Raw genomic sequence first — 57,671 nt, forward strand, 5'->3', positions numbered from 1 at the left:
TACATACCTGTTGTCCTCCATGGCGATTTCGATTTCGGCTGCCGAGTGCCAACAACCAGGGCCAAGTACGCGTTTCGGGTAATGAGTAACCGGCCACTTTCTCACAATCGTCCCGCATCCCAGCTTTCTGAAACTCAGCGGAAGATATCCCCGATGCATTGGCTAATGGGCGCATTCTGACGAGGGGAATTTCCCTGTCAATATCTCTCGTCCATATACGCCATGTTGGCCAGATAGCCCCAGTGAGCGACAAGGGATCACACCCCTGTCTCAACGCCGCCCGTACCAGCCATGAAGAAAGCGACTCTTCAGGCAACAGAGGCACACTCAGCGCCCAGGGCATTACAGCATCACTTCCCTAATGCCACGGGTAGGTCGCACCCATGATTTACTCTGAATAATTTTCTCATCGATGCGCTCAGCCCCGGACAAAATAGCGGCATTGGCACACTCAATCAGCAGCCGGTGCAGGTCGCCAAAATTGCCGCCAGAGATCGCGTGGAGCTGGGTCGCCAATTGGGGCTCATGCAGTTGGGAAGGATGTTTGAGAGGTAATATCTTCTCAAAGCCAGCGAGCAGCTTCTGAAACTCCTGATTGAGCTCCCACTTTGGTAACGCGACCACATCAAAGCGACTCGCATGCTGTGGGTCTGAATGCAGCACACGCACAGCGTCTTGCGTCCCCACACCAACGATGGGAATCATTAGCTCATTGCATAAAAGCTTAATGGCATTCATCGTTTCGCGCTGCTTAACAGCACCACCGGTTAACAGAGAGTGAAACTCATCGATGATCAGTAAGCGCGTATGGCAAGCACGCAGTTGATGAATCACCTGGTAGCGCAGCTTGGGAACAGGATCTGTAGGCCGGTAGGGAGCCCAGAAACTCTCTAGCACTGCGATATACAGACTTTTCTCATCGGCACTCGGGGGAGCCTGAGTGACAACAACAGGCTTCACGGGCTCTACGTCTTCATTCACGTAGCCTTCACCGTACTGCTTACGAAACCGTTGAACGATGGTTGTCTTTCCGTTGTTGGAGTCACCCACGAGCAAGAGGTTAGGCATACGAGGACGACTGGGCTTCTCCATCAACCCACGCATGACCTCAATGACACGATTGGCCAATGGATAGCCCAACCAGCGCGGTTGATCCATAAACTCCATTCGCTCTTTAGCGGACAGCCCCAAGACGTGACGAAGATCAGGATGAAGGTGTGTGCTCATGCTATGTCCCAGTTCACATCGATATCACCCGTTAAAAGACCGTCCCCTTGAGCGGGTGTCTCTTTAGGGGCCGCAGTTGAGGGCGCATGTAAAAGGGGATCTGCAGGCGTCACCTTCTTCTCATGCTCTTTACGTCGTTGTGCCTGACGGCGACTTCGCTTAGTACGTGCTTGCGACTCCTCCACATGGGTTCGCAGCTCACTAATAGCGCGTAGAATTTCAGTCTCATTGACCGAGTTTCTTCCTTCCTGCCGAAGGCGCGCTTTAGCTTGGGCATACTCCCAAACACTCATCGAGGGGAGGGCAAGATTGGCAAAGGGCACGCGAAAATAGTGCCCGAGCTCCGGGTCTTTGAACCAAATGACACTAATGTCGCGAGGGTCGCGCCGGAAAACAAAGGTGCGTTTCTTGTCTGGCATGTCTGGATCTTTGGCATTGATCCAAGGTCTTAGCGCTTCATCGTAATAGTTTATGCCATCGATGGTCACACCAAAGGTCTGGATCGTACGCTGAAAGCTGGGCAAAAAATCGAGCAATACAGAGAGCCTGTCAGCAGGCCTCGGCGCTAATCCCACTCCCTGCACATCCGCATTGCCAAACACACCAATTTCCCACTTCTTCATCGGCGACATACCAATCCCAGAATGAAGGCGCTGGTGGTAAACCTTGCAGATCAACGTCACCAGCCACTCTTCAAACTCGCTTTTCGTCATGGCCGCGTGTTTCTCTGGATCGTACCCCTCTTTCTCTTTAATGGAGGAGAAAGTCGTCCCAGGCAGGTTATGAATTTCTTTGAGAAGAGACCCCAGCACCCGCTCAATGTGGCCACCGTAACGAGGCTGCTTAACAGGCCGAAACTCAAGGTTGATCCCATAGGCTAGGCATGAGCGCCTAAACGTCTCAGAGCGAAAATCTGGGCCGTTATCGACATGAATCGTGGCGGGTGTGCCCCATACCGGCCACTCAGCCTCCACATTATGCAGTAGCAACCACTCATCTTTAGGAAGCATGGAGTGCGCCACACACATGCCGACAGATGTTTCAGAGGGCGGGTCAAACGATAAGTAATACCCCGTGACCATGCGAGTACACACGTCCATGGCCAGCGTAATCCATGGACGGCCAATCGGTTTGCGATATACGTCATCGACCAAAATAATATCGGCAGGCGTGTGGTCAATCTGCATGACGGCTAACGGATAGTCCGCATTGGGAAATTTTCCGGCCGCCGGCTGAAACTTATTAATCGCTTTTTCTCTAAAGCCATGCCCACGCAATCGGTCGCGCTCTGGGATGTCGCGCAGACGAGAACGAACGGTACCAGGGCTCGGCGGGTCGATGCGCCGCTCATGGCAGCGCCGCATGACTTCCTGTACCGCTTTTTGTGCGGACGGACGCTGCAGCGTCAAATACACCTCTTTGATGACTTCCTGAATCACCGCCTCGGCATGCGCGGGGATACGCGACTTTCCTTTCTTCCACCCTGGCTTTTGAGGAATTAATGCAAGCACCGAGCCCGTCGCTTTATACCGCTTCAACCAACGGTAGATCGTAGCCGTATCAACCCCCGTTTGTTTAGCACGCTCCTCCGCTGCATCCCGCCCCACCGTATGGCGATCCACCAAGGGCTTAATGATGGAAAAGCGATGCTCGGCCTCCCGCCAATCGGCATCCCCAATCTCGGACATATCCTGCTCAGGGGATACGGACCCGCTATTGAGAGGCGCTAGTTCTTTGATGCGAAGCGGGCAACTACGCCCGGACTCAACGGCAATGCCAATGACCGTCTCAAAATCGAGCACCTGGGAAATTCGGTAAACGGTGCCATCTTTCTGAACCTGCTCACCCACCATAATCTGCAAGTGTTGGCGTGTTTGGGCGACGCCGTTATTGGGTTCAGTTGCGCTGCCACGATGATTATTCATGATCGGGTACCCATACCTCCGATAGAGGACTGAAGGATTGGGCCATATCGCAATCTAACTGCCGAGTCGCCAGTAGATGCCATAAATGCGCAATCCCCTCTGCCCGGTAAATATCGCCCATAAAGTGCCGAGAAAGCAGGTAATCCAAGGTCGCCACCCCCATTTCCCTCACCGTGTTGAGGACTGCCTGGCTTTCGACAGAGGGAAACACCATCCGCTTGTAGCGCGCTAGGAAGGTAATGTTGTCCAAGGTCTTATCACGAATGCGGCTTTCATCATGAATGCGAAACGCCCAGCCCTCATTGTTGGCATGCCGTATCGCCGCCTTCCATTTAGGCGACCATTCACGCCAATGTGCTTGCCACTTTTCCCGTGGTTTGACCTCCACCAGGAGAGGTTTTGGGTAATCCCTGTAATGACGGTTACCGAGACGGTAATAAACCAAATAGTCAGGTGTGTAGGTGTAGCGCCTACCGGTCACGGGATGATGAAACGGGATCTCGCACGGCTGGGAAATCACACCAAGGACGCTCACATCAAAGTCAGCCTTGATGAGGAAATCACGTTCGAGCGTCGACTCGAACGCAATAGACTCCTCCCCGCGAAAGGCATAGTAGCCAGACACACTTCGTCGGGTAGGGCCGATTTTACGAACGGATGTAGGCAGTGGCATGGGTAGTCGCACCAAATGTTGAATAAAACAAGGCCTGTCGCATCAATTGCTATTAATTCTGTCGCACTCAATCCTGTACAGACTACCATAATAGCCCGATATTACGCCCTGAGGGTCGCATCAATTGCTGAAAATGACAGCGGCTCAAAACCCAAACCCGGTGAGATTTCGCTGGCCCACCACGGCGTGCTGTTCTTGGATGAGCTGCCGGAGTTTTCCCGCCATGTGCTAGAGGTACTTCGGCAACCGCTGGAAACCGGCGAGATTCATCTCGCACGCGCCAGTCATGAACGTCGCTACCCTGCTCAATTTCAATTGGTAGCTGCTATGAATCCCTGCCCCTGCGGCCACTTGGGCGACCCACGCCAACGCTGCCAGTGCACCGCCAGCCAAATCCAGCGCTATCAAGCGCGGCTCTCCGGGCCGCTGCTGGACCGTATCGATCTACAGGTAGAAGTGCCCGCACTGCCGCCAGAGCAGCTCACCGCACAAACCCAAGGCGAGTCGTCAGAAGCCGTGCGTGAGCGGGTGATGGCCGCCCGAGAACGCCAAATGGCCCGTGGCGCATTAAATAGCCAGCTAAGCGGCAAAGCCCTGGAGGCCGCCTGCGCACTTAACGATGAAGAGCGCGCTTGGCTGGCGGGCGTACTCGAAAAGCTCAAGCTCTCCGCCCGTGCCTATCACCGCGTACTACGTGTAGCCCTGACCCTTGCCGACCTTCAGGGCGAACCCAAACCCACCCAGCCGCATCTAATTGAGGCGATTGGATACCGACAGCTGGATCGGATGCTAAAAGGGACTTAGCATTGAAATAGTCGATTACCACTCATAAAGGGAGGTGACAAAATGGCAAAACTTCCTAATATCCATCCCGGTGAAATTTTGTACGAAGATTTCATGCAGCCAATGGCGCTGAGTAAAAATGCGCTGGCTAAGCAGATGGGCGTCCCAGCGACCCGCATTGGTGAAATCACCTTGGGCCGCCGAGCGATTACGGCAGATACTGACTTACGTCTAGCCAAGGTCTTCGGCACGAGCGAAGGTTACTAGCTTCGTTTGCAGAACGCCTACGACCTGGAAGAAGCCCGCCGTCACCAAGTGGCATGACCAGCTCTCTCATTTAACGACTCAAACACCCGTACTTACATTGAGGCCATTGGATACCGCCAGCTGGATCGGATGCTAAAGGGGGGCGTAAGCCCCCGAAAGCCGGACGGTTAGTGGGTGGCGGCCAGTGAGTCCACTAGGCGCTGACACAGCGCATCCAGCTTCTGCCCCGTGGTTTCATCATGTAACGCGCCGCTATCGTTGAAGGCGCTGCCAGCTTTCGCCAGCGACAATGGCTGTGGCAGCACGACCAACCCCAGATTGGCTAACAGTTGCTGACCAAGCGGTAGCGCACGGATGCCACCTAGCCCACCAGGGGAAGCCGCCACCAGCGCTGCCCACTTACCGGCAAATAACTTGAGCCCCGGCGTATCCTGATAAGGTCGTGACAGCCAGTCCAGTGTGTTTTTCAGCAGCGGCGTGATAAAGCCGTTGTACTCTGGCGAAGCGATCATCACTGCCTGGTGATCCGCCAGAATCTCACGCAGCTTGAGCACATTCTCCGGCACGCCCCGGGCTTCAATATCTTCATCAAACAGTGGGCAGGGATAATCTTTTAAATCGATAAAGGTTGCTTCCCCGCCAAGCGCCTCAATACGCTTGGCGGCCAGCTTGGCTAGCTGCTTGTTCAGTGACGCTTCTCGGGCACTGCCTGCAAAGACCAGTACCTTTTTGACCGATGATCCCATTGCCATTTCCTCTTTGAATAATGTATTTGAAAGCCACACCATTTATTAATATTTACGCCTGTTGAGCAAGACGTATTTTACGACTCAGGGCCAGACTCGACGTGAAACCCTGCTGCCATTAAAACGTCTGCACTTTGTCATTCAACTATCACTATTACGGATGAAAATTAGCAAAAGCTGCACCTGCCCTAATTTTTCCTCCGAAATGGTGAAATAGTGATGACAAAGCCGTTACTAGCGACTGCTCTACTCGCCTTTGCGTTTACCAGTGCGGCACACGCCCAGCAGAGTTTTCCCGCCACATTGTCCGGCCATGCCCAGCTACCCGGCAGCACCTTTGTGGCAGCTCCTTCCGGTGCCGCTGAGCACTATAACGTCTCAGGCCGTTTTACTGGCCAAGAGGGCCGCGTTGAGCAGTTGTATACGAACATGCAAGCCACCGGCTTAGCGCTACCCTTCCCCAGCCAGCCCCTGCAGGGTTTTTCAGGTATTCGCTCACTTGGCAATGACCGTTTCCTGGTGTTGACCGATAACGGCTTTGGCTCCAAGGCGAACTCCTCCGACGTCATTCTGATGTTTAACATCATAAAGACCGACTGGGACACTGGGCGTGTCATCATCGAGGAAACCGTTCAACTCTCGGATCCAAACCGCAAGGTGCCCTTCCCGATTATGAATGAAGCCACTCCTGGTCGTTTTTTAACCGGGGCTGATTTCGATATTGAATCGATACAGCCGGTGGGCGATAGCTACTGGATTGGCGATGAGTTTGGCCCGTGGATTATCCAGGTGGATAATCAGGGCGAAGTTCTGCAAGTGCTGGCCACCAATCCTGGTGGGACGCTGATGCGCTCCCCCGACAATGCCTTTGCCCTCACCCCGAACCCTGGCGCGCCTCTCGCTGATGATGTGAGGGTGTTTCGCTCCGGTGGTTATGAGGGCATGGCGCTCTCCGAAGACCAAACAACCCTCTACCCCTTACTGGAAAAGCCCATCTGGGATAGCAACGCCAACGCCCCGGAAACGATTGATGGCACCCCCGTATTAAGAATGTTCGAGCTCAACACTAAAACCGGCGAATGGGGCGACACAACCCGCTACTACCCCTTGGAATCAGCGGATCACGCCATCGGCGATTTCAACCTCATTGGCGGAACTCGCGGCTTGATCATCGAGCGTGATAGCCGCCAGGGCGACCCGCGAGAAGAGTGGGCAGACAACCCTGCCGAGTTCAAACGCATCTATCTCGTCGATCTCGAACGTACGGACGAGCAGGGTGTGCTTGAGAAAATCGCCTATATCGACTTGATGGACATCCAGGATCCAGAGGGCCTTGCACCGCGCGGCACGATCAACGGCACCTTTAACTTTCCCTTTGTGACCATTGAGAACGTGGATCGTGTCGATGAGAGCACCATCGTGGTCGCCAATGACAACAACTACCCTTTCTCGATTGGCCGCCAGCAAGGCCGCGCCGATGATAATGAGCTAATACTGCTCGATGTAGAGGACTTCCTGAACGCCCAGTAATGTGAGCAAGCGTGGGGCTGGGGCGCTCAATTATGACCCTAGCCTCACGTTAAAACGTCAGCAATCTCTCGACAAATTCAGCCAATATGCTGGCGGACTTCCTGTAACTGGAGACGCAGGCTTTCTATCGGTTGCGCACCATTAATCAGCCATCTGTCTTCAACAATCAATGTCGGCACCGACTGAACTCCCAACTTGGACGCGAGGTGGTGATCCTTTTCCACCGCCTGCTGAGTTGTTTCCGAGAGCACGTCTAGATCATAACGAACCATGTCGAGCCCGATTTCTTCAGCCAGTGATCGCAGCACCTGGCTATCACCGATATTGCGGCTCTCCGTCAGGTGCGCGTACTGAACACGATCAAACATACGCCAGTGCCCTTGTTGACCTGCCTGCATTTCAGCCGCCTTACACGCCAGCGCGCCAGGCATCCCGTGAGGATACTCGAAGGTTTGGGCACGCATACCATCAATGTTGATACGCGGGGTATCCTCTGCGGCAACGCATTTTTCCCAATGACCGAGAATTGTTTCTTTGGCATCACCCATAGAGCCGAAGGCTTCTAGCATGGCTTCTCTACTTGCTTGAAGCGTAAAGCACTGGTGATGCACATCCAGGTTCAACTGCTTGGCAAGCGAGTGCAGCCGGGGAGAGAGAAGGTAACACCAACCGCAAACAACATCGTGCACAAACACCACCTTTAATGGATGCATGTCTCACCTCCCCCTCTAATCGTTGTGTGAACTGAGCGAACGCGCAATGGATGCCACGTGCTGACCCTGAAATTCAGCAATGCGCAGCTCTACCGCCGACGGCTGCCGCGAGCCATCTGTCGCCGCCAAGGTTGATGCGCCATAGGGTGTGCCTCCGCTGATCTCGTCCATCGTCGTAAGGTCGGGACAAGAATAAGGTACCCCCACGATGACCATGCCGTGGTGTAACAAGGTGGTATGGAAGGACAATAGGGTGCTCTCTTGACCTCCATGCTGACTCGCGGTGGAAGTGAATGCTGCACCAACTTTGCCGATAAGCGCCCCCTTAGCCCAGAGTCCACCGGTTTGATCTAAGAAATTGCGCATCTGGGAGGCCATATTGCCAAAGCGAGTGGGCGTGCCGAAAATAATGGCATCGTAATCAGCCAGTTCACTCGGCTCGGCGATAGGCGCAGACTGATCCAATTTAGCCCCCGCCTTGAGGGCGACCTCTTCTGGCATCAGTTCTGGCACGCGCTTGATGGTCACTTCAGTGCCAGGGATGCTGGCCGCGCCTTTCGCTACAGCGTCAGCCATCGTCTCGATATGGCCATAGGTTGAATAATAAAGGACTAGTACCCGGGTCATCGTGATTCTCCATGCGTTGCTATTCGAATACGTTCTGAGTAGGCGATCTCGTCGACGCCATGAATCCCAGGATAAGCTTTGTTTAAATAGAGATAATCAGTAGTATTCGAAAATGATATTTTCCTTACTGGAAACAATGCATGGATAAGCTGACGGCAATGCGCACCTTTCGGCGAGTCGTAGAGCTGCAGAGCTTTTCTGCGGCCGCGAACGACCAGCGGCTCTCCAACGGCGCTGTGAGTAAACAGGTAGCGGAACTGGAGGCCAGCCTTGGGGTAACGCTGTTGACGCGTACCACCCGGCGGCTGAGCCTTACCGATGCGGGGCGGGCGTACTACGAACGCTGCGCCTGCATCCTCGACGACATTGAAGAAACCGAGCTAGCGTTGGGAGTTCACCAAGCAATCCCGCGGGGATCTCTTAAGATCAACTGCCCCATGTCGCTGGGGCTTTTGCATATCGCGCCTTTGATCCCCGTATTTGCCGAGCGCTACCCGGAAATCAACATCGAACTGGTTATGAATGACCGCCGCGTAGCGTTGGTGGAGGAAGGATTCGACGTCGCCTTACGTGCCGGTGACCCACTGGAAGATTCATCACTGATCGCACGCCGACTACAAAGCATTCATCGCGTATTGTGCGCCTCGCCAGGCTATCTTGAGCGATTCGGCGAACCGACAACACCTCAAGCACTTTCTGAGCATAAATGCCTGCTCTACAGCCTGGGCGCCGCACCGGAAGTGTGGCGCCTTGGCTATGCAGGGCAGACTATCGAACAGCGAGTGAAAGCAACCCTGACCGCCAATAGCAGCATCGCCCTGCGAGAAGCGCTGCTTGCGGGCATGGGCATTTCTCTAACCCCGACCTTCGTAGTCAGTGCGGATCTCAAGGCTGGGCGCTTGATTGAAATAATGCCGACATACCGCCCCCCTGAGCAAGGCCTCTATATTCTCTATCCAGCCAGCCGCTACCTCTCGCCAAAGGTACGCTGCTTTGTAGACTTCATGGTAAATCAGCTCGGCGGCACACCGCCCTGGGGGTAAAGCAGGGCTCATTGAGAGGGTAGAACAGGGCCCTAGATCCAGGGATGCCTCTAGGGTCTGGAATTGCCGACGTTATTTACTAACACTATCGACAAACCCATCTACAAAATTATCCAGCGCTTCAAACAGCACTTCACGAATGGGATCTGCCTCATTTACCAAGTGGTGGCGAGCTTCCGGGTGGCGGTGAATTTCGGCATTGGGAAACTTCTTCGCCAAAATCGCTAAATTCCACTCCCAATCAACGGTCAAATCCTGCTCGCCCTGAAGTATCAGGGTAGGCAGCGGGTTGGGCTCCTGGGCCAGTAGGCGAGGCATCCAGCGGCGCATGGCGCTCACCCAGGCAACGCTCAAACGCTCGGGCTGCAGCGGGTCACCCTCGCGTAGAAACTCGGTGAACTGCTCGTCGGTAGAGTTGGGGCGATATTTACGCGGCAACTCTTTTACAAACGGGCTGGCAATCAAGTGCAGCCAGCTGGTTTGGCTCCATCCCCAAGGCCGCACCAGGGCGCCAGCAGCACCAAACCCGACCAGCCGGAAGCCCCACGACGGGTGAGTGCATCGGTAGCCAGAATCGCCCCACCGGTACTCTGGCCCACGCCTAACCACGGCTCAGGCGCCATGCCTTGGCTCTTTAGAGTCATCTGCAAGTGAGCCAGGCAGTGCTGATAATCATCGAAATCTTCTATTGCCGCCCGCGCACCGCTGGAAAGGCCGTGGCCGGGAAGATCCCACAGCACCACTCGCCAGCCCTTAGCCAGCAGGCGTTCAAGCAAATGGCGATATAACCCCATATGATCGAAATAGCCATGTACCACAAAGGCAGTGCCCACCGGCTGCGGGGGCTCCACACTTGGCACCACAGCGCAAAGCGCCCCGTATCGATAAAGCCTGCATGCACTTCACTGGTATCTAACAGCAGTGCTTCCAAGCCATAGTGGTGGAAATAGTCTTGCATGGCGTTTGCCAATACTTCCCCAGGCAACAGGCGGCTAAGGGCGGTATCGCCCGAGGCGTGGCGAAACAAGCCTTCCAGATGTTGGAAATCACTCATCGATGTTTCTCCATAACGCCATTGTCCTTTGACCTAGGCACGGCTGATGTTTCGCGCTTTCAGAACCAAATGCCTAGTCATTTGGTCGAGCATTTTAGCGCATTAGGGTCTACGCTGTTTACATGCCCGGCCAGGTGTGGAATTATTTTCCATAAATACATTTTACGCTGACCGTAGCAAACACATCACCCACGGGCATCCTCACAGGAGAAACCCCATGAGCGAGCGTATCACGCGCCACCGTTTACAGGTGGCAGCCGATTTAGATCGTTTTATCAATGAGCAGGCGCTACCGGGAACAGGCGTTGATGAAAATGCCTTTTGGGCCGGTGTGGATGCCCTGTTTCATGATTTGACCCCGAAAAACCGTCAATTACTTGAAGAGCGCGACACGCTGCAAGAGAAACTCGACGTATGGCACCGGGAAAACCCCGGCCCGGTGACCGATATGCCGGGATACCGCCGCTTCTTAAAAGAGGTTGGCTACTTGGCAGAAGCGCCGGCTAACGTCAAAGCGACCACCGCCAACGTTGACCGGGAAGTCGCCGTTCAGGCAGGCCCGCAGTTGGTCGTACCGGTTAGCAACGCACGCTATGCGCTGAATGCGGCGAACGCCCGCTGGGGCAGCCTTTACGACGCCCTGTACGGTACCGATGCCATTTCCGAAGACGACGGCGCCGAAAAAGGCACCAGTTTCAACCCGAAGCGCGGCGCCAAAGTGATTGCCTACGCCCGGGGCGTGCTTGACCGCGCGGCACCGCTGGCGACTGGTTCGCACCGTGATGCGGTGAACTACGCCATTCGTGATGAGCACTTGGTAGTGACGCTGGAAGGCGGTCGTGAAACCGGCCTTAAGGATTCCGGCAAGCTAATTGGTTTTAGCGGCGAAGCGGCCAAACCCGACGCGATTCTGCTGGGTAACAACGGTCTGCACCTGGAAATTCAGATTGACCCCAGCGACTCTATCGGCAAAACCGACCCGGCAGGCGTTAAAGATGTCGTGGTAGAAGCCGCTCTAACCGCCATCATGGATTGCGAAGACTCCGTTGCCGCCGTGGACTCAGAAGACAAGGTCGGTGTTTACAGCAACTGGCTGGGTCTAATGAAGGGCGATCTGGAAGAGAAAATCGAAAAAGGCGGCAAGACGTTTACTCGTAAACTTAACGCCGACCGCACCTGGCAAACCACCGATGGCAGCAGCGTCACGCTACCCGGTCGTTCGCTGATGTTCGTGCGTAATGTGGGTCACTTAATGACCACACCAGCGATTTTGGATGAGAAAGGCAACGAGCTACCGGAAGGTATCCTGGATGCGGTGGTCACCTCGCTGCTCGCGCTGCACGACCTCAAGAAAGACGCCGACCAGCCACGCAACTCGCGCACGGGATCTGTGTATATCGTTAAGCCGAAAATGCACGGCCCTAAAGAAGTTGCTTTCGCCAACGAACTGTTTGGACGCGTCGAAGATATTCTCGGCATGAGCCGCGATACCCTGAAAATGGGCATTATGGACGAAGAGCGCCGCACCACGGTTAACCTCAAGGCGTGTATTGCCGAGGCCGCTTCACGGGTGGCGTTTATCAATACCGGCTTCCTCGACCGTACCGGCGACGAAATGCATACCGCCATGGAAGCCGGGCCCATGGTACGCAAGGGCGATATGAAAGGCGCCGCGTGGATTCAGGCCTACGAGAAGAGCAATGTGCAAGTGGGTCTTGCTTGCGGCCTACGTGGACGCGCTCAGATCGGTAAAGGCATGTGGGCCATGCCTGACCTGATGCACAACATGCTGGAGCAGAAAATTGGCCACCCGAAAGCGGGTGCCAACACTGCTTGGGTGCCCTCTCCTACCGGCGGCGCTGCACGCATTGCACTACCATCAGGTCAACGTCACCGACGTTCAGCGCGAGCTGGAAGGTTTAGGTGAACCTGACTACCTGGATGACCTACTCACCGTGCCGGTGGCGGAAAACGCCAACTGGTCGGATGAAGAGAAGCAGCAGGAGCTGGATAACAACTGCCAGGGCATTCTCGGCTACGTAGTACGCTGGGTAGAGCACGGCGTGGGCTGTTCGAAAGTGCCGGATATCCACAATGTGGGCTTGATGGAAGACCGCGCCACGCTGCGTATCTCCAGCCAGCACATTGCTAACTGGCTGCTCCACGGCATTGTCGATGCACCGCGGGTGGAAGAGACCCTCAAGCGCATGGCCAAGGTAGTGGATGAGCAGAACGCAGGCGACCCCACCTACACCGCCATGAGCGCCGATTTTGAAGGCTCCACCGCTTTCAAAGCCGCCTCCGACCTGATCTTCAAAGGCCGCGTCCAGCCTTCCGGCTACACCGAGCCGCTACTCCACGAGTGGCGTCAGGTGCATAAGGCCCAGGTGCATAAGGCATAGTAAGTTCGTTTTATGGTGTAATCAGCCTCGAGGTTCATCCCTCGGGGCTTTTTTATAAAGGAAAACAACAATGACCATAATGACTGCCGAGCAAATCGAACACTTTTTAGACGAAGTGTTTCCCCAGCGGATGGGCAAGATAGAGAGCGTGGGCGAAATGACGGCGACCCTGCGCTTGAAGATCGGCAACGAGCATCTGCGCCCCGGCCCGCGGGTTTCCGGGCCCACCATGATGGGCTTTGCGGATGTAGCTATGTATGTGGCGATATTGGCGCAGATTGGCCCCGAACCCATGGCGGTGACCAGCGACTTAAACTGCCACTTCCTCCGCGCAGCGTCAGGTGATCATGACATTATCGCCCACGCCAAGCTGATCAAACTCGGCCGCCGCTTAGCGGTGGGCGAAGTTCAACTCTTCTCAGTCAGCGACGAAACGCGCCCCGTGGTGCATGTCACCGCCAGCTATGCGCTGCCCGAAAAGCCTTAAGGGACCGTCAATTACGGCGCCAACGTCATAAACGGCTCATCTTGTTGGTCGCTAAAGGCGTAAACGTTATAGGGCTCGCTCTGAGGCCCCGGCATACCCGGCGTACCGATGGGCATCCCCGCCAGGCCAATGCCATCTATGTCGGGTTGCTCTTCAAACAGCTTGGTAACCGCTCCCATCGGCACATGGCCTTCAATCCAGTAGTCACCTATTTCGATGGTATGACACGACCCCAAACCATAGGGCACACCCGCCTGCTGCTTGATATCCCCCAGCTCTACGTCATCTACAATCGTCACTTCTACACCAAGCTCTTCAAGATGGCGCGCATATTCGTCACAGCAACCGCACTGGGGTTTTTATACAATGTGGCCTCGTCCGGCAACGCAGCTTGAGCCGAGGCGGCTCCTAGGAGTAAAGCACTAGATAAAACCGTAGCGGTAAAACGTTTCATGAGCGATCTCCTTGAGGTGTGTGACTAAACCAATAGCTGGCCAGCAGGACTATACCCAGCTCTATCAGCCATAGGCCCTCAGTCATAAGCTCTATCAACAAAAAAGTTAGTGGCATCCATTAACTTTTTATCTTACAACCTATAGGTAGCCCCAAGGTCAAGCGGCAAAATAGACGCAAATCTGACTTTGGGCGCATGCATAGAGGAAAATATAACCCACAGCCCTCACCTACCTTAGATGGCTTGCAGCTTGTTTTTTCCCCACGTAACACTGACCGCTAGCCCGTTGGGCATGCGGTTACTAAGTGCAAGGCGTGCGTTTTGGCGCTGAGCCAACTCCGAAACAATCGACAAACCCAATCCGCTGCCGGTAGTACCCTGACCAGACGCGCGCCTAAAGCGCTCAGTGACTTTATCCAATAGTGCCTCGGGGAGTCCGGGGCCAGTATCTTTCACAATAAGTTGAGGAAAACCCTCCTCAAGCGCCAATTCTACCTCCACCCAGCCGCCTTCTGGCGTATAGCGCAAGGCATTATCCAGTAAGTTACGAAAGAGAATGCCCACCTCGACTTCGTCGGCGCGAACCTCCAGCCGGGTTAATCCTGTTAGCCTCAAATGCTGATCTCGCTCTTCAGCGAGTGGCCATAGCTCTGCTACCAATTCAGCAACAATAGGATAGAGATCGATAGTGGCCGGTGAGGTTGTGGCTACTTGATCCAAACGAGCCAAAATAAGCAGTTGTTCTACCACCCGCTGCAGCCGTTCTACTCCGATATAAGCCTTTTTTAATGATTGCTCTCCCCCCTCCTGCGCGTTATCCAGATGAATTCTCAGCGCTGCTAAGGGAGTACGTAATTCATGGGCCGCATCTGCTGTAAAGCGCCTCTCGCGCTCTAACGTTTCTTTCAACCGGGCGATAAAGTCGTTTAGCGATTGGCGTAATTCATTAAGCTCTTGAGGAACCGGGTCATCAATTTTACGCAGGTCGTGGGCGGAGCGGCCTTGTACTTGGTTGGAAAGCGCTTGAATGGGCGCAATACCTCGCCGGATAATACGACTCATCAGCCAAAGGAGGAGTGGAAGCAAAAGAGCATCGGCAATAAATTGTTCCAGGTGATGCGCTCCACCACTTCATCATGAAACGAACCTCGCAGCCCCATGCTGATCCAGGTATTGCTGGCAACATCGAACATGCTGAAAACCCGCCAACGATGACCATCGTAGCTTTCCCAGCGAAAACCCTCCTCTAAAGGCGCGGGGAAAGGCCCGGCATCATTCCATTTGCCCCCTAGAAGCCTGGGTGAGCCATCGGCATTCCAAAAACCCAGTACTAATTTAAGCTCTTCCTCGTGGTAAAGCTTGATACCTGATTCAAAGCTGCTGTCGGGCACTGTGTTACCGTCGCGATATAGCTGAGCCGGATGTTCTGGAAGGCCCATGCGCGAAGCCAGTCGAGCATAGTCGTCAATGGTCGCGTTGGGGTCGAGTTGGCCAGCCACAATCCGGCTATGCAGACTAAGCTGTGTATCGAGAATTTCTTCTAGCTCGTGATCCGTAATTAAGTAGGCCGCGGTAACCGCGACCCCGGCGACAACCATGGTAATGGCCAGGGTACGAAGTAGATAACGCCGTATCGATATCATTGTGCTTGGCTATCCAGCCGGTAGCCAATTCCGCGCACATTAATGATCAAATGTTTTTCAAGTTTTTTACGCAGATGATGTGAACTTCCACCGCATTGGACTCTATCTCATCGCCCCAACCGTAAAGCAAACTTTCTAAACGAGGACGAGATAGCACTCTGTCGGGATGCCTAGCTAGCTCTAACAACAAGGCATACTCCCGTCGGCCCAACTTTACGTCTTTGCCCCGCCAACTCACCGCATGACGAGCCTCATCAATACTCAGTGCACCCAGCGTCAACATCTGCGAGGCGCGTCCCTCAGCGCGCCGCATTACGACACGCAAACGGGCAAGTAACTCCTGCAAATTAAATGGCTTGAGTACATAGTCATCCGCCCCGGCATCTAAGCCGCCAATACGGTCTTCCATCGCATCACGGGCCGTCAAAATCAGAATAGGCATAGTCGATTGCTGACGGAGTAAATGCAGTACCTGCATACCGTCCATATCGGGCAGCCCAAGATCCAAAATAATCACACTGAAGGTCTCGCTATTGACAGCATTGATTGCTTCACGCCCAAGCATAAACCAATCGACTGTATACCCCTCTCGCTCCAGGGCTGTCTTAATGCCATCCCCAAGCAGGGGATCGTCTTCTATCAGCAGTGCGCGCATTTTGCTTCCTCAATCGTCAAACCTTTATCGTGGATGCCAAAACTTAAGCTTTTCTTAAATACGGAGACTTATAACCCACAAAGTAGTTTCGTCTAAACTAAACCAGTAAGCCTACCACCCTATTTTTGTAAAGCTCTTACACAGTTTAACTCTTCTTTAAGTTATTAGGCTCATGCTGCCTCTTCCGACGTGGGAAAAGCCAAAAGAGCGCCAGAGCATGCATTTACTAACCCTCATTAGAACAAACTATTACTTAAAAATAATGGCTCGTGGTTTAGAAAAAGGAATGAAACGATATTTACTGAGAGGTATACGGTATATCGTCAAACCGCCTGCGCCAGAAACCATCGACAGCCTTGTGGGTATAGAAAAAATTCTAATTATTCGCCCCAATTTTCGTCTGGGAAATGCGCTAATCAGCACCCCTGTCATTGATGCTTTTCGTGAACGTTTTCCTTCCGCACGCATAGACTATCTAGCGACGGATAAAACTTTTCCACTGTTGCAACAACGACCTATTGACCATTTTTATTTACTGTCGAGATCCGCGATCCTTCGTCCTTGGAAGTGTGTGACATTATTACGACGCCTAAGGGCTCAACGTTATGATCTAGCGGTACAAGTGAGCGGAGGATCAACGAGCGGTTTTATAGTGACCCAGTTAATAGGGGCACGGTATAGCATGGGTTCACGTAAAGGTCACCAGCGATGGTACAGCATTGAGGCGGAAGGGAAGTCATCACATGCCTACGATGCCATCATTAATTTAACACATCAGCTCGGTGTCGCTTGCCGTAATCGGCCATTGCTCCAGCTAACGAAGCAGGAGCGCTCTCAGGCAATGACGAAGATAAGACAGCTAACCAGTCTTCATAGCGATCACCCATCAGATACTGACTTTATTGCTATCTTCGTAGGTGGGCATCAAAACAAACGTTGGCCGTTGGCATTTTGGCTAATGCTCATCGATGCCATGGAAGCCCACAAAATACGCTATGTCGTTTTCCTTGGGCCCGAGGAGTTTAGGCTTCTAGCACCTATTGAGCAGCGTTTAAAGTCCTCCCTCTACGGCAGCTTATGCCCACCTCTTCCTATCCGTCACTTTGCCGCCGTTTTGGAGCGTGCCCAATTACTCGTGACACCAGACTCAGGGCCTATGCATTTAGCGGCAGCGCTCGACGTCCCCACAATATCCCTGGTACGCCAGCAAAAATCTCTCGCCTTCGTACCTCGAGAATCCTATGACACCATCCTTTGGCGCCCAGAGATCAACACGGTAGTAGAAGCCATACAAGCTAATGTTGACGGGCAAGCCTCAACGCCCCCCGGTCAGCCGACCTCTGTAAAATACTATCCAAAACAGTACGTAACACCACCACCTAGTGCAGTCCATACGTACGCCCGTTAATGAATGAAAGCGCATAACTATTCGTTAAGTTTTGCGCTTTATAGTGGCCCTAATATTACGTCACCGAGTCTACCGCCTTGCATATTTCCACTACGCCAAAACCCAATGGCAAGGGTTTTAAACGTATTTTCCGTGCTTCTATTAATGCAGTTTCTGGTTTAGAAGCTTGCTGGAAAAATGAATCCGCTTTTAGGCAAGAGGTATTGCTATGCCTCATCCTCTACCCCTTTATATTTTTTGTTAATGTCACTTGCGTGGAAAAAGCGTTGCTGTTTTTTTCACTTACATCTGTATTGATAGTGGAACTCATCAACTCCGCCATCGAAAACACTATTGACCGCATCGGACTTGAAAATAACGAACTTAGTGGGCGAGCTAAAGACATGGGAGCAGCCGCCGTCATGTTGACAATTCTCATGATGGTCGGTGTGTGGCTATGCGTACTGCTAAACTAAACTCCCTCAAACCCTTGGTAACTGTTTGGCTTTATTTTTGGCAGCCATGTCAGTTTTTAGTGTTTTAGGCATAGATTTTTCGCTAGCTGATTTTATATATCATCTTCAGGGTAATACTTGGGCATGGAAAGACACCTTAATTACCCAAGATATTCTTCACAAAGGCGGTAAGTGGCTAAGTCTGGCTATGGGATTAGCCACACTTCTTCTATTGATACTAAGCACCACTGCTACTCGTCTTAAAGACTATCGCACTCCACTTTTTTATCTTTTTTCTGCAACGCTTGTTTCGGCATTACTTGTGGCGACTATTAAGCACCTGGTGAGCATGGAATGCCCTTGGGATTTAATTCGCTATGGAGGGGAACGAAACTTTATTGGCTTGCTCGACATACGCCCTCCTGTAATGCCAGCGTCCGCTTGCTTTCCAGCCGGGCATGCCAGCGCAGGATATACGTGGATAGCACTTTACTTCTTTTTGGCCGCCACACTGCCCCGCTGGCGATGGGCAGGGCTTGTGCTGGGTTTAGGGCTTGGCCTTACGTTTGGGATCACTCAACAGTTACGCGGGGCGCACTTTCTGTCCCACGACCTCTGGACCATCATGATTTGCTGGACTGTAAGCTTTGCCCTTTCAAGATTTTTATTACCTCCCAGAGTGCATTAATTTTTTCACACAGAGAGCCTTTCGATGCCCCCTTTGTTGTCCTTGCCTTTAAAAATTGTTTACACCGCGGGCATTATCGTCCCATATTGAGCACGGAGCAACTTGTCTTATGGGCCGTTGTCATATTCAGTGTTTTTTACAATGCGCCTTTTTGGCAACAAGCCCTTGTTGGCTATGATCTTCTTGCAGTTCAGACGTGGCTTACCTTCGCCAATATGTTTTTGGTAATGACCTGCATTCATTTTTTGGTCTTCGTTAGCCTTGCTGTTCGAACATTGGTAAAACCCCTATTAATCTTACTGTTTCTAATAGCCGCCTTCGTCAGCTACTTTACCACTTACTATGGCACCTATTTTGATACTTCAATGTTAGACAATGTGCTTCAAACGGATACTAACGAAGCACGGGAGCTTCTTACAGCTGGCTTGCTGATTCATTTGGCAATCTTTTTTGGTTTGCCTACCCTTATCATTTGGAGAGTTAAAATCGCGCCTTCAACCTGGAAGAAGGCTGTTTTGCGCCGCTCAGCTTATTACCTCGCCAGTACGACTATATTGCTGTTAGCGATAGTCTTATCTTATCAAGAAGTATCGTCACTCATGCGCAACAATAAAGAGCTTCGCTACTTGGTGACTCCAGGCAATTATATTGTTTCGATGGCGCAGGCAGTTTTCAGCCAGCACGCTTCCGCAAATACGGTGCGCTCCCCAGTGGGAGAAGATGCCCGTATCAGTTCACAAGTGGGTGACAAACCCACGCTGCTCGTCATCGTGGTGGGCGAAACGGCGCGGGCGGTGAATTGGGGGTTAAATGGTTATGAACGTCAAACCACGCCCAAACTTGCCCAACAGCCCGACGTTATTAATTTTTCAGACGTTACCGCATGCGGCACCAGCACGGCTGCCTCATTACCCTGCATGTTTTCATTACCGGGGCGTGCCGATTACGTTAAATTCTATGCTCAGCAACATGAATCCTTACTGGACGTATTAGCACACGCCGGTTTAGAGGTCACCTGGCTTGATAACCAGTCGGGCTGCAAAGGCGTCTGCGAAAGGAGTGACGACAAAAGCACTCTCTCCAGAGGACTACGCTTCTTTATGCCAAGATGGGCGCTGCTTGGACGAGGCACTGGTTCAAGCCTTAACCATGCAAATTAGCAGCACCCCAACTGATCAGGTGATAGTGCTGCATCAGCTAGGCAACCATGGCCCCAGCTATTACCAGCGTTACCCTGCTGACTACGAACGTTTTGTTCCTGCTTGCACCACCGCTGATTTAGCGAAGTGCTCAAGAGATGCCATTACCAATAGCTACGACAATGCCATTCTATATACCGACACTGTGTTGAATCAGGTAATTGAGACGTTAAAGCGTCAGGATGACTACGCAGCTGCGATGATCTATCTCTCTGATCATGGTGAATCACTGGGTGAAAAAGGGCTTTATTTGCACGGCATTCCCTACGCCATTGCCCCCGACGAACAGACGCATGTGCCTATGGTTTGGTGGCTTTCCAGCACCTTTTCACAGCAGCAAGGGCTAGATACGGACTGCTTACACCAGATTTCCGACAAAGCCGCCTCACACGACAACCTATTTCACAGCGTGTTGGGTTTGCTTGGCGTATCAAGTACTGTCTACCAGCAGGAACAAGATATTAGCCAAACGTGCCGACAACCCAACAGCAGTTAAACGCGTAAGTAATCGGTAATTATTCAGTGGCAAAATTGATTCAGCTTCATCACAACTCAGGTGCGTCGGCATGCTCATAACTCTTTTATCAAAGACTCACCCGTTTTTTGAAAGGCGGCTCTTATCAACAAAAAAGACAGCACCTGAGGATTCGATAAATAAGGATGATACTGCTCTCATTTTCAAGCAATGGTTTTCATTTCGGTTATGCGTAGTTTTAATCAGCTTGCTAAGCGCTCTCCTTATGCTATTTGAGATAGAGTCACTTGAAGTCATTATCGCTATTTTCAGTATTGGGGTTAGCAGCACAGCGCAGCTATTGAGGTTAGGCAATACAAGCACAGCTATGTGTAGCCGTATTTACCCTTTACGGGGCGAGGTGATAGAGACACTGGACGCGATAGGTATGGCAGGCGTTGGTACTGTGGTTGTTTTATATCTTTTAATCTAACTGCTACCTGTTAAGTGCGGCTGCATAATAACGCTATCACCCCAAGCGCCAGCCAACCGGCCATCAACAGCAGCCCGCCAATAGGAGTGACAATGCCAAGATTCAGTCCTGCCAGCACCATCAGGTAGAGCGAGCCTGAAAAGCCCATGCCTAGCGCCCACAGCGCCAGCACCCAACGCTGTCCGGCAAGCGGCTGCACTTGGCGCCATACCAGCACGATCATGATGGCCAGCGTGTGCCAGGCCTGGTAACGCACACCGGTTTCAACGGCACTCACCATCGCTTCTGTGGTGCGCGCCGCCAAACCATGGGCTGCATAGGCGCCTAGCATCACCAGTATGGCGCCTGAAAGGGCCGCTATACACCACCACACTTTATCTGTTCGCTGCACGCTGCTCTCCTACTCCTATTATGGTTGGCATACATCACGCTGTTTGCACCTACGGCTTACCTTGCGCGGTGTGAAACCGCTACAATAGAGAATGCCTTAGAGAACGAACTACCACGACGAATGAGACACGCCTATCTATGTCTATCCAGATACGTCTAAACGGTGAACCCCATACGCTGTCGACCGGCCTAACCGCCGCTGACTTAGTTGAACAGCTGGGCCTTAGCGGTCGTCGTATCGCCGTCGAAATTAACGAAGAGATCGTCCCCCGCAGCCAGCACGCCGACACCCGCCTGGTCGATGGCGACCACGTAGAAGTTGTCCACGCGATTGGCGGCGGTTAGAGGAAACACTATGACCCAACAAACGCATGTAGCGCTAGCCGATACCCCGCTAACCATCGCCGGACGCGATTTTCAATCGCGCCTGCTGGTGGGCACAGGCAAGTACAAAGACTTTACCGAAACCGGCGCCGCCATTGCCCAAAGCGGCGCTGAGATTGTGACCTTTGCGGTGCGCCGTACTAATTTAGGCCAGGACGCCGATGCGCCCAACCTGTTAGACGCTATTTCCCCCGATCGCTACACCCTGCTGCCCAATACCGCCGGTTGCTACACCGCGAAAGATGCGGTGCGCACCTGCCGCTTGGCTCGCGAGCTGCTCGACGGTCATAGCCTGGTCAAGCTGGAAGTGCTCGGCGACGATCACACGCTTTACCCCAATGTGGTCGAGACGCTAAAAGCCGCTGAAACGCTGCTCGCCGATGGCTTTGACGTCATGGTGTACACCAGCGACGATCCTATTGTGGCACGCGAATTAGAAGCTATGGGTTGCTGCGCCATCATGCCGCTGGGCTCACTGATGGTTCGGGCCATGGCATTCAGAACCCACACAACGTGCGCTGATTGTTGAGCAGAGCAGCGTACCGGTGCTGGTAGATGCAGGCATTGGCACGGCGTCAGATGCTGCCATGGCGATGGAGCTAGGCTGTGATGGCGTACTGCTCAATACGGCCATTGCCCACGCCCGCGACCCGCTACGCATGGCCAACGCCATGAAGCTGGCCGTGGAAGCCGGGCGCGATGCGTTTCTAGCCGGCCGTATGCCGCGCCGCCAAGCCGCCGATCCTTCTTCACCTTTCGCTGGCCGTATTAACGGTTAATTGATTCGAGACCCCATGACTGAACCCAACGATACCGTACCCGAACGTCACGTCACGCCCGAAAGCAACGCCACTACAGGGCCGGAAGGTACGGATGCACCGCTGCATCGCCGCGGCATTAAAAGCTATGTGATCCGCGCGGGCCGTATGACCCAGGCGCAAAACCGTGGCTTAGAAGATATTTGGCCGCGTTTTGGCCTGACCATCGCAGACGGCCGCCAAGATTTGGACGCGCTGTTTGGCCGTCAGGCACCGCGGGTAGTGGAAATCGGTTTTGGCATGGGCAACTCGCTGATTGAGCAAGCCGAGGCCCATCCGGACACCGACTTTATCGGCATCGAAGTCCACGCCCCTGGTGTGGGTAAATTACTCGATGAAGTTGATAAGCGCGGCCTCACCAACCTGCGCGTTTATCGTGAAGATGCCCTGGCGGTGCTCGAACAGTGCCTTCCCGAAGGCTCGCTGACCACGCTGCAGCTGTTCTTCCCCGACCCCTGGCCGAAGAAGAAGCACCACAAACGGCGCATCGTGCAGCCCGCATTCGTTGAGCTGATCCGCACTCGCCTAATGCCCGGCGGCACCTTCCATATGGCCACCGACTGGGAAGCCTACGCGGAGTGGATGGCCGAGGTAATGGAAGCGGCCCCCGGTTATGCCAACACCGCCAGCGCAGAAACCGCCCCCTACGTGCCGCGCCCGGCCTTCCGACCGTTGACCAAGTTTGAAGCCCGCGGTGAAAAACTTGGTCACGGGGTTTGGGATTTGATCTACGAGCGGCGTGATTAACCTGCGCTATTCAAACGTGGTAAGCGCAAAGCTCTCGCCCTCCACCACCTTCGCCTGCCAGGCATGTAGCGTCGGGTAGCGGTTTTGCCAATCAAAGGCCGGTAGGCGGAAACTGATATAAGCCAGTGCAACGGCAACGGTAATCGCCCCCAGGGTACGCTGGGCACTACCTGCCAGCACGCTGGGGTGGGCATTGAGTGTTATCAAAGTGCGTTCGATCGCTTTTAAACGGCGCTGCCCCAACAGCGTCGTATCCACTTCATTACCAGCATACTTACGGCCGATCACCACGTTGAAAGCGGCGTCCATCAAGCCCTGCCCCAACCCTGCCAGCGCCAGGGTTTCAGCTAGTGCTTTACTGGGCATCAGAGATGGCCCTTCACCCACTGCATCCAGATAGTGAGCAATCAACAACGACTCGGTGAGTACATCGCCCTCGTCTGTGACCAGTGTTGGAATACGACTCAGCGGCGTAATCTGCAACAGTTCGCTATCTGCCGCCCAAGGGTCGCACCAGCAAAGCTCGGTGCGCTCAATCAGTTGCTTTTCATAGAGGCACACGCGCACAACGCGTGCATAGGGAGAAGAAGTATTTAAATAGAGCTGCATGACGGCCTCATGTTTATTTTAAAAAGATCGCTAAGCGACTTAAGGCTAGTCCAGTTTAGCGTTAACTACCCGATGCATGGTGCCACTTCCGCTTTCAAAAGCGTCGATATTCGCCAGCGTGGTCTCGGCGATATTAGTCAGCGCCTCGGCAGTGAAGAACGTTTGATGACCGGTGATCACGATTTGCGCGATGGCGTCAGCATCAATCAAATGGTGAGTCTCAGGCGTTAACGGTCAGTACCTTTTAATCTAGGGCACTAGAAACGGGATGATGAATGATAGAGGGGTAGAAAAAAGAAAGCCGCTCCAATGGAGCGGCAAAAAGACCGTGACTAGCAATGAGAGGGAGAAACCATGACAGTAAACTGGCGCTGATTCTGAAATCAACAGCTGTCGTGGTTGCCAGCGTCTCATCAAACGCTGACAACCACAATGTAATAGTTCTCATTTACCGCGTCAATACAAATACGAATATTTTTTATTATCACTTGCTGATAGCAAAGATCGCACCCGCAGGAGATGAATAAGAAACTGGAACCCATAAAAAAGAAAGCCGCTCCATTGGAGCGGCAAAAAGACCGTGACTAGCAATGAGAGGGAGAAACCATGACAGTAAACTGGCGCTGATTCTGAAATCAACAGCTGTCCTGGTTGTCAGCGTCTCATCAAACGCTGACAACCACACTGTAATGGTTCTCATTTACCCCGTCAATACAAATGCGAATGTTTTTTATTTAACTTTGCAGCCTCGCTGTCAACTAACCAGCTGCAGCCAAAAAGGCAGGGTGAGCATGGCCAATAGGGTTTGGCCCGTAATGATCGCCGCCATCAACTCGGCATCGCCACCCAGTTGACGGGCTAGGATATACGCCGAGGTGGCGGTGGGCAGTGCTGCAAACAGCAGCGCTACGTCGCGGCTTACGGGATCCAGCTGCAAGATCCAGGTGAATGCCAATACCAGCGCGGGCATGAGCAGCAGTTTAACGCCATTGGTGGCCAGCACGCCGCGGTCAATGCGTAGCAGTGCCGCTGGGCGCAGCGCCACACCCACGGCCACCAACCCCAACGGCAGCGCCGCACGCCCCAGTAGCTCTACCGTATCTTGACTCCAGCCGGGCAAACCAACGTTCGTAAGGTTCAGACCAATGCCCGCCAAGCAGGCAAGGATCAATGGGTTTTTAATCAGCGCCATGGCACTTTTACCTACGCTAGCACCGCCGAGTGTGCCAGCGGCGACAAAGCTGGCCACACACATCACGTTAACTACTGGCACCATTAGTGCCACGGCGACGGCTGCGGTGGTCGCTCCTAAGCTGCCGTGTAGCGCGGCGGCGCCAGCAACGCCCACATAGGTATTAAAACGTACCGCGCCTTGAAATACCGACGTAAACGCCGCAGGCGTTAGCTGTAGCCAGCCACGTAAACGCCAGAGCAGCAAGCCAAACAGCGCCATCGCGCCCAGCAACCAGCGCCAAGCGGCCGACCGGCACTCGGCTTACATCCGCAGTGGCCAAGGTGCTTACCAGCATGGCGGGAAACAGCACAAAGTAGATCAGCCGCTCCATCTGCGGCCAAAAGGTGTCGCTGGGCCAGCGCCAATAGCCAAGCACGGCGCCCAGTAAGATCAACAGAAATAGTGGGCCTAAAGCGCCAGTGATACTCTCCATTTATGTCCCTTTTGCCTGCGACATCCCAGCACAGCGATATCGGTGCGATTACTGTTACCATGGCAATGATTCCCCGCCCCACGGCTTGCGTAGCGATTATTCTGCCATGAAGATGACATCAAAACCTGCACACTCAGCGGGCTTTCCTGCCTTAAGGGTACTGATATTGGTCACTGGCTTGGCGCTAGCGGCCTGCGCGTGGTATGCCTTTTCACATTGGCTCCACCGCGACAGTGATGTGACATGGTTTCCACCCACATCAAGCTGTAACCTGCATGCAGCGCCCTGCTCCGCCACTTTGGGCGATAAGGGCCGCATCACGCTCGCGGTTCAGGCAAATGGGCGAATCGATGCACTGGAGATATTACCACTGGAAGTGGAAGTCGATGGTGTAACGGCCACCCAGGTCGAGGTAGATTTTATTGGTCGAGATATGGATTTGGGGCTACACCGTTTTGCCCTTAGCGCAGGTGCACCCGGCCATTTTCAAGGTCACGGTCAAGTAGGGATTTGCACTCAAAGCGTTATGCCTTGGCGTGCACGTGTCATACTGGAAACCGCAGAAGGCAAGGTAGGCAGTTGGTTCGATTTTGACGTAATTCGGAGTTAACGCATATGGCAAGGAAACCCTTATGGCTAGGCACCGGTTTAGTCGCGGCTTTACTGGTGGTCAGCGGTATAGGCCTCTATCAGTATGCCTTCGCCCCCAAAGAGGGCGAACCGGTAGGAGGCCCAGTTGAACTGCCCTCTACCCAGGGTGATTTCTCGTTAACCCAGTTAGATGAAGATCAAGTCGCGATACTCTCCTTTGGCTACACCTACTGTCCCGACATTTGTCCCATGACCCAATCGGTTAAGCGTCAAGCCCTGGCCCAGCTCTCTGAGGAGCAGCGCGAGCGTGTAGTGCCGGTGATGGTCACCGTTGACCCCGAACGCGACACCATCGCGCGCATGCAGGAGTACATGGGCTTTTTCGGCGAGGAGTTTATCGGCGCGGTGGGCAGTCAGGAACAGCTTGAGGATGTCGCCTCACGCTATGGGGTGATATGGCGGAAAGTCGAAGCGCCGGATTCAGCAATGGACTACACCATTGATCACAGCGCCTCGCTCTTTTTGGTTAATCGCGAGGGCGATATTCTTCAGCGAGTGCTCTACTCACCGACCCCGCATGGTTTAGTTTCCGCATTAGAGAGCGAACTAGACGGTTAAGCTAATCGGCTTGTTCAGGTGCTGCCTGTAAATGATCCAGCATCGCCAGCAGCGCGCCAATTTGGGTACCGCTACGGGTATCGTGCTGGGGGCTTAACTGCCAGGTACTTTCAGCAAACCCCCACCAATCCCAGCAGCCCTGGGGGTTCGCCATACTGCTTTCTGCCTGAGGATAGAGCACGATTTGCTGATGCGCTGCCGCCCAGGCATTAAGCCCGGTGTAGCGTATGAACGTATCGCCAATGGCCTCTGCGTTCATTTGGCAGCCGTGCAGCGCCAGCGTTACCGGGCACTCCCCCGCATCACAGCCTTCAGGTATAAACACATAGCCGGTGTCCGCTAGGCCCTTGACCGCAAACTCTGACTGATCAAACGCGACTAGTTCGCCCCCTTGCTCATCCTCTGGCTCACGACTAGACTCGCCAGCGTCCGAGGCTGCTCGTTCGGGGTAGAGCCAATCCAGCATTTCTCCAGCAATATCATCATCGCAGGATAACAGGAAACTACCGCCACCCTGTCGGCAATCGCCCCACTCCTGGGGCCCGGGAGCCGCTTCACTGGGTAAGCGTATCGGCCAGCCATGTCCCGCATTTTCACTGCGCGCAACGCGTAGCTGATCAGGCGAAGCAAGCCACTGCTGCCACTGCTCAGCAAGCAGGTCGCCGAGCAGTGGCTCAACCACTTCATCCTCTTCACCGTGCCATAAGTAGGCCCTGAGCTGGCTAAGCGCCTCAGTGCTGCCAACCTGTTCAAGCTCAATATAGCGCTGGTGGCGAGCCTCCAATTCATCCAGCGAAGGCACGCCACGGCGGGTCATCATGCATTGATTAAGCGCCAAACTCAGCGAGCCCTGCGCGCAACTCCAGGGCCCTGCTGCCAGTACACCTAGGCCACTAAACCGCTCGGGCCAAGCCACCGCTAGCTGGGTCGCCATATAACCGCCCGACGATACTCCCACTACGCTGGCCTGCTCACTCGCAGCACTCAGGGCGGGCAAATCCTCAGGCTCACTGTCCGTCTCTGCCTGCGCTAGCAGCGGCGTGCATAGACCTAAGCAAACCAGTGCCTGAGCGAGAGAATGCAGGTTAGAAGAGGGGGTTGAAGTCATCCCTTATTCGACGCCTAGCAGTTCAACGCGGAAGGTCAGTACTTCGTTAGGCCCGATCGGCCCTTGACCATTTTTGCCGTAAGCAATATCCGCAGGGATATAGAGCATCCAGCTATCGCCAACGCTCATCATCTGCAGCGCTTCCTGCCAGCCTTCGATCACCTGATTGGTCTGGAAGCTGACGGACTCACCGCGCTCAAAAGAGCTATCGAAAACGGTGCCATCCAGCAGCATGCCTTCGTAATTCACTTCGACGGTATCTTCAGGGCCAGGCGTGGCGCCATCGCCAGATTCAAGCACTTCATACTGCAGGCCAGAGTCAGTTACCGTCACTTCCTCGCGCTCAGCGTTCTCGGCTAGGAAGGCTTCCCCCTCTTCGAGATTGTTCTGCGCTATCTCTTCGGCTTCCGCTTGCCGCGCTTGCATTGACTGCTCTTGGAACGCCATCAACGCTTCGGTCATCTCTTCTTCACTGAGCGCCAGGTCATTACCTTCAAACACATCGCTCATGCCGTCGTGAAACGCATCCAAGTCGAGGTCTTCGATGTCTGCCTGCATGCTTTCACCCAGGGTCACACCCAGGCTGTAAGCCAAGCGCTGTTCATCGGTTTCGGGCGCTGCCGCGGCAAAAGGGGCAACCAAAAGCAAACCTGTCAGAGCCGTAGTAGAGAGCAGTTGTTTCATGAAAGATCCTTTTTATAGCGGCGCCGTACGCCAATCAATGTGACACAAAGACTAACACCCACCGCCCCGAGCTGCATCTTCGAGGAGGTGGGTGCCAATAAGACCACAAAATGAGAGAGAGGTTTTAGCGGATTTAGACCACCAGCGTGGGGCAGTGTGCTGCACCCGCCACCCGCTGAGAAACGCTGCCTAGCAGCGGGTTCTTCTCGCCATTGGTGCCCTGGGCGCCAATCACGATTAGATCGCACTCCCGCTTACGGGCAAAGCGCACAATAATGCGAGAGGGTCGCCCGCCCTTCACAAAAGCGCGCACGCGAGCACTGTCAGCGCCCAGCTCAATCGCATGAGATTTTGCGTGCACAGCGATCTCGGTGGCGTACTCTTTTAGCGCATCGTCGGGAATATCCAACTGGTTGGGCCGCACCATAGAGAGCGAGGCCTCCAGCAAGCTGTGGTGTTTAAACACGCACAGCAAATAGAGCTCAGCGCCGGTTAGCATATGCAGACCCACCGCTTTTTCCAGCGCCCTTAAGGCGCCTTTTGAACCATCCACCGGGACTAAAATGCGATTAAACATTCGCGTACTCCTTGTGGCTGTTTAGCGGAAGGCGACATCGCGCAGGAACAGCGCAATTTGCGGGAACATGATCAGCAGTGCAGCCGCTAAAATCAGCATGAAAATAAACGGCGGGTGCCTTTGATCACATCCCAATAGGGGCGCTTGAAAATCGCAATAGCGGTGAAAATATCGCACCCAAAGGGCGGAGTTGCCGAACCTATCGCCACCTGCAAGGTAATCAAAATACCCACCAACACAGGATCCAGGCCTGTCGCCGCAATGGCGGGTGCGAAGATGGGCGTTAGCACCAGAATGACCACGATCGGATCCACAAACATACAGGCCACAAAGAAGGAGATACAGATGGCAATCAATACGCCCGTGGGGCCAGCTTCGTTGACACCCACCGCCTCCAGAATCATTTGCGGAATCTGAGCAAACGAAATGATCCACGAGAAGCCATTACCCACCGCGACCAGGATAAAGACAACGGCGGTAATCAAGCCGGTAGATTTGGCGATGGCATAAATGTCGTTCATCTTAAGTGAGCGGAAGACCACAAACTCAAGCAAAATGGCATACAGCACACAGGCTGCAGCAGCTTCAGTCGGGCTGAAGATACCGCCGTAAATACCACCGACAATAATGACCGGAAAGCCAAGCGGCCAAAGAGCCTGCTGAACCGCTACTGCGCGCTCTTTCCAGCTCGATTTTGCTTCAGTAGGTACATCTTTAACGATGGCGTAGATAATGCAGTAAATCGAGAACATACACAGGATCATTAACCCTGGGCCGATCCCGGCAATAAATAGCTCGCCGATGGAAGTACCTGAAATAACCCCATAAATGATCATGCCGATACTGGGGGAATCAAAAAAGCAATCGCTAGAATTGATAATCAGCGCCAGCGTGAAAGAGTCTGAGTAGCCCGCTTTAAGCATTTTCGGACGCAGCGGCGAGCCAACAGCGACCACGGTTGCCTGGGTAGAACCGGATACAGCACCGAACAGCGTGCACGAAGCCGCCGTGCTCACCGCCAAGCCACCTTTAATATGGCCGATAAACGCCATCACCATATCAATCAATCGGTTAGCGGACTGCCCGCGGGTCATGATATCAGCGGCAAGGATAAACATGGGAACCGCAATAAGTGAGGCTGGGCGTATACCCGCCATCATCTGCTGGATCAGCGTATCCATCTGGCCGAAGCCGTTAAACATCATATAGAAGCCGATTACCGCAGCGGTAATCAGCGGAATCATCATTGGAAAGCCCAGCAGCAGCAGGGCAATCATGGTGGTGACCATTATTGTCGTCATAGCTGTTCCCCTAGGGTGCAGTGCCCCGCGTTAGACTTCTGTTTCGGTGTCTTTATATCCATCCACCACGCCCGTCGAGAGATAGACATCGTGGGACGTGAAGTTTTTAACCGCGGTCAGCAAGTATTGAATACCGGTGATTAAAAGCCCATCGGCACCCATAGGTAAATGATCCACACCGGCAAGCCCAAGGAGGGCAACACCCTGCCTTTGCTATGCAGATCCAGGATATAAACGATCGAGTAGTAGAGGAGGAAAAACATCACTAGCGATGTGAACAGCGCGATGCAGATCATTAGCGCTCTGCGCCCACCTACCGGCAGCGCATCATAGATAGCCGACATGCGAATATGACGACCATGACGGGCTGCATAGCCAATACCCGCAAAGGTAATCATGATGATCAAAATGCGGTTTAGCTCACCGGAGAACATGATGCTGTTGCCAAATACAAAGCGGGCAACCACGTTGGTGACCGTATTCAGCGCCATTAGCAAAACACCCATCGCGAGAATCACGGCTTCTATTTTGCTAATTGCAGTGTCGATCACGCCTAGTACCCCCGGCAAGCCGGAACGGTAACTCTTTTCCATCTCGTCATCGGTCATGGCCGGACTCCTTTTGACGGCTCTAACGGCAACAGTTCGTGCCGTAGGCACAAAAACACCAGCGTTATTCCAGAGCTATCTCAATCCAAGCTATCTCGTCAAACCCGCCTATTTCCCAACTTGCCTAAACCAGAGCTGCTAGACAAGTCTTACCTCGTGCAAGGCGAGGAGTTAACTAAAGCGTAACGGCTTGCGGCCGCCGATGATTCAACGCTAGATGTACGTAACCCAACGGTAACGATGTCAAACCCCAGCCCGAGTAGCCCCCGCCTAACCGCCGCAAAACAAAAAGGGGCAGCCTTTGCTGCCCCTTGATCAATCAACCATTCGCCAATGCGGCTTTGAGGTTAATTACTCGTTTGTTACGGCTTCAAGGTCAGCTTTAAACTGCTCGAGCAGCTCTTGACCACCTTCACCGGTCATTTCCAGGAAGGCTTCGACCTGCGGGGCACGCTCACGGAAAGCTTGAATTTGCTCTTCGTCGAGACGTGTCACCGTCACTTCATCAGATGCTTCCTGAATTTTCGCTAATGATTCTTCAGCTAAGCCTTTGATATGCTCAATAGTGTGGTCATAGGCAGCTTCAGAGGCTTCATTCACCAACGTTTGATCTTCTTCAGACAAACCTTCGTAGAAGTCTTGGTTGGCCATCATCGCAGTAGTGAACCAGCCGTGACCGGTAAACGTCAGGTGCGGAGAGACTTCGTACAAACCGCCAGACTCGATCCAGAAAATCGGGTTCTCTTGACCATCAATGATGCCGGTCTGCAGACCACCGTAGACTTCACCCCAAGGCAACGGTGTCGGCGTTGCACCAAAGGCGTCGTAGGTCTCCGACAGCAGCGGGTTGGTCATGGTACGGATTTTCTTATTATCCATATCTTCCGGTGAGCTAATAGGCTCGTCGGTCGTCACGACCATTTCGCCTTCCGGATACATCTTCAGCAGCTCTAGGCCTTGCTCGGCGTAAAGCTCAGGAAACATCTCGTTGATAGCCTTACTTTCGTCGAAGAACGTCAGTACGGTCTCTTCGTCGGTCGGTAGCAGGTAAGGAATAAAGAAGATTTGCGCTTCCGGAATAAGCGCACCGGTAAAGCCAGGCGACTGGTTTACAAACTGCAGAATACCGTTCTGAGTCTGCTCCATAATGTCATCAGACTCGCCCAGCTCACCAAAGCGGTAAACCTGCACGGTGTGGTCTGAGTTATCTTCAATGTACTCTTTAAAAGCATAGGCAAAGACGTCTTGAACGTCGCCTTCATACTCCTCGTGAGCATAGCGCCAGTTGTCTGCTTGAGCAGCGGCGCTTAGACCAAACAGCAGTGCACCCACACTTGCCGTGGTCATTAACTTTGTAGTTACAGAACGTGTAGAAACGAATTTGCTTGCCTTCATGCGGTGTTCCCCTTGCAGTGGTAAGCGCGCTTTACGAGTGCGCAAGAACCTGGATAAGCCTCGCGTATCTCAACACGACACTGTTGTTCGCTAACCGGTGTTCGCCAACCGGCAATGGTGCTGCTCTATACTGCGTTCTAGCGGGCGAATAGCGCTAGGTATTTCAAATACAGCTTAATTTCAGGCTAGCGCGCTCCTTGGTGAGGGTCAAGCTGGCAAGTAAGCGTTTGTAGCGAATCAAGCCACTCATTTTGCTCCTTTATGCCACCCTCGCCTTGACGGGCACACCGTCCTAAAAACAGTTGTTTTAGCAGCCACTTATCTACATCTAGCGACATTTCAACAACGTTAACCACACGTTCCTCATCGCTGGGCGAGGCCGAAGCCCACGCTTGCCAACGTTGAAGGTTCTCACGCTCAGCCATCAGTTCGGCCTGTTTGATGGTCTCGCGCAGCGCTTTTACGGACTCGCTTTCTGCCGCTGAGGCTTTTAAGTCTTGGCGTAACCCACGCAATACCTCCGTTACATGGCACTGCCAAAGGTGACGCTGCTCACGCTGGTAAGCCAGCGCTCTAGGCTCGGCTTCCAGACCGCAAGAGTAGAGCCAGCAATGAAACAGCATCTCGCACACATCCAGCCCGGCCTCCTCTTGAAGCTTCAGACAGGCTGCTTCAACGCCGGGTCTAGCGTAGAGCGTCAGTGCAAAATCCCATAACGGTGTCTGCTGTAGGCGCTGCAATCGGGTAGAATCAAGCGTAATAGAATATCGCATCAAATGACCCACTTTCTTCGGGAGAAGGCATGATCGCACTGCGCCAAGTCGCCCTGCAACGCGGCACGCAAACGCTACTCGACAACGCGGACATTACCCTTAATAACGGGGTAAAGGCCGGGATTATCGGGGCAAACGGCGCCGGTAAATCGAGCCTATTCAAACTGCTGCTCGGCGAGCTTGCGCCCGACCAGGGCGATGTCGAGATGAGTGGCGGCCAGCGCATTGCGCATATGGCCCAGGAAGTTGACGCCCTCGACCGCCCGATTATCGAGTATGTACTCGATGGCGACTTGGCGCTACGCCAAGCAGAAGCTGACTTATTGGCCGCCCAGGAAGCCGGGCAAGCCCACCGCGAAGCCGAACTGCACGGTTTGATTGAGACCCTGGATGGCTACCGTGCGGAGTCGCGTGCGGCGCAATTGCTGGTGGGGCTGGGCTTCGTCCAGGCTGACCTCGCCCGCCCGCTCTCGGCGTTTTCCGGCGGCTGGCGGATGCGGGTCAATCTTGCTCGTACGCTGTTTATGCCTTCCGACCTACTGCTGCTGGATGAGCCTACCAACCACCTGGATCTAGATGCCCTGCTGTGGCTGGAGCAGTGGCTAACCCGCTATCCTGGCACCCTGCTGCTGATTTCCCACGACCGTGACTTTTTAGATGCCGTATGCGATCACATCGTGCATATGCACCACAAACCCTGGAGCTATACCGCGGCAATTACTCCCAGTTCGAGCGCACTCGCGCCGAAAAGCTTGCTCTGCAACAGGCTGAAGCCGCCAAGCAGCAAGCCCGCCGGGAAGAGATCGAGCGCTTTATCGCCCGCTTTAAAGCCAAGGCGACCAAGGCCAAGCAGGCACAAAGCCGGGTAAAAATGCTCGAGCGCATGGAAGATATCGCCGTCGCCCATGTGGACTCCCCCTTCCACTTTACACTGCCCGCCGCCGATAAAACCTCGCATCCTCTGCTGGTGCTTGACCAGGCGCAGCTAGGCTATCGCGGTAAAAAGGGCGACGGCAGTGACGACAACATCCAGCTAGACAAGGTCAACATCACCCTGCTGCCCGGTAGCCGCATTGGCTTGCTAGGCCCCAACGGGGCAGGTAAATCAACGCTGATTAAGTCGCTCACCGGGGAGCTTGAGCTGCTTAACGGCAAGCGTGTACCCGGCGAGCATTTGGCGATTGGGTATTTTGCTCAGCATCAGCTTGAGAGCCTGGATGTTTCATCGACGCCCTTTGTGCATATCCAGCGCCTCTCACCCACCGCCAGCGATCAGGATATCCGCAACTTCCTGGGCGGCTTTGGCTTTAAGGGTGATGACGCCTTCGGCACAGTCGCCAACTACTCTGGAGGTGAGAAAGCCCGCCTGGCGCTGGCCCTCGTCGCTTGGCAAAAACCCAACCTGCTGCTGCTCGATGAGCCCACCAACCACCTGGACTTAGAGATGCGCGAGGCGCTGACCCAAGCGCTGGCAAGCTTCGAAGGCACGGTTATTCTGGTCTCCCACGACCGTCACTTACTGCGCGCCACGGTCGATGAGTTCTGGCGGGTGGCGGATCACCGTGTCGAGCCCTTCGATGGTGATTTGGAAGATTACCGGGCTTGGCTTAAAGCGCGCCTGGAAGAGAGCCGTCGGGATTCCCGCGGTGAAAAAGCCGAGCGCCAGAACCAGCAGCCTAGCGGCGACAGCCGAGAAGCGCGCAAAGCATCCCGCAAAGCGGCTGCCGAACTGCGCGAGAAGCTGCGCCCACTGAAAAAGCAGCGCGACCAAGCAGAAAAAGCCATGGAGAAGGCCCAACACGAGCTTGATAAGGTTGAACAAGTGCTGGCAGACCCAGAGCTCTACACCGACAGCAGCCGCAAAGCCGAACTGACCAAGACGCTGAGTCAGCAGGCAGAGATTAAAGCGCGCCTGGATGAATCAGAGCGGCAGTGGCTCAGCGCCGAAGAGGCGTTGGAGACAATGGAAGCAGAGCTGCTCGCCAGTGAAGAGGCGGCTAGTTAGCGGAAAGCGAATACTCAACAATAGGGCTAGCTTTCCAACAAAAACGTTACCGGGCCATCGTTAATTAGCGCCACCTGCATATCAGCGCCAAATTCACCGGTGGCGACGTGCGGCCAGGCAGTACGGGTCTGGGTAACCAGCAAGTTGAACAGCTCTTCACCCTGGGCGGGAGGAGCGGCGCTGGAGAAGCCCGGCCGCAGCCCCTTACGGGTATCCGCCGCCAGGGTGAACTGGGAGACGAGCAACAGACCACCGTTCACCTGCTGCAGGTTGTGATTCATTTTACCTTCGGCGTCGCTGAATACCCTGTAGTGGAGGAGCTTGTGCAGCAGTTTTTCCACGCTAGTCCCGTCATCGTGCTTCTCCACTCCTATCAGCGCCAGCAGTCCATGGTCGATACTGCCGACGATTTCGCCCTCCACTTCCACGCTGGCGCGCTTCACGCGCTGAATGAGTGCCTTCAAAACGCCTCTCCCCACTAGCAAACGGCCATTATAACGACCGTTCGTTAATTTTTCCCTAGCAGGGCATCGCGAAACGCTTCACCCAGAGTTACCAAGCACGGCAGAGCATTAGATCGCAGTGCGGTTCACACAGCAGCATCTCGGTTAGCTGGCTGGTGTGATGGGGCTGACCGCGACTGCCGATCATCACGAGATCGGGCGTGTGGCGCTTCATATATGCTTGCAGCACATCACAGGGCGCGCCTTGTTCTAACACCAACTCCACATCAGGCACTCCTTCTAACTCGCGCATCAGGCTATCGACTTCGTTACTCAACTGCTCGCGCAGGCGCTGCACTTCATGTTCACGCCAGTGAGCGTAATAGGCTTGCGAACCCAACTCGCGCTCGCCGGGCAGTGTCCAGGCGTGCAGCAGGGTCAGCGTGGCTTCAGGGAAGCGAATCAGCGCCTCTTTCAAGGTATGCCGCGCCGTCAGTGAAAAATCGATGGGCACCAAATATGCTGCCAGGGCTGGGTCGGCTGGTGAGAAGAGACCACCACAGGGCATGGTGCACTGCGCAGCACGCGCATTACCGTGGTACCCGCCAGCAGGTCTTTTTGCCCGCGCTTGCGATGCATGCCCACACAATCAGCTCGGCGTTGCGCTCATGAGCTTCGCGGACGATTTCAACGTGAGGCGAGCCGGTCACGGTCTGGATCAGCGTTTTCGGCGCCTCTAGGGCGTAGTCTTCGCGTAGATCCGTCAACATGGTAGTGATGTCTTCCACTACCGCGCTCTCGACATCCAGCAGCACACGTCTGGGTAGGTAAGGATCCAACACGTGCAGCACGTCTAGCTGAACACCCTGGGCATAGGCCAAACGTAACGCCCGAGCAAAAGCGGCGCGATTATCAGCGGAAAGATCGGTGGCAAACAGAATGGTGCGAGGCATGGCGAAACGCTCCTCGGCTGAGCAGCTCAGCCTTACAAGCCGTTAAGCAAACACTCTTAGCATGGTGTGCAATGTCCATTCTCGCAAGCACTGTTGCCCAAATGCCACTGGCTACAGCTAGCATCACCACCAAGCGTGAAAATGGTGCACCGGCCGCGTCCTTTCCCCACGTTTAAGCGCACGCTCGCCTCCAGGGCTGCATGCAGCCACTGCTTGCATCACTGATAGCGGCTACCGGGGCGTCCCCTTCGCATCCCGGGTAGCTTCGCCAAGCAGGCGGCGATCGCTGAGGAGAGCGCACAGCGGTACCGTGCAAATTGTCGGTATCGATTCGCGAGGCGGGCAACCACTCATGACCATTGGGGGTTGCCAGCAAGTCTGGGCAGGTTGCCCCGCGCAGATGGCCGCCTTTCAGCACCACATAGGGCGCGCCCAATTGCGTTAACCCCGGCAGCATCGCTTCCATGGCGTCTAAACTGGTGGGCGACGGCGTGTCGAGCAATACCGCGGCTTCCGGCAGATTGGGGTAATCACATCGGCTAGCGGCACGAGAATATCGCGCACTGCATGAATACCGGCGTCGTCGACCAGAACATCCCGCTCTTGGCGACCATCACAGGGTCGAGCACAATCCAGCGTGGGCGGCGCTGACGCAGCACATCAGCAATAACCTCGGCGACTTCACGGCTCGCCACCATGCCAATTTTAACCGCGTCTATCACCCAACATCCAGCAGTGTTCCAACTGCTCGCGTATGGCCTGGGGCGAAACGGGTACACGAGGCCACCCTGCAGTATTCTGGGCAATCACCGCGGTAATCACGTTGGTGCCGTAAACGCCAAGGGCTGAAAAGGTTTTTAGATCCCCTGCAGCCCGGCGCCCCCGAAGGATCGGAGCCGGCGATGGTAAGCACATTGCGAAGACGGGGAATGGGTAGACATGGGGCTCCTTCACGGCAAAACGTCACTGTACTCCTAGGATACCCAAGCTGCGCGCCTTATGCTGCCGAAAACGTACATGCCAGACACACAAAAGCCGCCGAAGGCGGCTCGTTAGTGTGCATCAAGCACGGCAAACTATTGCGCGGTGTCACCTTCCGGGTTGCGGGCGTTGTAATACGCCTGCTCGGAGATGGCGTGGTAATCCTCGACCTTCTCCTGGAACGCTTGATAGGAGTCATAGATACGCGTAGCTAATTCGCTCGATTCAGCCAGCTCGGCGACCACATCTTGAGAGTGCTCACGCGCCTGGGCCAGTACGTCATCGGGAATGCGGCGTAGCTCAACATCGTGCTCGTTCACCAGGGTTTCCAGCGCATCGTTGTTACGTGCGGTGTACTCATCCAGTACGCTCTGGTTAATGTCGCTAATAGCGGTACGCAGGATCGCCTGCAAATCCGCTGGCAGCTCCGCGAAAGCCTCTTCGTTAACGATTGCCTCAAACATGACCGTCGGCTCGTGCCAGCCTGGGTAGTAATAATAGTCGGCGGCTTGATGTAGTCCGAATGCCAGGTCGTTGTAAGGGCCAATCCACTCTGTTGCGTCAATCGCACCGGATTGCAGCGAAGTAAAGATCTCGCCGCCCGGCATATTCACAATCGCGACCCCCATGCGGCTCATTACTTCGCCGCCCAGGCCAGGCATGCGCATTTTCAGTCCGTCGAGATCGTCAACCGAGTTGATCTCTTTGTTGTACCAGCCGCCCATCTGCACGCCTGAGGCACCCGCCACCATGACGTCACGCCGAAGTCATCGTAGAGCTCGTTCCACAGCTCCATACCGCCGCCATAGCTTAGCAGGCGTTCATCTCTTGAGCATTCATCCCAAACGGCACAGCGGCGAAGAACTGTGCGGCAGGCGCTTTGCCCTTCCAGTAGTAGGAGGCGGAGTGGCCTAGCTCAGCGGTACCGTCAGAAACAGCGTCAAACACCTCAAACCCCGGCACCACTGGCCAGCACCGAAGACTTCAATGGTCAGGCGGCATCCGACATTTCATCGACCAGCTGGGATAACCGCTCGGGCCCCTGACCAACACCTGGGAAATTTTTCGGCCAGGAGGTGACCATTTTCCAACGGAATTCTTCCTCTTGCGCCTGGGCGTGATTATCAACGCTAGAAACTGCCAACAAACTGGCGGAAAGTGCAGTCGTCATGGCGATGGCGGTAGGGAGTGTCTTGGCTTTCATACAATAACCCTCTTACTTTCTATTATTACTATTATGAGTAGGGAATACTCCGCCTAGCGTAGAAAACACTAGGCGGTTTACTTCAGGCCATTAATGGCTATTTACTGCTTATTAATTAGGTTGCCACTTCTAACGTTGATAGCAGCGATGTTTTTCAACTAACCCTTTATTAGCCAAACTGCGCTGGCAGCCACGTTGCCAACTGCGGGAAGAACGTTAGCATCAGCAACATACCCAGTTGCATTAGGATAAACGGGATAACGCCACACGGTAAATAGCCGAGGTAGATACAGATGGCGGCGCTACGCCACGCAGATAGAACAGCGCAAAGCCGAACGGCGGCGTTAAGAACGACGTTTGTAGGTTAATCGCGATCATGATGCCCAGCCAAATCGGGTCAAGGCCCATGGCAAGCAAGATCGGCCCGACAATGGGCACCACCACAAAGGTGATTTCGATAAAGTCGAGAATAAAGCCGAGCAAAAAGATCACCAGCATAACGATGATCGTCGCGCCGACCACCCCACCAGGCATACCCTCGAACAGTTCGGTCACCATGTGTTCGCCGCCGTAAGCGCGAAACACCAGCGAAAACAGCGCTGCACCGATCAGGATCAAAAACACCATGGTAGTCACGTGAGTGGTCGAACGCAGCACGTCCTTCAACGTCGCCCAATCGAGCTGACGATAAGCCAGCGCCAGTACTAAAGCGCCGAAGGCGCCTACCGCTGAGGCCTCGGTCGGCGTGGCAAAACCACTAAGAATCGAGCCCAGTACCGCCACAATCAGCACCACCGGTGGCACCAGCCCTTTGAGCAGTAGCATGCCAATCCCTGAGGTATGACCAAGCTCGGCCATCAACTCTTCACGGTCGGCAGCAGGCGCCATATGCGGACGCAACCAGGCCACCAGGGCCACATAGACCATATACATCACGACCAGAAGTAGCCCAGGCACCAGCGCGCCCATAAACAGGTCGCCCACGGAGACCGTTTTAGGGCTGAAGATCCCCATATCCAACTGCGCTTGCTGATACGCCGATGACAGCACATCACCAAGCAGTACCAAGGCAATGGAAGGCGGAATAATCTGCCCCAGTGTGCCGGTGGCGCAGATGGTGCCGGTTGCCAACGAGGTGCTGTAGCCACGCTTGAGCATGGTGGGAAGCGACATCAGCCCCATGGTGACCACCGTGCCCCCCAATACCGGTAGAGGCAGCCATCAGCATACCCACCAGGGTCACCGAAATACCCAGGCCACCGCGCATGGCACCAAACAGCAGGGCCATGGCATCCAGCAGCGTCTCAGCCACTTTGGATTTTTCCAGCAACACGCCCATCAAGACAAATAGCGGCACCGCCAACAGCGTTTGGTTGGTCATTATGCCGTAGAGCCGGTTGGGCAAGGCGGCAAGATAGCCACTATCAAAGTTAGCGTCGATACCGATGGCTTCCAACCCGAGCCCCATCCCGGCAAACAGCAGCGCCGTGCCCGCCAGCGAAAGCGCCACGGGAAAGCCGAACATCAACACAATACAGATAACGGCAAATAAAATAACTGGCATAAATTCCAGCATCAAACACGCTCCTCAAGGTGATTGCCACCGGCAGCTCCCGGCGTTATCCGCCCGGTCATCACGTAGCCATTGCGCACAATTTCAATCACGCCTTGCACGATCATCAGCACGGCAAACAACGGTATCAAGGTTTTCAGAGCGTAGACTGCCGGAATACCGCCGTAATCGGAGGAGGTTTCCAGAATACGCCAGGAGTTGGCCACGTAGCCCAGACTGGAAGCGATGATAAAGACCATCACTGGAATCAATAGCGTGATAATGCCCACCACATTGATTAACGCCTGGCGACGCGGGGTCATGCCTCGATAGAAGATATCCACCCGCACGTGGCCGTCGTGGCGAAACGTATAGGCGGCAGCGAGCATAAACACGCTGGCGTGCATATACATCACTAGTTCTTGCATGAAGATGCTATTCACACTGAAGGCATAGCGAAGCAGTACAATCGCGAACTGAATCAACATCATAAGGATGATCAGCCACGCAAGGGTACGCCCGAACCATTCGGAAGCGCGGTCCAGCGCACCAATAAAAGCAGGTAGTTGTGTTGTGTCCGACATGGGAGTGTCTCGCGTAAAACGGCTAAGGGGATCAGCGTCCCAGACAATAGCGCATATACGCGGACAATGCAGCGCTCACGGAGTGCACAGCGTGCTTATTATTAAACGCTTGAACGAATTGCCGCTAAACAGGCCTCGGGCAAGGGTAAATCGACAGCAATCGGCAGGTGGTCAGAGAAGAGATGATCCAGCACCCGCACTTCGGCGGCCTCTAACGATTGCGAAAGCAGAATATGATCCAACGCATGGCGCGGCTGCCAGGAGGGGTAACTGAACAGGGGTTTAACCGGGTGCAGCGGTAGCGACGCACTAAAACGCTCGTGAGCGTGCAGTTGGTCAGGGGTGCAGTTGAGATCCCCCATGACCACCACGTGGCGCAGTGGTTGAATGATATCGCTTAAGTAGTTGAGCTGACGCACCGGCCGCGGTGGCTTAGCGCCAGGTGGGCAACAAAGATATGCAGCGCATCAGGCCCTTCGCCAAAGCGGGCGTGAATCGCACCGCGCCCCGGCATTGCCCCGGCAAACGGTGCTCTTCTATTTGGCTGGGTACCAAGCGCGAGAGTAAACCGTTACTGTGCTGGGCAATGTGGCCCAGATTGCGATTGAGCTGCTGAACATGATGGGGAAACCCCGCTTGGGCAGCGAGATACTCCACCTGATTGACGCGGCTTGAGCGAAAACTACCGCCATCGACCTCTTGCAGCCCCACCACGTCAAACTTGCTCAGCACTTCGCCCATCACGTCCAGCCGCTTCTGGCGACGCGGGTTGGGCAGTAGGTGCTGCCAACTGCGCGTAAGATAGTGATGGTACGCCGAGGTCTGGATGCCCACCTGCAAATTAAAGGTCAGCAAACGCAAGTGCCCATCTTCAAACAGCGTCGAGCGTGAGCCATTGATGGCTGTTGTGTCACGCTCCCTCGCTTCACGCAACACGGTTACTCTGCGCGCTCTTCACGCACCTGCTCAACCAACGCTTCAGCGACTTTCGGCATGTTTTCCAGGCTACCGGCTGAGCTCGGCGTCACCAGAAAACGGCCATCAATCACCAGGGCAGGCACACCCATTAACTTCATTTTGCGCATGCGGTTATTGGCATCATTCACTTCGCTACGCACACTAAAGTCAGTCAGCGCTTGCTTGGCCTCTTCTTCGCTGACGCCATAGTTGGCAAAGAAAGCAGCAATCTCATCGGGCTCTGTGAGCGACTGATTTTCCTGATGAATGGCGTTAAAGAAGTCGGCGTGTAGCTCCTCTTCGATACCCAGCGACTCAGCTGCATAGAATGCTGTAGCGTGGGTATTCCAATCCCCACCCATGGTGGCGGGCATTTTGACGACACTAACGTCATCGTCGAGGGTCTCGTACCACTCATTAATCGGCGTTTGCAGGCGGTAGCAGTGCGGGCAGCCAAACCAAAATACTTCGGTGACTTCAATTTGCCCGTCATCAACCTGGGTTTCTACCGGCGTTTCAAGCAGCTCATAATGTTGGCCTTCAACCACTTCCTGGGCACTCACTGCCGCAGAAAGCCCCAAACCGGCCAGTGCGACCATTAACGTTTTAAACATCGCTCGCGTTTTAGACATTGTAAAAGTTTCTCCATGGGTAAGCGAAGGGTGAGACCGTGGATACATTAGCGGGTTCCCTCAGTTAGCAAACGTTGCCAAGAACGTTGCCTAGTGAGAACCCGCAAACGGCATAAGGAAGTATGTAGGCTGTCTATGTGTGGTTTTAAACGCCCAGGGTTAGAACGTTAGTTCAAACCCAACACTTAGTTTAAACCCAATACATAGTTAGCCACTGCTTCCATATCGTTGTCGCTCATTTTTGAAGCGATGTCGCCCATGATGTTATTGGGGCTATTGTTACGATCACCTGAGGCGAATGCCTGCAACGTTGAGACCGTGTACTGAGCGTGCTGCCCAGATAGACCGGGGTAAACGGCGCTGCCGATACCGACACCCGTTGGCGTATGGCAGGCTGAACAGGCGGGAATGCCCTTGGACATATCACCAGCGCGGTAAAGCTCTTCACCGCGAGCCAGCAACTCAGCGTCTTCGTCGCTGGTCTGGCCCAAGTTGGCATCCTGGCGCGCAAAGTGTGCTGCCACATCCCAGGCGTCCTGGTCGGAGAAGTCATCCACTTGACCGGCCATTTGGGGAACCATGCGGTTGCCGTCGCGGATATCCATAATCTGTTTCGCCAGATAGGACATCTGCTGACCCGCTAGATTAGGGAAAGCGCCCGATGGGCTAATGCCCTGTTGCCCATGACAGGCGGCACAGGTTTGGGCCATTTCCTGGCCAGCGGATGCGTCAGCATCAGCTTGATAGTCCGTTTGAGCGTGGGCGATGCCAACGGCGCCCATGGTAATTGCTAGGCTTGCCAGTAACTTTCTCATTGCTATTCCACTATGCCGTTTTATGTTTGACTGGTACGCACCCTGGGCGCTTCCCAGGTTTCACAAGTTACCAGGGTTAGCTCCGCCAATACCAACCTTCGCTAATACCAACAACGTATCGCGATGGTACACTAGCGCCCCAGGTCGCAGGTATAAACCGCTTGCATTATAACGAATCACCCCAGCGGCGGGAATGCAAGTGCTGGACTGCTTTAGGGGTAATTCGTCGCGGTACTGCTCTCAATTCTCTATCATGAGTCGCTATCATGCGTTCTACTTTATCGAAGCGATAGAGAGGTGATAGTGCGCAGAGTAGGCCGCTTTTATGTTCGTTTTTCAGGATCAACCCAATGACTACCCCCCATGATAGCCCAGTCCCTCGGCTGAACTACCCGACGGCAAGTTTTCTTATCAGCGCCCCCACCCTGGCCCTGTGCCCGGACGATACCGGCGCAGAAGTAGCCTTTGCCGGGCGTTCAAACGCGGGCAAATCCAGTGCTATCAACGCATTAACGCAACAAAATGCGTTAGCGCGCACCTCGCGCACACCGGGGCGCACCCAGCTGATCAACTTTTTCAGCGTTATGAACGACGAGTCGCGGCGTTTGGTCGACCTACCCGGCTACGGTTACGCCAAGGTACCGGAGGCGGTCAAGCTAGAGTGGCAAAAGCACCTAGCCGAGTACCTGCGCAACCGTTTCAGTCTACGCGGCTTAGTACTGCTAATGGACGTGCGCCACCCGCTCACCGAGTTCGACCAAATGATGCTCGATTATGCTGACCAGCGCGGAATGCCGGTGCATATTTTGCTCACCAAAGCCGACAAACTGAAAAAAGGCCCTGCCAGCGCTGCGTTGCAAAAAGTGCGCTCACGCTTGAAAGAGTGGGAAGACCTCGTCTCTGTTCAGCTGTTCTCTTCACTCAAGCGCGACGGCGTCGATACGCTGTCCCAGAAACTCAATCAGTGGCTGTATACACCGCCAGAATGATGCGCCTCTAACTTCTCGAGAATGCTGGGCAGCTCTTTAATATGGGCAATACGATGCACGCGCGTGGGGAGCGGTTGATCCTCTGTTTCAGAAATCCATACCGCGTGCATGCCCAGCTGCTGGGCGGGTAACACGTCCTCCTGCCACGAATCGCCCACGTGCATAGCGCACTCGGGGGCGACGTTTAAGCGCGACAGCGCGGTGAGGAACGGCGTCGGATCAGGCTTGGGCGCCAGTAACTCGCCCGCGGCAATGGCTACCGGAAAGTAGCCAGCCAGCGGCTGACGTTTAAGATGTATATTACCGTTGGTGATCGCCGCCAACTGATAGCGCTCTGCCAGGGCAGCCAGCAGTCCGGCCGCTTCTGGATGGGGCGTAACCTGCACGCGCAGGCGGTGAAACTCATTCATCGCTGCTGCTGCCCACATCAACGCAGCACTGCGGTGCAGACCTGCGTGTTCTAACTGGGCCTCCAGTGAGCGCAAACGTAGCCAAGTGAAGTCGCCGCGCCGTTCGGGCACCTCTTTGGCCAACTGTTGACGGCGCTGCAGATAATCCAGCCCGCCGCTTTCGTGGGATAACGCCAGCGCTGTTTCCTGGCGTGCCGCTCGCCATGCCTCAAGTGCCTCCAGTAGCCAGCGGTAGTGGCCCTCTTCGGTACGCGCCATGACTCCGTGGTTGTCCCATAGGGTGTCGTCCAAATCGAAGGTAATGGCCTGCAGCATCGTCATGGTTTGCTCCTGGGGCTATTCTTACTGTCGTTGGGGCCTCGTTTAGCACGGGGGTGCGCTGCGTCGTAGCTGGTCGCCAGATGCTGCCAATCAAGCCGGGTATAGATTTGCGTGGTCGATAGATTGGCGTGCCCCAACAACTCCTGCACGGCGCGCAAATCCTGGCTGGACTCCAACAGGTGACTGGCAAAGGAGTGCCGCAAACGGTGCGGGTGTAGGTGTTCGGGCAAGCCACGGGCAATCGACAGCTGCGCTAAACGCTTTTGAATGGCACGATGGCCCAAGCGCTGCCCGCGCTGGCCCACAAATAGCGCCTGCTCAGTAATAGGTGCCAGCGCTGAGCGACATCCCAGCCACTCAGCCAGCGCCTGCTGGGCGCGGCGCCCTACCGGCACCTGACGCGGCTTGCCGCCTTTGCCGATCACTCTTACCCGGCTATTCTGCAAATCGCCCAAATCAAGCGCCGCCAGCTCCGCTAAGCGCAGGCCGCTGGAATAAAACAGTTCAAGAATAGCCTGATCCCGCACGCCCAGCGGCGAGCCATCGTGGGGGGTATCGAGAAAGCGCGCCAGGGCGTCGACATCCACCGGGCGCGGCAGGTGGCTGGGCTGTTTGGGCGTACGCAGTAGTCCCACCGGGTTATCGACCAGCACACCCTGCTTGACCAGGTAATCAGCGAAGCGGGAAAGTGCCGCCCGCCGCCGGGCCAGGCTTCTAGGCGCCAGCCCCCGGCTACGCTCTGACCCCAGAAAAGCCCGCAGCAGAGCGGTATCTAACGCGGCAGGATTGGTCACATCGCGTCGCTCTGTGAAGTTACACAGTGCGGCCAAATCATGCTGATAAGCCGCCACCGTGGCAGGGCTAGCATGGGACGCCAGCGCCGCTAAAAAAGCCTCAACGCGCTTGGCTATCGTTATTTCCGCTGGGAGAGTTTCAGCCATAGTCGCCCAGGCGCACCAGCAGGCGCGCGACGATATCGCCCAAATACTCAGTGAACAGCGTATCCATGCTAGCCCGATAAGCATCGGGGCTGGGGCTGGCCAGCAGCAAATAGCCCAAGGGGTCACCCGCCGAGAGCCGTGAAATCGCACAGGAACCGGCTTTGCGCGGCGCTTTGACATGGGGCAGCAAGCACTTCCAGTCGCTGACGCTAAGCTTCACACAGCGGCTGGTGCGGCCATCCAGCAGCGCCGACAGCCGTGTGCTGGCATGTTGATCAAGCACGTGCCGTGGCGGTTGAGGCGGCGTCGGTTCACTATCGCTTAACGTGGCCGGACACCACAGCGCCATGGCCGGGGTTTCAAAGCGCTCGCTAAGCTGGGTGGCCAGCGCTTGCGCCAGCGCATCGCGATCCGGCGCTTCCACCAGGGCTATCAACGTTTCCCGCAGCCGGCGGTACTGGGACTCGTTATGGCGAGCAGTTTCCAGCAGGTGCTCCAGGCGGCCCTCGGCGGTTTCCGCGCGCTTACGCAGATCTAACACCAGGCGCTCGAGCAGTGACACCGACCCGTCGATATGCGGATGGGGAACCTGCAGTTGCTGCAGAAGCCCTTCCCGGCCGACGAAAAAATCGGGATGGCGCGCCAGCCAGAACGCCACTTGATCAGGCTCGAGCGTTTTGCGGGGTTCGGGGGCTTGTGACATCGCCGTTCTCCTCGAATTAATGGGTATACGGATTAAATGGTGGATGGAACCTTTCTGCATATCCACCTCTTAATCCTCTCAGAATGTTGCAGTCAACTATTTGGTCCGGATACCCGTATCGAGCGCATGGGCCTTGAACGCTGCATTGGAGACATCGCGCATGACGTGGACGCTGGCTTTACACTTTGCGTTGAGGCAGATTGTCCGTGATGAAACGGGTAACCTCCTGCACAAGCTCGAGATCCTCGGGGGCTGTACCTCCGAACCCGCCATGTGGCATCGCCTCGAAGACGTGTAGCTCTGCCGGTACTCCCGCCTGGCGCAGCTTGCGGTGGAGGCGTACCGTATTGGAGAGAAAGAGGTCACGGGTTCCGCTCTGCAGGAACATTGGCGGCATGTCGGTCGTCATCTTTCCGAACAATGGCGAGACATAGGGATGTGTCAGGTCCGCGTCGCCCGCATAGAGCAAGTTGCATGACATCAGGGAATTCGGCAGCACGACATCGATGGTCCGGTTGGTCTGGAAGCTGTCTCCCGACTCCGTCAGATCGACTTCCGGGGATAGAAGGACGACGGCGGCCGGCAGAGGCAGCCCCTCGTCCCGCGCGCGCAGGATCGTGGCCATCGCGAGGTTGCCGCCGGCCGAGCGTCCGCAAAGGATAACATGACCAGCACCGTACGCTTCGACCGCGTGTCCGTAGACTGCCATGCAATCCTCCAGAGCGTCCGGATAGGGGTGATCCGGGGGCATCCGGTAGTCAACACCGAAGCACACCATGCCATGCCGGTCCGCCTGCATCCGCGCACTTTGGCGGCAGGCTTCTCCACCACCAAAGACCAGCGCGCCGCCGTGGAGATCGATGCAGACATAGCCTTCGTGTCGAAGAGCGTGCGGCGTCGCGATATGCACGGTTGCTGGGCCAATGTACTGAGTCTCGATCTCGGCTTCCACCTCGCCCGCGAGCCCCCTGACCGCCTCCGCGTAGTGCACGTCGGCGGCTTCCTGCATCTGTCTCCAGCCGTCATGATCTTGCGGTGCAGGAGAGGGATAGAGCGCATTCAGTGGCGTGCCGTCGTGGCGTACGGCGGCTTGCAGCATCCCTCGCGCCTCGGCGCTGATCGATGCGGGGACGGGGATCAAACGCTCGTGGATGCGGACACCCTGCACCTCAGTCTCCTTGGTTTCCGGCATATCTATTTTCCTATCATTTCGAGGCTTCCAGGAAAACTGGTGGACGGGCCATCCATAATCATCGCACAGCGTCGGGTTATCAAGCTTCTGGAATGTAGGGCCAGGACTCCCAATCAACCAGATAACCCGGATACCCGAATTAATTAAGTGCTACGCGGCCATCGAAGACGCGTGTAGCTGGCCCCACCATCGTTAGCGCCCCTTCAGGGTCAGGCCACTCAATGCTGAGCTCTCCACCGGGTAAATGGACTTTTACGGGGCTTTTCAGCAGCCCCTGGCGAATACCGCTGGCCACTGCAGCGCAGGCACCAGTACCGCAGGCCAGCGTTTCGCCACTGCCGCGCTCATACACGCGCAAACGAATCTCACTGGGCGAGAGTACCTGCATAAAGCCCACGTTAACACGCTTGGGAAAGCGGGGATGCGCCTCGACCAATGGCCCGAGGCGTTCCACCGGGGCGCTATCAACGTTCTCAACCTGCATCACAGCATGTGGGTTGCCCATAGAGACCACGCCGATCTGCAGCGTTTCATCACCCACTTGTAACTGATGCAGGGGTTGATCCCCAGGGGCATCGAACGGCAGCGCCAAAGGGCTAAACCGCGGGCGACCCATATCCACTCGCACCATGCCGTCGTGCTGCACGGTCAGCACTAACGGGCCCCCGGCGGTTTCTACGTGGATTTCATGCTTGTGGGTCAATCGCTGATCGCGCACGAAGCGGGCAAAGCAGCGTGCGCCGTTGCCACAATTTTCCACTTCACTGCCGTCAGCATTGTAAATGCGGTAGCGAAAATCCATCTCTGGATCCCGGGGCGGTTCGACGAGCAACAACTGATCAAAGCCAATGCCGAAACGTCGGTCTGCCAGTGCACGAATCTGAGCTTCGTCCAACCGGGCGCGCTGAGTGACCAGGTCCACCATGACAAAGTCATTACCCAGGCCATGCATTTTGGTGAAGTGTAACAGCATCAACGCCCCCCTTCGGGCAGCAGTGCTTCACCCGCCCACAGACTGGCAACGGTTTCCCGCGCGCGCACTACATGGCAGCTGTCGCCATCAACCATTAGCTCAGCGGCGCGAGGACGACTGTTATAGTTCGACGCCATGACAAAACCGTAGGCCCCCGCCGAACGCACTGCTAGCAGATCACCTTCGTCAATCGCCAGCTCGCGCTCCTTACCCAAGAAGTCACCCGTTTCACACACCGGGCCCACTACGTCGTAAAGGGCGCTTTCGCGTGTTTGACGAGTATCCACCGGCACAATCGCCTGCCAGGCCTGGTACAGCGCCGGGCGAATCAGGTCGTTCATGGCCGCATCGACAATGGCGAAGTTCTTGGTCTCACCGGGCTTGAGAAACTCTACCCGAGTGAGCATGACACCCGCATTCGCGGCGATGGAGCGACCGGGTTCAAACAGCAACGTAAGCGCTTCGCCACCTTCCCAACGCGAAAGCCGCGCCAACAGTTGGCTAGCGTAATCAAACGGCTGGGGCGGTTTTTCATCGCGGTAAGGCACGCCTAAACCGCCACCTAAATCAAGGTGCTCGATTTCGATGCCCCGCTCACGCAGCCGCTCCATAAGCACCAGTAAGCGATCAAGGGCATCCAGGAAGGGTGCGGTTTCAGTTAGCTGTGAACCGATGTGACAGTCGAGCCCCTTCACCTGCAAATTGGGCAGGCTTGCGGCTAGTTCGTAAACCGCCAGCGCTTCATCCACCGGGATGCCGAACTTATTATCCTTCAAACCAGTGGAGATATACGGATGAGTACCCGCATCCACGTCTGGGTTGACCCGCAACGAGAGGGGCAATTTTCCCCAACTCACCGGCGACACGATTCAAGCGCTCAAGTTCGGGGCGTGACTCAACGTTAAAGCACTTAATGCCCACGTCCAGCGCACTAACCATTTCATGGGGCTGCTTGGCAACGCCCGAAAACACTACTTTCGCCGGGTCGCCACCGGCTTTTAGCACCCGTTCAAGCTCGCCAATGGAAACAATATCGAACCCCGCGCCCAGCTTGGCCAACAGGCCCAGCACCGCCAGGTTGGAGTTGGCTTTCACCGCGTAACAAATCAGGTGCGGATGGCCACCCAGTGCTTCGGTATAGGCGCGAAAGTGACGTTCAAACGTCGCTTTTGAGTAGACGTAGCAGGGCGTGCCGAACTCGTCGGCAATGCGTGACAGTGGTACATCTTCGGCATACAGCACGCCATCGCGGTAATTAAAATAGTCCATGGTGCTCTCCCCTTCTCCTGGGCCTGCAGCTATCTATTCAGACGCCTGGGCAGATTGCTCGTCAGCGGGTGCATCTTCCGGCAGATAAAGCGGCCCTTTTTGCCCACAGCCGACAACCGCGGTTAACAGCAGCGCCGAAAGGGCCATGATTGCCAGCGTTTTCATGCGCCCGCCTTGAGCGCACTCAGCGCCTCACGCGCTCGCTGTGCAGCTGCCCGCACCTGGTTGGGTGCTGTGCCACCAATATGGTTCCGGGCGGCTACCGAGCCTTCCAGGGTCAACACCTCGAACACATCCTGCTCGATGGTATCGGAGAACTGTTTGAGCTCATCCAGGCTCATCTCAGACAGGTCTTTTTCGCTTTTAAGACCATACGCCACCGACTGCCCGACGATTTCGTGGGCGTCGCGGAAGGCCACGCCTTTGCGCACCAGGTAGTCGGCCAAGTCCGTCGCGGTAGAGAAACCACGCCGCGCCGCTTCATACATGCTGGCTTTCTTGGGCTCAATGGCGGGCACCATATCGGCAAACGCTTTTAAGCAGTCGCGCACGGTATCTACTGCATCGAACAGCGGCTCTTTATCTTCCTGATTGTCTTTGTTGTAAGCCAACGGCTGCGATTTCATCAGCGTTAGCAACGACATCAGGTGGCCGTACACGCGCCCGGTTTTGCCGCGTACCAGCTCAGGCACGTCGGGGTTTTTCTTCTGCGGCATGATCGAAGAGCCGGTGCAGAAGCGGTCGGGCAGGTCGATAAAGTTGAACTGGGCGCTGGTCCATAGCACCAGTTCTTCGCTCATGCGCGACAGGTGCATCAGCAGGATGCTGGCGAAGCTGGTGAATTCGATGGCGAAGTCACGATCCGAGACCGCGTCCAGAGAGTTTTCCGTTGGACGATCAAAGCCTAACAGTTCCGCCGTCACGTGGCGGTCGATGGGATAGGTAGTGCCAGCCAGGGCGGCAGCACCCAGCGGCATTACGTTGACGCGCTTGCGGCAGTCCAGCAGGCGCTCGTGATCCCGGGCCAGCATCTCTTGCCAAGCCAGAATATGGTGACCAAAGGTGACCGGCTGGGCGGTTTGCAGGTGGGTAAAGCCGGGCATAATGGTCTCGGCTTCACGATCAGCCAGTTCGATCATGCCTTCACGCAGACGCTTGAGTTCCACTTCGATAACGTCGATCTCATCGCGCATAAACAGGCGAATATCGGTGGCGACCTGGTCGTTGCGCGAGCGCCCGGTGTGGAGTTTTTTGCCGGTAATACCGATCTTTTCAGTCAGCCGCGCTTCGATGTTCATATGCACATCTTCCAGCGGCACCGACCAGTTAAACTCGCCGCGCTCGATCTCGCCCTGAATCTCGTTCAGGCCATTAATAATCGCATCACGCTCGTCATCGGTGAGCACGCCTACCCGAGCCAGCATAGTGGCGTGGGCGATGGAGCCCTGGATGTCCTGGGGGGCCAGGCGCTGGTCGAAATTAACTGACGCGGTGAAGCGTGCAACAAAGGCATCGGTGGGCTCGCTAAAGCGACCGCCCCAAGACTGATTCGTGGCTTGGCTCATCGAAGATATATCCTGCTGACAAAACAATGGAGTCGTTAGCAGAAAGTGTACCAGAGTCGCCCCGGTCAGCGGCACGCCGTTTTTATTTCTGTGGCGGCTAAAAGCGTGACGTTACGACGGCAGGTGGTTTGTGGAGAAACGCGTGCAGGGCACTTAGGGACATGGGGCGGGCAAAGTAGTAGCCCTGATAGTAGTCACAGTGACGCTGCTGCAGGTAGCCAAACTGCTCTGCCGTTTCTACGCCTTCTATCAACACTTCGAGCCCCATTTTCCCCGCCATGGCGACCACGCCGTCGATAATAGCGGCATCGTGGCGGTCTGAAATCACATCGCGCACAAAGGATCGGTCAATCTTGATGCGATTAATCGGCAGCCGCTTTAAATAGCTTAGGCTAGAGAAGCCGGTGCCAAAATCGTCTAGTGCAATCAGGACTCCCAGCGCTCGCAAATTCTTTAACGCCTGGATTGCTTGTTCGGCGCTATCCATCAGCACCCCCTCGGTAAGCTCCAGCTCTAACAACGCTGGCGTTAGACCGCTGCTCGCCAGCACCTGCTCAATGGAGGTGAGGAAGCCAGGGCGTTGAAACTGCATAGGCGAAATATTGACCGCCATGGTGATCTCGCCTAACCCCAGGCCATTGAGCTGCTGGGCATCGCGACAGGCAGTAGCCAACACCCACTCGCTAATGGGAATGATCTGACTAGTATCCTCGGCAAGGCTAATAAAATCAGATGGTGGGATATTGCCGCGCTCAGGGTGCTGCCAGCGGATCAGCGCTTCAACCCCCACCACGCGACCGCTTGGCGCGTGAATCTGCGGCTGGTAATGAAGCTCGAACTGCTGCTGCTCAATGGCTTGCTGTAGCGCGCTGCGTAAGCTAACCCGTTCGCTCACCTTGCGGTTCAAGTCTTCGGTATACCAGTGGTAGGTATTGCGCCCGCGCCGTTTGGCTTTATACATTGCCAAATCCGCCTGCTGAATAAGCTGGCGGGGGTTGTCCATGCTGCCGTCATTGATGGCAATCCCGATACTGGCGGTGATGCGCAGCTCGCTGTCGCGGTACCAGTAGGGCGGCGAAAGCCCCTGGAGAACCCGCTCGACCACCTGTATCACATCGTCCTGATGGGCTAGATCCGGCAACAACACCACGAACTCATCGCTGCCAAAACGCGCGACGGTGTCCCAGGGGCGCAGTTCATTCTCCAACCGCCTGGCCACTTCAACCAGAATAAAGTCGCCCACTTCATGGCCCAAGGTATCGTTTATCGGTTTGAAATCATCCAAATCGATAAACAGCACGGCTATATAGCGATGGTAGCGGCGCGCCATCACGCCCCCCTCTTCCAAGCGCTGACCAAGTAACAAGCGGTTGGGCAACCCGGTCAAGGCGTCGTGATGGGCGTTATGGTCGAGTTGAGCCTGATATTCGCGCTGTTCAGAGATATCATTCTGTACGCCGACAAAGTGGGTCACTTGGCCGTTCTCATCGCGTACAGGTGAAATGTGCAAGTCGTTCCAAAAAACCGTGCCGTCATGCCGATAGTTACGGATGACCACGTGTACTTCACGCTGCTCGGCAATCCCTACCTGTAGCTGCTTGACGGTGGCGGGGTCGGTCTCTTCCCCCTGTAGGAAACGGCAGTTACGCCCAGTGCCTGGTTGCGCGAATAGCCGGTAATGCGTTCAAAGGCAGCGTTGACGTAAACCAGAGGAAGATCGCTGCTCTGAGCATCGACAATAAGAACACCATTGGTGCTTGATTCAACGCTACGCTCCAATAATTTTAGCTGTTGTTCGCTAGCTTTACGCCGCGTAATCACCCGGGCGATTACGTAAATCACGTCCTCTCCCAACGACGGCGAAATTTCTAACCAGTGCTGCTTGCCGGTTGCGGAAACAGCGCGCACCTCAAAAGGAATGACCTTTTCGCCTTGATGCACTCGCTGTAACGCCCGCTCGATCACCGGGTGGTCAAGGGGGTTAATGACGACACCACAGGAACGCCCGATCAACTGTTCAGAGGTATATCCCAGCAGCGTCTCGAAGGCTGGATTGACTTGCAGCAGCGTGCCTTTAAAGTCGATACAGCAGAACAGATCCCGTGAAAGCAGGAAAAACTGGTCAAGCTGGCCGCGGGGTAACACTGAGGACATACAATTTCCTAGGGGGACGGATAAAGCACGTTACGGGAGCATAATCAGTTCCGTTATTTTTACTGTGGCGCTCGGTGCTTTATGATGACACTTATCATAGCTTGACTCGCCGTGTCTGCGGTATAGGGAGAATAACGTGCTATCAATCACCAAACTGCGCATTGCCACGCGTAAAAGCCAACTGGCCATGTGGCAGGCTGAGTACGTTCGTGACCGCTTAATGGCGGCTCACAGCGGCCTTGAGGTCGAGCTTGTAGCTCTGTCTACCAAGGGCGACAAAATTCTCGATACACCGCTTTCAAAAATTGGCGGTAAAGGGCTGTTCGTTAAAGAGCTGGAAGACGCCAGGACGCATGCTCGATGGCCGTGCCGATATTGCCGTCCACTCGATGAAAGATGTACCCATGCTCTTCCCGAAGGGCTGGGCCTGTCGGTCATCCTAGAAGGGGCCGACCCTACCGATGCGTTTGTATCCAACCACTACTCTAGCATTGATGAGCTTCCCGAAGGGGCACGAATTGGCACCGCCAGCTTACGCCGTGGCCTGCAGATGCGTGAAGCCCGCCCCGACCTGCAAATTCTCAACTTGCGCGGCAACGTACAAACGCGGCTAGGTAAATTAGACGCGGGAGAATTTGACGCCATCATCCTGGCGACCTCAGGCCTTAAGCGGTTGGGCTTGGATGAGCGGATTGCCCAGGCACTGCCGCCGGAAGTGTGCCTGCCCGCCTGCGGCCAAGGAGCCCTAGGCATTGAGTGCCGCCTGCATGACCCCGAGCTGATTGCCTTGCTAGCCCCGCTGGATGACGCGGATACCGCGACGCGTGTGCGCGCCGAACGGGCCATGAACACGCGCTTAGAGGGCGGCTGCCAAGTGCCTATTGCGGGCCACGCGGTGCTGGATATTGAAAATGAAACCCTTTGGCTACGCGGCTTAGTGGGCAACCCAGAGGGCACCGAAGTGCTGCGTGCCGAAGGCCGTGGCTCGATGCATGAGCCCGAAGCGCTGGGCATTCGCATTGCCGAAGAGCTGCTCGACCAAGGCGCTGGCGATATTCTGGCTGAGGTTTACGGTCGCGCCATATGAGCCAACCGGTACTGATCTGCCGCCCTGGCGAGCGAGGTGAAGCACTGGCCGCTGCTCTGCGCGAGCGGGGCGAGAGCGTTGAATCACTCAATGTGATGCAACTCGAAGCCTTGCCAGAAACCCCTGAAATGCGGCGTATCTGGCTGGATATTGATCAGTACCATAAGATAATAGTCATCAGCCCCTTTCCGGCCACTTGCTTAAGTGAAGCGTTGGATCGCTTCTGGCCACAGCTGCCCATTGGCATTGACTACTACAGCGTTGGCAGCGCCACCGCGGCAACGCTTTATGATCAGTTGGGCGTACGTGTGCATGTGCCTGCGCCCAGTGCAGGTGAAGATACCAGCGAAGCACTGCTTGCGCTTGCCTCGCTTCAACAGTTAGGGCACCAGCGTATTCTACTGGTGGCGGGAGAAGGTGGCCGCCCGCTGCTCGCTGAAACGCTTGCTGAGCGGGGCGCGCAGGTGACTCGCGTAGCGGTGTATCGACGCACGTTTCACCCCCTTGAACCCGCTCTGCAAACGCGCCTTTGTTCAGGTAATTACCGGGCGTTGATCGTCACCAGCAGCGAACTGCTGGAACATCTGGCAAAATGGTGCAATCAGGCGGCCTTGAACCAACCGCTAATCGTTTCCAGTCGCCGTTTGGCTACACTGGCTGGCATACTGGGTTTTTGTGACCTCAAGGTGGCGTCCGGAGCTACGCCAGCTGCGTTGATAGCGGCGTTGGAGACCTGCGACCCACAGGGTGCCGATGTCGATCAAGGAACTTACTAAGGGCTAGCGACACATGAGCAAACAAGTAAACGATCAGGACGATGTACAACCGACGTCCTCCGATGCCTCTCAAGGCGTCCCTAAAACGACCGACAAAGCAGCTTCCACGACCGACGCGACTGAGCCCAGCAAGCCGAACACGCCGCCGAGCTCAACAACACCTGCTCAGAGTGGCGCTAAAAATAGCCGGTCGCGGCGGCGTGGAAAGGGCTCGCCCACTGCGAGTTCAACCGCTGCTAGCAGTACTACCAGCACGGCTAAATCGACAGATACCACATCCAGCAGTGCAGCCTCACCTTCCCAGAGCGCCGCTCAACCCAGCCCATCCTCCTCAAGCGGGTCGACTTCTAGTTCGCCATCGTCAAGCGCCGCCTCGTCAAAGCCGACCAGCGGCAAGTCATCGGCGGGCACTACGCCGCCCACCGGCCACAAAGGCAGCGGTAACGGCCAAAGCGGTGAAGGCAAAAGCGGAGGCAGTAAAAGCGGCGGCCTCGCAATTGCCCTGGTGATTATCCTGGCGATTGCCTTGGCATTTATCGCCTGGCAGGGCTGGCTGCGCCTGGAGAGCCAGCAGCAACGCCTCGACGAAGTCGCACAGCAGGCTGAGGGGAGCGCCTCACAGCAAACGGTTAGCGACCTCGAGTCACGCCTTGATAGCGGCGAAGCCGAGCGCGATGAAGCGCTGCAAAGCACACTGGGTGACCTGCGTGATGAATTTGACAGCTACCGCAGCGACGTCGATGAGACCCTGGGCCAAGTGCTGGATCAGCTCTCTCAAGAGCAGGACACCGACGAGCGCGAGTGGCTGCATGCCGAAGCAGCCTACCTGCTGCGTCTGGCCAATCAGCGTTTACAGCTGGAAGGCGATGTTGACGGCGCTGCTGCGCTGCTGCGTACCGCCGATGCGCGTCTAGTAGATGCTGACAACCCGGCGTTGACGCCCGTACGCGCAGCAATTGCCAATGAGCTAGCCGCGCTGGACGCCGTGCCCCAGGTTGACCGCACCGGCCTCTACTTAGCGCTCAATGCCCAGCAGGAACGCATCTCCTCTCTGCGACTCTCTCAAGAAATTGAGGAGCAAGCGGTAACCTCCAGCATCGAGCAGCCGCCGACCGGCACTTTCCAGCGCCAGCTGGCGCGCTTCGGTGAAGAGCTCAAAGACCTGGTGGTGGTTCGCCATCACGATGAAGCGCTGGAAGCGCTGATTACCCCAGAGCAAGAGTCTTACCTACGCCAAAGTCTGCGCTTAGTGCTGGAGCAGACGCAGTTGGCCCTGCTCAACGAAGAGAAAGAGCTTTATGACGCGAGTATCGACAAAGCGCTACAGCTGCTGAACGACTACTACGACACCACTCGTGAAGAGACCCAAAGCGTTATTACGCGCCTTCAAGAGCTCAAGGAAGCAGAGGTAAAACCCGAGCTGCCCGATATCAGCGCTTCACAGCAGGAACTCGCACGCTTTATCGACAACCGCTATAAGACGCGTGGCCAAAGCGGAGGTGATTCATGAGAAAGCTTGTTCTCCTCATTGTCGCAGGCCTCGCCGTCGGGGCCCTGTTTGGGCACCTGATGATGTCGGTGCCCGGCTATTGGCTAATCCGCGTGGGCGACTCATCCATCCAGACATCGTTTTGGTTTGGTCTGGTGCTGCTGTTTGCCGCCTTTATCGTCCTACACTTTGTACTGCGTTTGCTCAGCGGCATTATTCGCCCTATGGGGCGTTTTCGTAGCTGGAACAGCCGCGCACGTAACCGTCGCGCCATGCAGCGCACCGTGCGTGGCCTGGTAGCACTGACCGAAGGGCGCTGGAAAAAAGCCGAAAAAACCCTGGTTAATGCCGCCGATGATTCCAGCACACCGCTGGTCAACTACCTATCCGCAGCGCTGGCGGCCCATTATCAGGGCCACCACGTGAAATCCCAGGAGCACCTGAATCAGGCGCAGCTAACCACCGACGGAGCCGATACGGCCGTTGGCTTGATGCAGGCGC

Annotated in this window: 45 protein-coding genes and 19 pseudogenes (2 of these 64 running past the window's edge); 22 read left to right on the forward strand and 42 right to left on the reverse strand. The window is 55.3% G+C overall.

All coding sequences use genetic code 11. From position 1 onward, the window contains the following. The 4 genes in view from FDY98_RS29605 to FDY98_RS15005 are tightly spaced (each overlapping or abutting the next) and all read right to left on the reverse strand, a layout consistent with a single transcriptional unit that may run on beyond the window. On the reverse strand, positions 1 to 343 hold the beginning of the coding sequence (locus FDY98_RS29605; RefSeq protein ID WP_081742677.1) for a TniQ family protein. 746 nt of this gene lie to the left of the window's left edge; only the first 343 of its 1,089 coding nucleotides appear in the window; it begins with the start codon at positions 341 to 343; its stop codon lies off the left edge, out of view. Then, complete coding sequence (locus FDY98_RS14995) at positions 343 to 1,227, reverse strand: TniB family NTP-binding protein (RefSeq protein WP_027957960.1); 885 nt, start codon at positions 1,225 to 1,227, stop codon at positions 343 to 345. The genes FDY98_RS29605 and FDY98_RS14995 overlap by 1 nt, the downstream gene beginning before the upstream one ends. Further along, a complete protein-coding gene (locus FDY98_RS15000) occupies positions 1,224 to 3,152 on the reverse strand; it encodes a Mu transposase C-terminal domain-containing protein (RefSeq protein WP_027957961.1) in 1,929 nt (642 codons plus the stop codon). The genes FDY98_RS14995 and FDY98_RS15000 overlap by 4 nt, the downstream gene beginning before the upstream one ends. Then, complete coding sequence (locus FDY98_RS15005; RefSeq protein ID WP_027957962.1) at positions 3,145 to 3,825, reverse strand: heteromeric transposase endonuclease subunit TnsA; 681 nt, start codon at positions 3,823 to 3,825, stop codon at positions 3,145 to 3,147. Before FDY98_RS15005 ends, FDY98_RS15000 begins: the two co-directional genes overlap by 8 nt. A 141-nt stretch (positions 3,826 to 3,966) precedes the next feature. Here FDY98_RS15005 and FDY98_RS15010 point away from each other — a divergent pair. Further along, a pseudogene (locus FDY98_RS15010) lies at positions 3,967 to 4,629 on the forward strand (ATP-binding protein); the annotation flags it as partial. 42 nt (positions 4,630 to 4,671) lie between these two features. After that, a complete protein-coding gene (locus tag FDY98_RS15015; protein ID WP_051430623.1) occupies positions 4,672 to 4,875 on the forward strand; it encodes a HigA family addiction module antitoxin in 204 nt (67 codons plus the stop codon). Between the two features lie 167 nt (positions 4,876 to 5,042). On the opposite strand, the gene FDY98_RS15020 is transcribed toward FDY98_RS15015, so the two are convergent. Then, a complete protein-coding gene (locus FDY98_RS15020; protein WP_022521278.1) occupies positions 5,043 to 5,621 on the reverse strand; it encodes an NADPH-dependent FMN reductase in 579 nt (192 codons plus the stop codon). A 219-nt stretch (positions 5,622 to 5,840) separates the two neighbouring features. Between FDY98_RS15020 and FDY98_RS15025 the strand changes: the two genes are divergently transcribed. Next, positions 5,841 to 7,151 carry an esterase-like activity of phytase family protein gene (locus tag FDY98_RS15025; RefSeq protein WP_027957963.1) on the forward strand — a complete coding sequence of 437 codons (1,311 nt, stop codon included), beginning with the start codon at positions 5,841 to 5,843 and terminating at the stop codon, positions 7,149 to 7,151. Between the two features lie 77 nt (positions 7,152 to 7,228). Here the strand turns inward: FDY98_RS15025 and FDY98_RS15030 are convergent, their stop codons facing one another. Further along, on the reverse strand, positions 7,229 to 7,864 hold the full coding sequence (locus FDY98_RS15030) for a DsbA family oxidoreductase (RefSeq protein ID WP_022521276.1): 636 nt from the start codon (positions 7,862 to 7,864) through the stop codon (positions 7,229 to 7,231). A 15-nt stretch (positions 7,865 to 7,879) separates the two neighbouring features. Next, positions 7,880 to 8,491, reverse strand: coding sequence for an NAD(P)H:quinone oxidoreductase (wrbA, locus tag FDY98_RS15035; protein ID WP_022521275.1), 612 nt, complete (start codon positions 8,489 to 8,491; stop codon positions 7,880 to 7,882). A 140-nt stretch (positions 8,492 to 8,631) separates the two neighbouring features. On the opposite strand from wrbA, the gene FDY98_RS15040 reads away from it, so the two are divergent. Continuing rightward, positions 8,632 to 9,534: a LysR family transcriptional regulator gene (locus tag FDY98_RS15040; RefSeq protein ID WP_009286202.1), complete on the forward strand. Its 903-nt coding sequence runs from the start codon at positions 8,632 to 8,634 to the stop codon at positions 9,532 to 9,534. A 72-nt stretch (positions 9,535 to 9,606) separates the two neighbouring features. Here FDY98_RS15040 and FDY98_RS15045 read toward each other — a convergent pair. Further along, positions 9,607 to 10,588, reverse strand: a pseudogene (locus FDY98_RS15045) (alpha/beta hydrolase). 217 nt (positions 10,589 to 10,805) lie between these two features. On the opposite strand from FDY98_RS15045, the pseudogene FDY98_RS15050 reads away from it, so the two are divergent. Together FDY98_RS15050 and FDY98_RS15055 are read left to right on the forward strand one after the other, a co-directional pair. Further along, positions 10,806 to 12,990: pseudogene (locus FDY98_RS15050) on the forward strand (malate synthase G). Positions 12,991 to 13,060: 70 nt separating this feature from the next. Next, positions 13,061 to 13,477, forward strand: coding sequence for a PaaI family thioesterase (locus tag FDY98_RS15055; protein ID WP_027957965.1), 417 nt, complete (start codon positions 13,061 to 13,063; stop codon positions 13,475 to 13,477). 11 nt (positions 13,478 to 13,488) lie between these two features. On the opposite strand, the pseudogene FDY98_RS15060 reads toward FDY98_RS15055, so the two are convergent. The 3 pseudogenes from FDY98_RS15060 to FDY98_RS15070 all read right to left on the reverse strand — a co-directional run bounded on the left by FDY98_RS15060 (position 13,489) and on the right by FDY98_RS15070 (position 16,229). Next, positions 13,489 to 13,931 (reverse strand): annotated as a pseudogene (locus FDY98_RS15060) (DUF411 domain-containing protein). A gap of 234 nt (positions 13,932 to 14,165) precedes the next feature. Continuing rightward, positions 14,166 to 15,574: pseudogene (locus FDY98_RS15065) on the reverse strand (ATP-binding protein). Beyond that, positions 15,571 to 16,229: pseudogene (locus FDY98_RS15070) on the reverse strand (response regulator). Before FDY98_RS15070 ends, FDY98_RS15065 begins: the two co-directional pseudogenes overlap by 4 nt. Positions 16,230 to 16,446: 217 nt before the next feature. On the opposite strand from FDY98_RS15070, the gene FDY98_RS15075 reads away from it, so the two are divergent. The 5 genes from FDY98_RS15075 to FDY98_RS28295 all read left to right on the forward strand — a co-directional run bounded on the left by FDY98_RS15075 (position 16,447) and on the right by FDY98_RS28295 (position 20,454). Further along, positions 16,447 to 17,637, forward strand: coding sequence for a glycosyltransferase family 9 protein (locus FDY98_RS15075; protein WP_027957969.1), 1,191 nt, complete (start codon positions 16,447 to 16,449; stop codon positions 17,635 to 17,637). 77 nt (positions 17,638 to 17,714) lie between these two features. After that, positions 17,715 to 18,092, forward strand: a complete 378-nt coding sequence (locus FDY98_RS15080; protein WP_081742678.1) for a diacylglycerol kinase — start codon at positions 17,715 to 17,717, stop codon at positions 18,090 to 18,092. Positions 18,093 to 18,117: 25 nt separating this feature from the next. Next, complete coding sequence (locus tag FDY98_RS15085; RefSeq protein ID WP_340146587.1) at positions 18,118 to 18,759, forward strand: phosphatase PAP2 family protein; 642 nt, start codon at positions 18,118 to 18,120, stop codon at positions 18,757 to 18,759. Then, positions 18,702 to 19,919 carry a phosphoethanolamine transferase gene (locus FDY98_RS28290; protein ID WP_340146588.1) on the forward strand — a complete coding sequence of 406 codons (1,218 nt, stop codon included), beginning with the start codon at positions 18,702 to 18,704 and terminating at the stop codon, positions 19,917 to 19,919. Before FDY98_RS15085 ends, FDY98_RS28290 begins: the two co-directional genes overlap by 58 nt. Beyond that, positions 19,819 to 20,454 carry a phosphoethanolamine transferase gene (locus tag FDY98_RS28295; RefSeq protein WP_340146589.1) on the forward strand — a complete coding sequence of 212 codons (636 nt, stop codon included), beginning with the start codon at positions 19,819 to 19,821 and terminating at the stop codon, positions 20,452 to 20,454. The genes FDY98_RS28290 and FDY98_RS28295 overlap by 101 nt, the downstream gene beginning before the upstream one ends. A 461-nt stretch (positions 20,455 to 20,915) precedes the next feature. Here FDY98_RS28295 and FDY98_RS15095 read toward each other — a convergent pair whose 3' ends face one another. Further along, on the reverse strand, positions 20,916 to 21,296 hold the full coding sequence (locus FDY98_RS15095; RefSeq protein WP_155705944.1) for a DUF423 domain-containing protein: 381 nt from the start codon (positions 21,294 to 21,296) through the stop codon (positions 20,916 to 20,918). Between the two features lie 137 nt (positions 21,297 to 21,433). On the opposite strand from FDY98_RS15095, the gene thiS reads away from it, so the two are divergent. The 3 genes and pseudogenes from thiS (at position 21,434) to trmB (ending at position 23,244) form a co-directional block, all read left to right on the forward strand. Beyond that, the gene (gene thiS, locus FDY98_RS15100; RefSeq protein WP_022521266.1) at positions 21,434 to 21,640 is read left to right on the forward strand and encodes a sulfur carrier protein ThiS; all 207 of its coding nucleotides are present in this window, start codon (positions 21,434 to 21,436) and stop codon (positions 21,638 to 21,640) included. A 10-nt stretch (positions 21,641 to 21,650) separates the two neighbouring features. Then, positions 21,651 to 22,458, forward strand: a pseudogene (locus FDY98_RS15105) (thiazole synthase). Positions 22,459 to 22,473: 15 nt separating this feature from the next. Further along, positions 22,474 to 23,244, forward strand: coding sequence for a tRNA (guanosine(46)-N7)-methyltransferase TrmB (gene trmB, locus FDY98_RS15110; RefSeq protein WP_027957976.1), 771 nt, complete (start codon positions 22,474 to 22,476; stop codon positions 23,242 to 23,244). Positions 23,245 to 23,250: 6 nt separating this feature from the next. Here the strand turns inward: trmB and FDY98_RS15115 are convergent, their stop codons facing one another. The 3 genes and pseudogenes from FDY98_RS15115 to FDY98_RS15125 all read right to left on the reverse strand — a co-directional run bounded on the left by FDY98_RS15115 (position 23,251) and on the right by FDY98_RS15125 (position 25,520). Next, positions 23,251 to 23,853 (reverse strand): glutathione S-transferase family protein, encoded by a 603-nt coding sequence (locus FDY98_RS15115; protein WP_027957977.1) that lies wholly within the window; start codon positions 23,851 to 23,853, stop codon positions 23,251 to 23,253. Between the two features lie 45 nt (positions 23,854 to 23,898). After that, complete coding sequence (locus tag FDY98_RS15120) at positions 23,899 to 24,063, reverse strand: hypothetical protein (protein WP_231500633.1); 165 nt, start codon at positions 24,061 to 24,063, stop codon at positions 23,899 to 23,901. A gap of 544 nt (positions 24,064 to 24,607) precedes the next feature. Further along, positions 24,608 to 25,520 (reverse strand): annotated as a pseudogene (locus FDY98_RS15125) (AEC family transporter). Positions 25,521 to 25,626: 106 nt separating this feature from the next. Between FDY98_RS15125 and FDY98_RS15130 the strand changes: the two are divergent. Both FDY98_RS15130 and FDY98_RS15135 read left to right on the forward strand, forming a co-directional pair. Then, the gene (locus tag FDY98_RS15130; protein ID WP_022521261.1) at positions 25,627 to 26,130 is read left to right on the forward strand and encodes a hypothetical protein; all 504 of its coding nucleotides are present in this window, start codon (positions 25,627 to 25,629) and stop codon (positions 26,128 to 26,130) included. 5 nt (positions 26,131 to 26,135) lie between these two features. Continuing rightward, positions 26,136 to 26,729, forward strand: coding sequence for an SCO family protein (locus tag FDY98_RS15135; RefSeq protein WP_022521260.1), 594 nt, complete (start codon positions 26,136 to 26,138; stop codon positions 26,727 to 26,729). Between the two features lies 1 nt (position 26,730). Here the strand turns inward: FDY98_RS15135 and FDY98_RS15140 are convergent, their stop codons facing one another. The 7 genes and pseudogenes from FDY98_RS15140 to FDY98_RS15170 all read right to left on the reverse strand — a co-directional run bounded on the left by FDY98_RS15140 (position 26,731) and on the right by FDY98_RS15170 (position 33,175). Further along, entirely contained in the window at positions 26,731 to 27,837 is a 1,107-nt protein-coding gene (locus FDY98_RS15140; RefSeq protein ID WP_027957980.1) for a PHB depolymerase family esterase, read from the reverse strand. Positions 27,838 to 27,840: 3 nt separating this feature from the next. Then, positions 27,841 to 28,521: an FKBP-type peptidyl-prolyl cis-trans isomerase N-terminal domain-containing protein gene (locus tag FDY98_RS15145; protein WP_022521258.1), complete on the reverse strand. Its 681-nt coding sequence runs from the start codon at positions 28,519 to 28,521 to the stop codon at positions 27,841 to 27,843. Between the two features lie 133 nt (positions 28,522 to 28,654). Further along, positions 28,655 to 29,098, reverse strand: a complete 444-nt coding sequence (locus tag FDY98_RS15150; protein ID WP_022521256.1) for a universal stress protein — start codon at positions 29,096 to 29,098, stop codon at positions 28,655 to 28,657. A 21-nt stretch (positions 29,099 to 29,119) separates the two neighbouring features. Then, positions 29,120 to 30,399: pseudogene (locus FDY98_RS15155) on the reverse strand (TRAP transporter large permease). 30 nt (positions 30,400 to 30,429) lie between these two features. Then, positions 30,430 to 31,007 (reverse strand): annotated as a pseudogene (locus FDY98_RS15160) (TRAP transporter small permease). Between the two features lie 351 nt (positions 31,008 to 31,358). Next, positions 31,359 to 32,402, reverse strand: a complete 1,044-nt coding sequence (locus FDY98_RS15165; RefSeq protein ID WP_155705945.1) for a TRAP transporter substrate-binding protein — start codon at positions 32,400 to 32,402, stop codon at positions 31,359 to 31,361. A gap of 185 nt (positions 32,403 to 32,587) precedes the next feature. Beyond that, complete coding sequence (locus FDY98_RS15170; RefSeq protein WP_035539269.1) at positions 32,588 to 33,175, reverse strand: TIGR02444 family protein; 588 nt, start codon at positions 33,173 to 33,175, stop codon at positions 32,588 to 32,590. A 29-nt stretch (positions 33,176 to 33,204) separates the two neighbouring features. Here FDY98_RS15170 and FDY98_RS15175 point away from each other — a divergent pair. Next, positions 33,205 to 35,180: pseudogene (locus FDY98_RS15175) on the forward strand (ATP-binding cassette domain-containing protein). 26 nt (positions 35,181 to 35,206) lie between these two features. Here FDY98_RS15175 and dtd read toward each other — a convergent pair. From dtd to FDY98_RS15220, 9 genes and pseudogenes are all read right to left on the reverse strand, one after another. Beyond that, positions 35,207 to 35,644 carry a D-aminoacyl-tRNA deacylase gene (dtd, locus tag FDY98_RS15180; RefSeq protein ID WP_027957985.1) on the reverse strand — a complete coding sequence of 146 codons (438 nt, stop codon included), beginning with the start codon at positions 35,642 to 35,644 and terminating at the stop codon, positions 35,207 to 35,209. 88 nt (positions 35,645 to 35,732) lie between these two features. Continuing rightward, positions 35,733 to 36,576 (reverse strand): annotated as a pseudogene (locus tag FDY98_RS15185) (universal stress protein). Between the two features lie 123 nt (positions 36,577 to 36,699). Beyond that, positions 36,700 to 37,517 (reverse strand): annotated as a pseudogene (gene thiD, locus FDY98_RS29610) (bifunctional hydroxymethylpyrimidine kinase/phosphomethylpyrimidine kinase). A 135-nt stretch (positions 37,518 to 37,652) separates the two neighbouring features. Further along, positions 37,653 to 38,761, reverse strand: a pseudogene (locus FDY98_RS15195) (TRAP transporter substrate-binding protein). A gap of 169 nt (positions 38,762 to 38,930) precedes the next feature. Then, positions 38,931 to 40,337: pseudogene (locus FDY98_RS15200) on the reverse strand (TRAP transporter large permease). Then, positions 40,337 to 40,897, reverse strand: a complete 561-nt coding sequence (locus FDY98_RS15205; RefSeq protein WP_009286227.1) for a TRAP transporter small permease subunit — start codon at positions 40,895 to 40,897, stop codon at positions 40,337 to 40,339. Before FDY98_RS15205 ends, FDY98_RS15200 begins: the two are co-directional and overlap by 1 nt. Before the next feature lie 101 nt (positions 40,898 to 40,998). Then, positions 40,999 to 41,797 (reverse strand): annotated as a pseudogene (locus FDY98_RS15210) (endonuclease/exonuclease/phosphatase family protein). A gap of 38 nt (positions 41,798 to 41,835) precedes the next feature. Beyond that, positions 41,836 to 42,468, reverse strand: a complete 633-nt coding sequence (locus FDY98_RS15215; RefSeq protein ID WP_027957988.1) for a thiol:disulfide interchange protein DsbA/DsbL — start codon at positions 42,466 to 42,468, stop codon at positions 41,836 to 41,838. Positions 42,469 to 42,671: 203 nt separating this feature from the next. Continuing rightward, on the reverse strand, positions 42,672 to 43,301 hold the full coding sequence (locus FDY98_RS15220) for a c-type cytochrome (protein WP_022521226.1): 630 nt from the start codon (positions 43,299 to 43,301) through the stop codon (positions 42,672 to 42,674). Positions 43,302 to 43,651: 350 nt separating this feature from the next. Between FDY98_RS15220 and yihA the strand changes: the two genes are divergently transcribed. Continuing rightward, on the forward strand, positions 43,652 to 44,290 hold the full coding sequence (gene yihA, locus FDY98_RS15225) for a ribosome biogenesis GTP-binding protein YihA/YsxC (protein WP_009286228.1): 639 nt from the start codon (positions 43,652 to 43,654) through the stop codon (positions 44,288 to 44,290). Here the strand turns inward: yihA and FDY98_RS15230 are convergent. The 11 genes and pseudogenes from FDY98_RS15230 to FDY98_RS28330 form a co-directional block, all read right to left on the reverse strand. Next, positions 44,263 to 45,021 (reverse strand): HAD family hydrolase, encoded by a 759-nt coding sequence (locus tag FDY98_RS15230; protein WP_027957989.1) that lies wholly within the window; start codon positions 45,019 to 45,021, stop codon positions 44,263 to 44,265. The genes yihA and FDY98_RS15230 overlap by 28 nt on opposite strands. Continuing rightward, positions 45,018 to 45,962, reverse strand: coding sequence for a tyrosine recombinase XerC (locus FDY98_RS15235; RefSeq protein ID WP_027957990.1), 945 nt, complete (start codon positions 45,960 to 45,962; stop codon positions 45,018 to 45,020). The genes FDY98_RS15230 and FDY98_RS15235 overlap by 4 nt, the downstream gene beginning before the upstream one ends. Further along, complete coding sequence (locus tag FDY98_RS15240) at positions 45,955 to 46,665, reverse strand: DUF484 family protein (protein ID WP_027957991.1); 711 nt, start codon at positions 46,663 to 46,665, stop codon at positions 45,955 to 45,957. The genes FDY98_RS15235 and FDY98_RS15240 overlap by 8 nt, the downstream gene beginning before the upstream one ends. 178 nt (positions 46,666 to 46,843) lie before the next feature. Further along, a complete protein-coding gene (locus FDY98_RS15245) occupies positions 46,844 to 47,857 on the reverse strand; it encodes an alpha/beta hydrolase (RefSeq protein WP_027957992.1) in 1,014 nt (337 codons plus the stop codon). A 139-nt stretch (positions 47,858 to 47,996) separates the two neighbouring features. Then, a complete protein-coding gene (gene dapF / locus FDY98_RS15250) occupies positions 47,997 to 48,830 on the reverse strand; it encodes a diaminopimelate epimerase (RefSeq protein WP_022521222.1) in 834 nt (277 codons plus the stop codon). After that, positions 48,830 to 50,099 (reverse strand): annotated as a pseudogene (lysA, locus tag FDY98_RS15255) (diaminopimelate decarboxylase). Before lysA ends, dapF begins: the two are co-directional and overlap by 1 nt. Positions 50,100 to 50,132: 33 nt before the next feature. Continuing rightward, the gene (gene lptM / locus FDY98_RS28315) at positions 50,133 to 50,264 is read right to left on the reverse strand and encodes an LPS translocon maturation chaperone LptM (protein ID WP_022521220.1); all 132 of its coding nucleotides are present in this window, start codon (positions 50,262 to 50,264) and stop codon (positions 50,133 to 50,135) included. Next, positions 50,261 to 51,664, reverse strand: a complete 1,404-nt coding sequence (gene argH / locus FDY98_RS15260; RefSeq protein WP_022521219.1) for an argininosuccinate lyase — start codon at positions 51,662 to 51,664, stop codon at positions 50,261 to 50,263. Before argH ends, lptM begins: the two co-directional genes overlap by 4 nt. A gap of 97 nt (positions 51,665 to 51,761) precedes the next feature. After that, entirely contained in the window at positions 51,762 to 52,667 is a 906-nt protein-coding gene (locus FDY98_RS28320; protein ID WP_340146897.1) for a putative bifunctional diguanylate cyclase/phosphodiesterase, read from the reverse strand. After that, positions 52,647 to 53,255, reverse strand: a pseudogene (locus tag FDY98_RS28325) (diguanylate cyclase domain-containing protein); the annotation flags it as partial. The pseudogene FDY98_RS28325 and the gene FDY98_RS28320, both read right to left, overlap by 21 nt. Further along, positions 53,249 to 53,818 carry a PAS domain-containing protein gene (locus FDY98_RS28330; RefSeq protein WP_340146592.1) on the reverse strand — a complete coding sequence of 190 codons (570 nt, stop codon included), beginning with the start codon at positions 53,816 to 53,818 and terminating at the stop codon, positions 53,249 to 53,251. The gene FDY98_RS28330 and the pseudogene FDY98_RS28325, both read right to left, overlap by 7 nt. Positions 53,819 to 53,954: 136 nt before the next feature. On the opposite strand from FDY98_RS28330, the gene hemC reads away from it, so the two are divergent. The 4 genes and pseudogenes from hemC to FDY98_RS15285 form a co-directional block, all read left to right on the forward strand. Continuing rightward, the gene (gene hemC / locus FDY98_RS15270; protein WP_340146593.1) at positions 53,955 to 54,905 is read left to right on the forward strand and encodes a hydroxymethylbilane synthase; all 951 of its coding nucleotides are present in this window, start codon (positions 53,955 to 53,957) and stop codon (positions 54,903 to 54,905) included. After that, entirely contained in the window at positions 54,902 to 55,681 is a 780-nt protein-coding gene (locus FDY98_RS15275; RefSeq protein WP_027957995.1) for a uroporphyrinogen-III synthase, read from the forward strand. Before hemC ends, FDY98_RS15275 begins: the two co-directional genes overlap by 4 nt. A 13-nt stretch (positions 55,682 to 55,694) precedes the next feature. Further along, positions 55,695 to 57,191, forward strand: a complete 1,497-nt coding sequence (locus FDY98_RS15280) for a uroporphyrinogen-III C-methyltransferase (RefSeq protein WP_027957996.1) — start codon at positions 55,695 to 55,697, stop codon at positions 57,189 to 57,191. Beyond that, positions 57,188 to 57,671: pseudogene (locus tag FDY98_RS15285) on the forward strand (heme biosynthesis HemY N-terminal domain-containing protein); it runs 793 nt beyond the window's last position. The gene FDY98_RS15280 and the pseudogene FDY98_RS15285 overlap by 4 nt, the downstream one beginning before the upstream one ends.

This window comes from Halomonas sp. PA16-9, from assembly GCF_009728585.1.
GTDB lineage: Bacteria > Pseudomonadota > Gammaproteobacteria > Pseudomonadales > Halomonadaceae > Vreelandella > Vreelandella titanicae.

Bases quoted from the DNA above. Each gene is read 5' to 3' on its own strand.
- FDY98_RS14995 (WP_027957960.1), bottom strand. From the start codon at position 1,227: ATGAGCACACACCTTCATCCTGATCTTCGTCACGTCTTGGGGCTGTCC.
- FDY98_RS15000 (WP_027957961.1), bottom strand. From the start codon at position 3,152: ATGAATAATCATCGTGGCAGCGCAACTGAACCCAATAACGGCGTCGCC.
- FDY98_RS15005 (WP_027957962.1), bottom strand. From the start codon at position 3,825: ATGCCACTGCCTACATCCGTTCGTAAAATCGGCCCTACCCGACGAAGT.
- FDY98_RS15015 (WP_051430623.1), top strand. From the start codon at position 4,672: ATGGCAAAACTTCCTAATATCCATCCCGGTGAAATTTTGTACGAAGAT.
- FDY98_RS15020 (WP_022521278.1), bottom strand. From the start codon at position 5,621: ATGGGATCATCGGTCAAAAAGGTACTGGTCTTTGCAGGCAGTGCCCGA.
- FDY98_RS15025 (WP_027957963.1), top strand. From the start codon at position 5,841: ATGACAAAGCCGTTACTAGCGACTGCTCTACTCGCCTTTGCGTTTACC.
- FDY98_RS15030 (WP_022521276.1), bottom strand. From the start codon at position 7,864: ATGCATCCATTAAAGGTGGTGTTTGTGCACGATGTTGTTTGCGGTTGG.
- wrbA (WP_022521275.1), bottom strand. From the start codon at position 8,491: ATGACCCGGGTACTAGTCCTTTATTATTCAACCTATGGCCATATCGAG.
- FDY98_RS15040 (WP_009286202.1), top strand. From the start codon at position 8,632: ATGGATAAGCTGACGGCAATGCGCACCTTTCGGCGAGTCGTAGAGCTG.
- FDY98_RS15055 (WP_027957965.1), top strand. From the start codon at position 13,061: ATGACCATAATGACTGCCGAGCAAATCGAACACTTTTTAGACGAAGTG.
- FDY98_RS15075 (WP_027957969.1), top strand. From the start codon at position 16,447: ATGCATTTACTAACCCTCATTAGAACAAACTATTACTTAAAAATAATG.
- thiS (WP_022521266.1), top strand. From the start codon at position 21,434: ATGTCTATCCAGATACGTCTAAACGGTGAACCCCATACGCTGTCGACC.
- trmB (WP_027957976.1), top strand. From the start codon at position 22,474: ATGACTGAACCCAACGATACCGTACCCGAACGTCACGTCACGCCCGAA.
- FDY98_RS15115 (WP_027957977.1), bottom strand. From the start codon at position 23,853: ATGCAGCTCTATTTAAATACTTCTTCTCCCTATGCACGCGTTGTGCGC.
- FDY98_RS15130 (WP_022521261.1), top strand. From the start codon at position 25,627: ATGAAGATGACATCAAAACCTGCACACTCAGCGGGCTTTCCTGCCTTA.
- FDY98_RS15135 (WP_022521260.1), top strand. From the start codon at position 26,136: ATGGCAAGGAAACCCTTATGGCTAGGCACCGGTTTAGTCGCGGCTTTA.
- FDY98_RS15140 (WP_027957980.1), bottom strand. From the start codon at position 27,837: ATGACTTCAACCCCCTCTTCTAACCTGCATTCTCTCGCTCAGGCACTG.
- FDY98_RS15145 (WP_022521258.1), bottom strand. From the start codon at position 28,521: ATGAAACAACTGCTCTCTACTACGGCTCTGACAGGTTTGCTTTTGGTT.
- FDY98_RS15150 (WP_022521256.1), bottom strand. From the start codon at position 29,098: ATGTTTAATCGCATTTTAGTCCCGGTGGATGGTTCAAAAGGCGCCTTA.
- FDY98_RS15165 (WP_155705945.1), bottom strand. From the start codon at position 32,402: ATGAAGGCAAGCAAATTCGTTTCTACACGTTCTGTAACTACAAAGTTA.
- FDY98_RS15170 (WP_035539269.1), bottom strand. From the start codon at position 33,175: ATGCGATATTCTATTACGCTTGATTCTACCCGATTGCAGCGCCTACAG.
- FDY98_RS15205 (WP_009286227.1), bottom strand. From the start codon at position 40,897: ATGTCGGACACAACACAACTACCTGCTTTTATTGGTGCGCTGGACCGC.
- FDY98_RS15215 (WP_027957988.1), bottom strand. From the start codon at position 42,468: ATGTTTAAAACGTTAATGGTCGCACTGGCCGGTTTGGGGCTTTCTGCG.
- FDY98_RS15220 (WP_022521226.1), bottom strand. From the start codon at position 43,301: ATGAGAAAGTTACTGGCAAGCCTAGCAATTACCATGGGCGCCGTTGGC.
- yihA (WP_009286228.1), top strand. From the start codon at position 43,652: ATGACTACCCCCCATGATAGCCCAGTCCCTCGGCTGAACTACCCGACG.
- FDY98_RS15230 (WP_027957989.1), bottom strand. From the start codon at position 45,021: ATGACGATGCTGCAGGCCATTACCTTCGATTTGGACGACACCCTATGG.
- FDY98_RS15235 (WP_027957990.1), bottom strand. From the start codon at position 45,962: ATGGCTGAAACTCTCCCAGCGGAAATAACGATAGCCAAGCGCGTTGAG.
- FDY98_RS15240 (WP_027957991.1), bottom strand. From the start codon at position 46,665: ATGTCACAAGCCCCCGAACCCCGCAAAACGCTCGAGCCTGATCAAGTG.
- FDY98_RS15245 (WP_027957992.1), bottom strand. From the start codon at position 47,857: ATGCCGGAAACCAAGGAGACTGAGGTGCAGGGTGTCCGCATCCACGAG.
- dapF (WP_022521222.1), bottom strand. From the start codon at position 48,830: ATGCTGTTACACTTCACCAAAATGCATGGCCTGGGTAATGACTTTGTC.
- lptM (WP_022521220.1), bottom strand. From the start codon at position 50,264: ATGAAAACGCTGGCAATCATGGCCCTTTCGGCGCTGCTGTTAACCGCG.
- argH (WP_022521219.1), bottom strand. From the start codon at position 51,664: ATGAGCCAAGCCACGAATCAGTCTTGGGGCGGTCGCTTTAGCGAGCCC.
- FDY98_RS28320 (WP_340146897.1), bottom strand. From the start codon at position 52,667: ATGGACAACCCCCGCCAGCTTATTCAGCAGGCGGATTTGGCAATGTAT.
- FDY98_RS28330 (WP_340146592.1), bottom strand. From the start codon at position 53,818: ATGTCCTCAGTGTTACCCCGCGGCCAGCTTGACCAGTTTTTCCTGCTT.
- FDY98_RS15275 (WP_027957995.1), top strand. From the start codon at position 54,902: ATGAGCCAACCGGTACTGATCTGCCGCCCTGGCGAGCGAGGTGAAGCA.
- FDY98_RS15280 (WP_027957996.1), top strand. From the start codon at position 55,695: ATGAGCAAACAAGTAAACGATCAGGACGATGTACAACCGACGTCCTCC.